This window comes from Candidatus Profftia tarda, from assembly GCF_904848675.1.
Classification (GTDB): domain Bacteria; phylum Pseudomonadota; class Gammaproteobacteria; order Enterobacterales; family Enterobacteriaceae; genus Profftia; species Profftia tarda.
The window spans coordinates 807,400-865,070 of the sequence record NZ_LR890047.1; the positions used below are offsets into that span (position 1 = coordinate 807,400).

Annotated in this window: 50 protein-coding genes and 1 pseudogene (2 of these 51 only partly in view); 15 read left to right on the forward strand and 36 right to left on the reverse strand. The window is 33.7% G+C overall.

Annotated elements, in window-relative coordinates; all coding sequences use genetic code 11:
- From lptE to mrdB, 5 genes are all read left to right on the forward strand, one after another.
- Positions 1-370, forward strand: partial view of an LPS assembly lipoprotein LptE gene (gene lptE, locus KTT71_RS02190; protein ID WP_216782232.1) — the 3' portion only. Its footprint begins 350 nt before the window's first position; 370 of the gene's 720 nt are visible here — the last part of the coding sequence; the start codon falls outside the window, past its left edge; its stop codon occupies positions 368-370.
- 4 nt (positions 371-374) lie between these two features.
- The gene (holA, locus tag KTT71_RS02195) at positions 375-1,421 is read left to right on the forward strand and encodes a DNA polymerase III subunit delta (protein ID WP_216782233.1); all 1,047 of its coding nucleotides are present in this window, start codon (positions 375-377) and stop codon (positions 1,419-1,421) included.
- Positions 1,402-2,064, forward strand: a complete 663-nt coding sequence (gene nadD, locus KTT71_RS02200) for a nicotinate-nucleotide adenylyltransferase (RefSeq protein WP_216782234.1) — start codon at positions 1,402-1,404, stop codon at positions 2,062-2,064. Before holA ends, nadD begins: the two co-directional genes overlap by 20 nt.
- 804 nt (positions 2,065-2,868) lie before the next feature.
- Positions 2,869-4,755, forward strand: a complete 1,887-nt coding sequence (mrdA, locus tag KTT71_RS02205; RefSeq protein ID WP_216782235.1) for a peptidoglycan DD-transpeptidase MrdA — start codon at positions 2,869-2,871, stop codon at positions 4,753-4,755.
- A gap of 71 nt (positions 4,756-4,826) precedes the next feature.
- Positions 4,827-5,900 carry a peptidoglycan glycosyltransferase MrdB gene (gene mrdB / locus KTT71_RS02210; protein WP_420885570.1) on the forward strand — a complete coding sequence of 358 codons (1,074 nt, stop codon included), beginning with the start codon at positions 4,827-4,829 and terminating at the stop codon, positions 5,898-5,900.
- Positions 5,901-6,009: 109 nt separating this feature from the next.
- On the opposite strand, the gene deoD is transcribed toward mrdB, so the two are convergent.
- A complete protein-coding gene (deoD, locus tag KTT71_RS02215) occupies positions 6,010-6,735 on the reverse strand; it encodes a purine-nucleoside phosphorylase (RefSeq protein ID WP_216782236.1) in 726 nt (241 codons plus the stop codon).
- A gap of 218 nt (positions 6,736-6,953) precedes the next feature.
- Positions 6,954-8,177, reverse strand: coding sequence for a phosphopentomutase (gene deoB, locus KTT71_RS02220; RefSeq protein ID WP_216782237.1), 1,224 nt, complete (start codon positions 8,175-8,177; stop codon positions 6,954-6,956).
- A 932-nt stretch (positions 8,178-9,109) separates the two neighbouring features.
- Between deoB and KTT71_RS02225 the strand changes: the two genes are divergently transcribed.
- Positions 9,110-10,681, forward strand: coding sequence for a TerC family protein (locus KTT71_RS02225; protein ID WP_216782238.1), 1,572 nt, complete (start codon positions 9,110-9,112; stop codon positions 10,679-10,681).
- 330 nt (positions 10,682-11,011) lie between these two features.
- Here KTT71_RS02225 and mscM read toward each other — a convergent pair whose 3' ends face one another.
- The 4 genes from mscM to znuB form a co-directional block, all read right to left on the reverse strand.
- Entirely contained in the window at positions 11,012-14,305 is a 3,294-nt protein-coding gene (gene mscM, locus KTT71_RS02230) for a miniconductance mechanosensitive channel MscM (RefSeq protein WP_216782239.1), read from the reverse strand.
- A gap of 166 nt (positions 14,306-14,471) precedes the next feature.
- Positions 14,472-15,356 carry an archaetidylserine decarboxylase gene (asd, locus tag KTT71_RS02235; protein ID WP_216782240.1) on the reverse strand — a complete coding sequence of 295 codons (885 nt, stop codon included), beginning with the start codon at positions 15,354-15,356 and terminating at the stop codon, positions 14,472-14,474.
- 1,621 nt (positions 15,357-16,977) lie between these two features.
- Entirely contained in the window at positions 16,978-17,706 is a 729-nt protein-coding gene (gene dnaC, locus KTT71_RS02240) for a replicative helicase loader DnaC (protein WP_420885571.1), read from the reverse strand.
- Between the two features lie 2,219 nt (positions 17,707-19,925).
- The gene (gene znuB, locus KTT71_RS02245; RefSeq protein WP_216782242.1) at positions 19,926-20,711 is read right to left on the reverse strand and encodes a zinc ABC transporter permease subunit ZnuB; all 786 of its coding nucleotides are present in this window, start codon (positions 20,709-20,711) and stop codon (positions 19,926-19,928) included.
- A gap of 792 nt (positions 20,712-21,503) precedes the next feature.
- On the opposite strand from znuB, the gene znuA reads away from it, so the two are divergent.
- Together znuA and mepM are read left to right on the forward strand one after the other, a co-directional pair.
- A complete protein-coding gene (gene znuA, locus KTT71_RS02250) occupies positions 21,504-22,445 on the forward strand; it encodes a zinc ABC transporter substrate-binding protein ZnuA (RefSeq protein ID WP_246543817.1) in 942 nt (313 codons plus the stop codon).
- A 13-nt stretch (positions 22,446-22,458) separates the two neighbouring features.
- Complete coding sequence (mepM, locus tag KTT71_RS02255) at positions 22,459-23,775, forward strand: murein DD-endopeptidase MepM (protein ID WP_216782243.1); 1,317 nt, start codon at positions 22,459-22,461, stop codon at positions 23,773-23,775.
- Between the two features lie 553 nt (positions 23,776-24,328).
- Here mepM and rplQ read toward each other — a convergent pair.
- The 28 genes from rplQ to rpsJ form a co-directional block, all read right to left on the reverse strand.
- Positions 24,329-24,709: a 50S ribosomal protein L17 gene (rplQ, locus tag KTT71_RS02260; protein ID WP_216782244.1), complete on the reverse strand. Its 381-nt coding sequence runs from the start codon at positions 24,707-24,709 to the stop codon at positions 24,329-24,331.
- Positions 24,710-24,750: 41 nt separating this feature from the next.
- The gene (locus KTT71_RS02265; RefSeq protein WP_216782245.1) at positions 24,751-25,740 is read right to left on the reverse strand and encodes a DNA-directed RNA polymerase subunit alpha; all 990 of its coding nucleotides are present in this window, start codon (positions 25,738-25,740) and stop codon (positions 24,751-24,753) included.
- A gap of 26 nt (positions 25,741-25,766) precedes the next feature.
- Entirely contained in the window at positions 25,767-26,387 is a 621-nt protein-coding gene (rpsD, locus tag KTT71_RS02270) for a 30S ribosomal protein S4 (RefSeq protein ID WP_216782246.1), read from the reverse strand.
- 30 nt (positions 26,388-26,417) lie between these two features.
- Positions 26,418-26,810, reverse strand: a complete 393-nt coding sequence (gene rpsK, locus KTT71_RS02275) for a 30S ribosomal protein S11 (RefSeq protein WP_216782247.1) — start codon at positions 26,808-26,810, stop codon at positions 26,418-26,420.
- Positions 26,811-26,826: 16 nt separating this feature from the next.
- Positions 26,827-27,183: a 30S ribosomal protein S13 gene (gene rpsM, locus KTT71_RS02280; protein WP_216782248.1), complete on the reverse strand. Its 357-nt coding sequence runs from the start codon at positions 27,181-27,183 to the stop codon at positions 26,827-26,829.
- A 146-nt stretch (positions 27,184-27,329) separates the two neighbouring features.
- Positions 27,330-27,446 (reverse strand): 50S ribosomal protein L36, encoded by a 117-nt coding sequence (rpmJ, locus tag KTT71_RS02285; protein WP_216782249.1) that lies wholly within the window; start codon positions 27,444-27,446, stop codon positions 27,330-27,332.
- A gap of 32 nt (positions 27,447-27,478) precedes the next feature.
- Positions 27,479-28,810 carry a preprotein translocase subunit SecY gene (gene secY / locus KTT71_RS02290; protein ID WP_216782250.1) on the reverse strand — a complete coding sequence of 444 codons (1,332 nt, stop codon included), beginning with the start codon at positions 28,808-28,810 and terminating at the stop codon, positions 27,479-27,481.
- Entirely contained in the window at positions 28,803-29,252 is a 450-nt protein-coding gene (gene rplO, locus KTT71_RS02295; protein ID WP_216782251.1) for a 50S ribosomal protein L15, read from the reverse strand. Before rplO ends, secY begins: the two co-directional genes overlap by 8 nt.
- A gap of 3 nt (positions 29,253-29,255) precedes the next feature.
- Positions 29,256-29,435, reverse strand: coding sequence for a 50S ribosomal protein L30 (gene rpmD, locus KTT71_RS02300; protein ID WP_216782252.1), 180 nt, complete (start codon positions 29,433-29,435; stop codon positions 29,256-29,258).
- 2 nt (positions 29,436-29,437) lie between these two features.
- The gene (gene rpsE / locus KTT71_RS02305; protein ID WP_216782253.1) at positions 29,438-29,941 is read right to left on the reverse strand and encodes a 30S ribosomal protein S5; all 504 of its coding nucleotides are present in this window, start codon (positions 29,939-29,941) and stop codon (positions 29,438-29,440) included.
- Positions 29,942-29,955: 14 nt separating this feature from the next.
- Positions 29,956-30,309: a 50S ribosomal protein L18 gene (gene rplR, locus KTT71_RS02310; protein WP_216782254.1), complete on the reverse strand. Its 354-nt coding sequence runs from the start codon at positions 30,307-30,309 to the stop codon at positions 29,956-29,958.
- Positions 30,310-30,318: 9 nt separating this feature from the next.
- The gene (gene rplF, locus KTT71_RS02315) at positions 30,319-30,852 is read right to left on the reverse strand and encodes a 50S ribosomal protein L6 (RefSeq protein ID WP_216782255.1); all 534 of its coding nucleotides are present in this window, start codon (positions 30,850-30,852) and stop codon (positions 30,319-30,321) included.
- Positions 30,853-30,867: 15 nt separating this feature from the next.
- Positions 30,868-31,260, reverse strand: a complete 393-nt coding sequence (rpsH, locus tag KTT71_RS02320) for a 30S ribosomal protein S8 (RefSeq protein ID WP_216782256.1) — start codon at positions 31,258-31,260, stop codon at positions 30,868-30,870.
- A gap of 23 nt (positions 31,261-31,283) precedes the next feature.
- Positions 31,284-31,589, reverse strand: a complete 306-nt coding sequence (rpsN, locus tag KTT71_RS02325; protein ID WP_216782257.1) for a 30S ribosomal protein S14 — start codon at positions 31,587-31,589, stop codon at positions 31,284-31,286.
- Between the two features lie 13 nt (positions 31,590-31,602).
- Entirely contained in the window at positions 31,603-32,142 is a 540-nt protein-coding gene (rplE, locus tag KTT71_RS02330) for a 50S ribosomal protein L5 (RefSeq protein WP_216782258.1), read from the reverse strand.
- A gap of 16 nt (positions 32,143-32,158) precedes the next feature.
- Positions 32,159-32,473, reverse strand: a complete 315-nt coding sequence (gene rplX, locus KTT71_RS02335) for a 50S ribosomal protein L24 (RefSeq protein ID WP_216782259.1) — start codon at positions 32,471-32,473, stop codon at positions 32,159-32,161.
- A gap of 10 nt (positions 32,474-32,483) precedes the next feature.
- Positions 32,484-32,855: a 50S ribosomal protein L14 gene (gene rplN, locus KTT71_RS02340; RefSeq protein ID WP_216782260.1), complete on the reverse strand. Its 372-nt coding sequence runs from the start codon at positions 32,853-32,855 to the stop codon at positions 32,484-32,486.
- A gap of 158 nt (positions 32,856-33,013) precedes the next feature.
- A complete protein-coding gene (gene rpsQ, locus KTT71_RS02345) occupies positions 33,014-33,268 on the reverse strand; it encodes a 30S ribosomal protein S17 (protein ID WP_216782261.1) in 255 nt (84 codons plus the stop codon).
- A complete protein-coding gene (gene rpmC / locus KTT71_RS02350) occupies positions 33,268-33,459 on the reverse strand; it encodes a 50S ribosomal protein L29 (RefSeq protein ID WP_216782262.1) in 192 nt (63 codons plus the stop codon). The genes rpsQ and rpmC overlap by 1 nt, the downstream gene beginning before the upstream one ends.
- Positions 33,459-33,872 carry a 50S ribosomal protein L16 gene (gene rplP, locus KTT71_RS02355; RefSeq protein ID WP_216782263.1) on the reverse strand — a complete coding sequence of 138 codons (414 nt, stop codon included), beginning with the start codon at positions 33,870-33,872 and terminating at the stop codon, positions 33,459-33,461. The genes rpmC and rplP overlap by 1 nt, the downstream gene beginning before the upstream one ends.
- Positions 33,873-33,886: 14 nt before the next feature.
- A complete protein-coding gene (rpsC, locus tag KTT71_RS02360) occupies positions 33,887-34,588 on the reverse strand; it encodes a 30S ribosomal protein S3 (protein WP_216782264.1) in 702 nt (233 codons plus the stop codon).
- 16 nt (positions 34,589-34,604) lie between these two features.
- Entirely contained in the window at positions 34,605-34,937 is a 333-nt protein-coding gene (gene rplV / locus KTT71_RS02365) for a 50S ribosomal protein L22 (protein ID WP_216782265.1), read from the reverse strand.
- Between the two features lie 14 nt (positions 34,938-34,951).
- The gene (gene rpsS / locus KTT71_RS02370; protein WP_216782266.1) at positions 34,952-35,230 is read right to left on the reverse strand and encodes a 30S ribosomal protein S19; all 279 of its coding nucleotides are present in this window, start codon (positions 35,228-35,230) and stop codon (positions 34,952-34,954) included.
- A 14-nt stretch (positions 35,231-35,244) separates the two neighbouring features.
- Positions 35,245-36,069 (reverse strand): 50S ribosomal protein L2, encoded by an 825-nt coding sequence (rplB, locus tag KTT71_RS02375; RefSeq protein ID WP_216782267.1) that lies wholly within the window; start codon positions 36,067-36,069, stop codon positions 35,245-35,247.
- Between the two features lie 19 nt (positions 36,070-36,088).
- On the reverse strand, positions 36,089-36,391 hold the full coding sequence (gene rplW / locus KTT71_RS02380; RefSeq protein ID WP_216782268.1) for a 50S ribosomal protein L23: 303 nt from the start codon (positions 36,389-36,391) through the stop codon (positions 36,089-36,091).
- Positions 36,388-36,993 carry a 50S ribosomal protein L4 gene (gene rplD, locus KTT71_RS02385; RefSeq protein WP_216782269.1) on the reverse strand — a complete coding sequence of 202 codons (606 nt, stop codon included), beginning with the start codon at positions 36,991-36,993 and terminating at the stop codon, positions 36,388-36,390. Before rplD ends, rplW begins: the two co-directional genes overlap by 4 nt.
- A 9-nt stretch (positions 36,994-37,002) precedes the next feature.
- Positions 37,003-37,632, reverse strand: a complete 630-nt coding sequence (rplC, locus tag KTT71_RS02390) for a 50S ribosomal protein L3 (RefSeq protein ID WP_216782270.1) — start codon at positions 37,630-37,632, stop codon at positions 37,003-37,005.
- 33 nt (positions 37,633-37,665) lie between these two features.
- Positions 37,666-37,977 carry a 30S ribosomal protein S10 gene (rpsJ, locus tag KTT71_RS02395; RefSeq protein ID WP_216782271.1) on the reverse strand — a complete coding sequence of 104 codons (312 nt, stop codon included), beginning with the start codon at positions 37,975-37,977 and terminating at the stop codon, positions 37,666-37,668.
- A 1,930-nt stretch (positions 37,978-39,907) separates the two neighbouring features.
- On the opposite strand from rpsJ, the gene fldA reads away from it, so the two are divergent.
- The 3 genes from fldA to suhB all read left to right on the forward strand — a co-directional run bounded on the left by fldA (position 39,908) and on the right by suhB (position 45,319).
- The gene (fldA, locus tag KTT71_RS02400) at positions 39,908-40,435 is read left to right on the forward strand and encodes a flavodoxin FldA (protein ID WP_216782272.1); all 528 of its coding nucleotides are present in this window, start codon (positions 39,908-39,910) and stop codon (positions 40,433-40,435) included.
- Between the two features lie 1,194 nt (positions 40,436-41,629).
- On the forward strand, positions 41,630-42,076 hold the full coding sequence (gene fur / locus KTT71_RS02405; protein WP_216782273.1) for a ferric iron uptake transcriptional regulator: 447 nt from the start codon (positions 41,630-41,632) through the stop codon (positions 42,074-42,076).
- A 2,421-nt stretch (positions 42,077-44,497) separates the two neighbouring features.
- Positions 44,498-45,319 carry an inositol-1-monophosphatase gene (suhB, locus tag KTT71_RS02410; RefSeq protein WP_216782274.1) on the forward strand — a complete coding sequence of 274 codons (822 nt, stop codon included), beginning with the start codon at positions 44,498-44,500 and terminating at the stop codon, positions 45,317-45,319.
- Between the two features lie 450 nt (positions 45,320-45,769).
- Here the strand turns inward: suhB and tusA are convergent, their stop codons facing one another.
- On the reverse strand, positions 45,770-46,033 hold the full coding sequence (gene tusA / locus KTT71_RS02415; RefSeq protein WP_216782275.1) for a sulfurtransferase TusA: 264 nt from the start codon (positions 46,031-46,033) through the stop codon (positions 45,770-45,772).
- A 1,875-nt stretch (positions 46,034-47,908) separates the two neighbouring features.
- Here tusA and KTT71_RS02420 point away from each other — a divergent pair.
- Entirely contained in the window at positions 47,909-49,210 is a 1,302-nt protein-coding gene (locus tag KTT71_RS02420) for an anaerobic C4-dicarboxylate transporter (RefSeq protein WP_216782276.1), read from the forward strand.
- Between the two features lie 704 nt (positions 49,211-49,914).
- Positions 49,915-50,676 carry a phospholipid-binding lipoprotein MlaA gene (gene mlaA / locus KTT71_RS02425; RefSeq protein WP_216782277.1) on the forward strand — a complete coding sequence of 254 codons (762 nt, stop codon included), beginning with the start codon at positions 49,915-49,917 and terminating at the stop codon, positions 50,674-50,676.
- Positions 50,677-51,971: 1,295 nt separating this feature from the next.
- On the opposite strand, the gene rapZ is transcribed toward mlaA, so the two are convergent.
- The gene (gene rapZ / locus KTT71_RS02430) at positions 51,972-52,823 is read right to left on the reverse strand and encodes an RNase adapter RapZ (protein ID WP_216782278.1); all 852 of its coding nucleotides are present in this window, start codon (positions 52,821-52,823) and stop codon (positions 51,972-51,974) included.
- Positions 52,824-56,339: 3,516 nt separating this feature from the next.
- Here rapZ and tsaE point away from each other — a divergent pair.
- Positions 56,340-56,833, forward strand: a pseudogene (gene tsaE / locus KTT71_RS02435) (tRNA (adenosine(37)-N6)-threonylcarbamoyltransferase complex ATPase subunit type 1 TsaE).
- Positions 56,821-57,671: the 5' portion of an N-acetylmuramoyl-L-alanine amidase gene (locus KTT71_RS02440; protein WP_216782280.1), read on the forward strand. The gene runs 460 nt beyond the window's last position; 851 of the gene's 1,311 nt are visible here — the first part of the coding sequence; its start codon is at positions 56,821-56,823; the stop codon falls past the right edge of the window. Before tsaE ends, KTT71_RS02440 begins: the two are co-directional and overlap by 13 nt.

Consider the following 57,671-nt stretch of genomic DNA (forward strand, 5'->3'; position numbering starts at 1 on the left):
ATTTCGGGATGGTAAGACAGCTGAATCCCAAATTATACTTCAAGTTAGTGCAGAATTATCACTTGGAGCACAAAAACTACATACACTAAATGTTTATGTATATCGTTCATTTTTTAATAATCCGTTAAAAGCTCTTGCAAAAGACGCTGAACAGGAAATAATTTGCCAAGAAATGTGTGATCAGGCAGCAAAACAGCTAGTACATAAGTTACTATTTGTATACGCAGACAAATTTCAAAAGAACAAAAATAAAGTAAATATAAAAACTTCTGCGCCAGAATTACATAGTATTAATAATCAAAATTTAGTAAAGAATAATCATACTGAGATCACGGGTAGCCCTAATAATAAAATAGGTAGCATTAGATAATAACATGACTCATGTTTATCCTGAACAACTTGCTTCGCATCTCCGGCACGAAAAACTAAATACCTGTTATTTGGTAATGGGAAACGAGCCATTATTTTTGCAAGAAAGCGTTGATCTCATTCGTAAGGAAGCACGGCAGCATAATTTTACAGAATATTTTAGCTTCACACTAGATATACATACTAATTGGGAAAGTATTTTTAGTTTTTTCCAAGAAAGGAGCTTGTTTAATAATCGTCAAATTATATCTCTCTTGATACCAGATAATGGGATTAATGCCTCTATAGATAAACAACTACAGAAACTTGCGATGCTCTTAAATACCGATCTTTTACTGATAATCATTAGTAATAAGACAAGCAAGGTCGAGTCAAAAAATCAATGGTATAAAACTATTAGCCAGAGTGCTGTTATCATTAGTTGCCAAACTCCTAAATCGGATCAGTTATCTAGCTGGATTTCCGCCCGAGCTAAAAACATGAAGATAGAATTAGATCAAGCAGCAAACGAATTAATTTGCCAATTATACGAAGGGAATCTACTAGCACTCTCACAGACTTTAGCATATCTTGCAACGTTATATACGGATGGCAAGTTAACACTGCCTCGTGTTGCAGAAGCAGTGAACAATGCAGCGCATTTCTACCCTTTTCAATGGGTAGAGGCTATTCTCTTAGGCAAAAGTAAACGTGCATGGCAGACTCTGCAGCAGCTATCACAAGAAGGTATAGACCCAGTTATCCTAATACGAGCTATCCAACGTGAAATACTATTGCTGATATTACTAAAAAATCAGATAGATTATTCATCACTAAATAATTTGTTTTACCAATATAAGGTATGGCAAAATAGACGAGTAATAATCACACAAGCATTAAAACTACTAAGTCTGCAAAAGCTATATCAGGCCGCTGCTTTACTATCACAAATTGAAGTAATAATAAAGCAGGATTACGACCTATTAATTTGGAGCAAGATAGAATTACTCACACTACTATTATGCGGTAAAGCCTTGCCGGAGAGTATGATAAATGCGGTATCAATCTTCTAATAATATACAGATAATAGCACTGTTCGGAGGCACCTTTGATCCAATCCATTACGGACATCTCCAGACAGTAGCAGCAATAGCAAAAGAGATTGAGTTACATAAAGTTACTTTAATGCCTAGTAATATACCACCTCATCGCCCAAAGCCAGAAGCAAATGCTCAGCAACGATTAAAAATGATTGAGCTAGCCATTGAAGGCGATCTACTGTTTTCTATTGACACAAGAGAACTAAATCGTTTGACTCCTTCTTATACGACCGATACTTTAAAGGAAATACGACTAGAACTGGGCAAAAATACACCTATAGCATTTATCATTGGACAAGATTCCCTTCTAACTTTAGACAAATGGCATCGATGGAAAGAAATTCTAGATTATTGTCATTTATTGGTATGCCCGCGCTCTACATATTCTACAAGTGCTAAAATGCCGGAATTGCGGGAATGGTCGGATACACACTGTATTTTTGATAATAAACTTCTTAGACAACAATCACATGGCTATATATATCTCTCGAATACACCCCTAAGTCCCATATCAGGCACTGATATTCGCCAACGCTGTCGTAAGTGCATGAGCTGCGATAACCTTTTGCCGCATACTGTAAAACAGTATATCGAATTAAATGCACTGTACCGTTAATTCTATTTCTAGGAATTATTTGTGCTATCCCTATTTATACCATTTATGTCAGAAGAAATCAATTTATTAATTCATCTCATGTGGTGATCTATTTAAAATTTGATCGTCAGAATAAACTATCAAAATGTTTATATACTTAAAAATAAGTTAAGCTAGCAGATAAGAATTGATTTGTAAGATCAAACAATCTCTGGAATTTATTTTTGATAAAATTTATTCTGATATCAGATTTTAGCAAATTCTTTGAGTAGACTTTTAAGAAATATTCAAAATCATTTAATAAATACTAATTCGGAATGAGATTAGTTCTGTAAGATAGGTAGATAGTATATCCCTGGCTAATATATTAAAACTATTATCAATGATTTTAATTTCGTAGGAAAATAGTATTTTAAAAAGTACTATTATTGATCTGATTAATACTCTACAAGAATATGGCAAAAAATAAGATTTAACTATTTATATAAAATAAAGTGCATCCTTTGAATGTAATTAAGCAATCTTACTGATATTAACGCTTAATAAAGCTAATAATAAGATGAATCAATATATCTAAATTTTAAAAATAATATTTGCGGTATTTATAAATAAGTCGCTGAACAGCCTTTATTTGGGCTCGTAATACATAATCGTATAATACAAGTGTGAATAAAATTAAATATTACATAGAGATTTTAAAAATAAAATATACGTGTCATGATGATCGCTCAATTATCAATCACGATATCATTTTAAACACATTATTAAATTTATTCTTTATTTCAGTTATTGCAACAAGATTTCACCGAGAAAAGACGGAATGCAATGAAAACAGATCGTAAACCTTTTCGTGATTATTCAGCAGAATCTGCCTTATTTATTAGCCGGGCTATAGTTTCTTTTCTAGTTATTCTGATTCTTTATGGAGTATTAATCTTTAATTTGCATAATCTTCAAATAATACACTTCGAAGACTATAGAACACGTTCCAATGAAAATCGTATTAAATTGGTACCAATAGCACCTAATCGCGGAATTATTTATGACCGTAACGGCATCCCCCTTACCTGTAATCGTACTATTTATCAGCTTGAAGTTATGCCTAATAAAGTTAATGACCTTAAATTTGATCTTGATAGATTGCGACAAATTGTTGATCTTACTGATGATGATTTGTGTAATTTCCGAAAAGAACTTAGACGATCAAGTAATTTTACCTCAATTATACTTAAACCTGCATTAAACGAAGTTCAAATTGCTCGCTTTGCTGTTAATCAGTTTCGCTTCCCCGGTTTTGCAATAAAAGGATATCAACATCGTTTTTATCCTTACGGTTCTGCACTTACTCACGTTATAGGCTACGTCTCCAAAATAAATCGCAAAGACCTAGAATATTTAAATAAGCACGGTAAGCTTACTAATTATGCGGCAACTAGTGATATTGGTAAACTAGGTATAGAGCGCTATTATGAAGACCTGCTGCATGGCACAACAGGCTATGAAGAGGTTGAAGTAAATAACCGTGGACAGGTTATCCGACAACTTAATGAACAACCACCGCAGTCCGGTCAAGATATTTATTTAACATTAGATGTGGATCTACAGCGTTATCTAAAACGATTACTGACTGGCAGCAGAGCTGCATTGATAGTAAGCGATCCTCGTACTGGTGATATTATGGCGATGATTGCTAACCCCAGCTATGATCCTAATCTATTTGTTAATGGCATTTCTAGAAAGGAATATAAGCGTCTCTTGAGCGATCCAAACCGTCCTTTGATTAACCGTGTAACCCAAGGACTCTATCCACCGGCATCTACAGTAAAACCTTATATCGCCGTTTCGGCCCTAAGTGCTGGAGTAATAACTAAGAATTACAGTTTATTTGATCCAGGATGGTGGCAATTGCTTGGCTCTGAAAAACGCTTTCATGATTGGAAAAAATGGGGGCACGGTCGTCTAAATGTCACTAAAGCTCTAGAAGAATCTGCGGATACTTTCTTCTATCAAATTTCTTATAAGATGGGTATAGACCGCCTTTCTGATTGGTTAAGCAAATTTGGCTATGGTCATTATACAGGCATAGATATATCAGAAGAAAGTTCAGGATTGATGCCAACACGCGCATGGAAAAAGAAACGTTATAAAAAACCATGGTATCAAGGTGACACCATACCAGTTGGTATTGGTCAGGGTTATTGGACAGCTACACCAATTCAAATGTCTAAAGCCTTAAATACGCTCATAAACGATGGAAATATAAAAGTCCCTCACTTACTATATAGCACGCGCATAAATGGGCATGTTGTATTGTATAAACAGCAAGAAGTATTACAAATTGGAGATACGCATTCTGGATATTGGGAAATAGCAAAAGATGGAATGTATGGTGTTGCCAATCGTATTAACGGAACAGCACATCAGTATTTCGCTAATGCCCCATATAAGATTGCAGCTAAATCAGGTACCGCACAGGTCTTCAGTTATGAAAGTTATGACGCGCATAAATTAGCCGAACATTTGCGTGACCATAAATTAATGACAGCATTCGCTCCTTACGATAATCCTCAGGTTTCTGTTGCTCTCATCCTAGAGAATGGTGGAGCTGGACCCGAAGCAGGCACTCTTGTACGGCAAATTCTAGACCACATAATACTAGGTGATAATAAAACCATACCTATGAATAGCATTGAATATCCTCAAGACGGCTAAATATATTTATGAGGTATCATATTATTAGTAACATAGAAAACAATAAAAAGCAACGTTCTATATGGGTAAAAATGAATATTGATAAGACTTTTGTACTATGTATTTTATCTATTCTAACCTATGGTACTTTGGTAATGTGGAGCGCTAGCGGGCAAGACATTGATATAATAGAACGAAGAATTTATCAGATATTTATAGGGCTGTGCGTTATGATTGCTATGGCGCAGATACCGCCACGGTTATATGAAATTTGGGCATTATATTTATATATATTATGTATCTTACTGCTTATTTTGGTAGATGCATATGGACAAATAAGCAAAGGAGCGCAGCGCTGGCTAGATTTGGGTTTCTTGCGTTTTCAACCATCAGAAATTGCTAAAATTGCTGTACCTTTGGTTGTCGCTCGTTTTATAAACCGTGACGTTTGCCCTCCTTCGATCAAAAATACTTGTATTGCATTAACTCTAATATTAATGCCGACGCTACTGGTTGCTATCCAGCCAGACCTGGGCACTTCTATTCTAATTGCTGCCTCTGGCCTATTTATTCTATTCCTTGCAGGCCTAAGCTGGCGTTTAATTTTAGCGACGATAATATCAGTTGCAGCCTTTATTCCAATCTTTTGGGTCTTCTTAATGCGCGACTATCAACAAGATCGTGTTATGATGTTACTAAATCCTGAAAGAGATCCGCTTGGTGCTGGATACCATATTATTCAATCTAAAATTGCTATTGGTTCCGGTGGTTTTAGCGGTAAGGGGTGGCTGCATGGCACTCAGTCACAGTTAGAATTCTTACCAGAACGACATACAGACTTTATTTTTGCGGTAATAGCTGAAGAACTAGGGCTAATTGGTGTTTTGATTCTACTGGCACTTTATCTACTAACTATTATCAGAGGACTAATGATTGCAGTTAAAGCTCAAACGACCTTTGGGCGGGTTATAGTAGGTGATTTAATGTTGATTCTATTTGTTTATATTTTTGTAAATATAGGTATGGTGAGTGGTATTTTACCAGTAGTTGGCGTACCTCTGCCATTAATCAGCTATGGTGGATCAGCCTTAATAGTATTAATGGCAGGGTTTGGTATAGTCATGTCTATTCATGCACACAGAAAAATATTATCTAAAAATCTATAACTATAGTAATACAAATAGCTATGGATTATCAAATAATTACTACTTTACTAATTTAGTTGTCATGGAAGTGCTAAAAATATATTATTTATTTTATCTGCTAAAAATTATTTTATAGATTTTTGAAATCACCTAGAATAATAGATTCTAAGGCAATATCGATCATATCGTTAAAAGTAGTCTGACGCTCTTGAGCAGAAAGATGCTCTTTAGTTATTAAATGATCAGAAACAGTGCATATAGTCAAAGATTTTGCACCGAACTCAGCAGCTACTCCATATAATCCAGCCGCTTCCATATCTACACCGAGAATACCATATTTATTCATTATATCTAACATCAATGGATCTGGGTTATAAAACAGATCTGTAGAGAAGAGATTACCTACTCGCGCTTTAATCCCCTTAGCCTTAGAGGCATAAAATGCATAACGAACCATATCGAAGTCTGCAATAGCAGCATAGTCATGTCCTTTGAAACGCAAACGATTCACTTTTGAGTCAGTGCATGCGCCCATGCCAATAACTACATCACGCAACTGCACGTCCATACTGATAGCGCCACATGAACCAACACGAATAATTTGCTTAACGCCGAAATCCGTAATGAGCTCTTTTGCATATATAGAGCAAGAAGGGATACCCATACCGTGACCCATAACAGAAATCTCACGATTTTTATATTTACCTGTAAAGGCTAACATAGAACGCACGTTATTTACCTGACGAATATCTTTCATAAAAACTTCAGCAATATGTTTTGCACGCAGCGGATCCCCTGGCATAACAACAACATCTGCAAAACAACCTATTTCAGCATTAATGTGTGGCGTAGCCATGAATTATTATCCTTTTAGCATATAAATATCTTGCAATATTATATAGTCATAAAATATCGTATTAATAATGTCAAGAGTAGTTGATTACATAGAATTTTTAAAGGGTCTAAATTATATAAAATTTGATTACTGTTAATAGGTTTATCTATAGTTTATAACTATATAAAATCAACACCACTTTAGGAAGTGGTATTAAGCGCGGGTATTTTTGTTAAAAACTAAAACATAGATCTACCATACTTCATTGGGGATAAACAAAAGTAATTTGCCACTGTTTGGCCAATATCAGCAAAAGTTGTACGATGACCCAATGAACCTGGTTTTATTTTATGACCATAAATTAATACAGGAATATGCTCACGGGTATGGTCCGAACCTATCCAAGTAGGATCGCAACCATGATCAGCAGTAAAGATAATTACATCATCATCTCTAGCTAATGTTAGTATTTCAGGAATACGGCGATCAAACAGCTCCAGTGCAACAGCATAACCGGCCACATCGCGTCGGTGACCATATGAAGAGTCAAAATCTACAAAGTTGGTAAATACAATAGTATTGTTACCTGCTTTTTCCATTTCGAGCAAAGTTGAATCAAATAGCTCATCAATACCAGTTGCTTTTACTTCTTTAGTAATTCCTACCCTTGCGTAGATATCAGCAATTTTACCTATAGAAACAACTTCACCGTCTTTCTCGTCAACCAGTTTTTTAAGTATAGTTGGGGCTGGTGGCTTTACAGATAAATCATGCCTATTACCAGTGCGTCTGAATTTATTTGGTTTTTCTCCTACAAATGGTCGCGCAATAACCCGCCCAATATTATAACCTCCTTGAGTCAGCTCTTCACGTGCAATTTCACACAATTCATACAAACGCTCTAAACCAAAAGTATCTTCATGGCAAGCAATCTGGAATACTGAGTCTGCCGAGGTGTACAAAATAGGTTTTCCAGTTTCCATGTGTTGTTTGCCGAACTGTTCTAAAATTATAGTACCTGAAGAATGGCAATTCCCTAAAAAACCCGGCAAACTACCGCGTTTCACTATAATATCGAGCAGTTCATCCGGAAAGCTGTTCTCATGCTTATTGAAATAACCCCAATCGAACAATACTGGAACACCCGCTATTTCCCAGTGACCAGATGGTGTATCTTTACCAGAAGAAATTGAGCTAGCATAAGCATAAGCAGCTATTATTTCGGCATCTTTATCTAATCCCGGTGGAAAAAGTCCACTTGATTCTTCAGCCGCTTTACCCAATCCTAATCTGCTCATATTAGGCAATGTTAATACTCCATTGCGACCAATATCAGCTTCACCCCTTTCACAGGCATCAGCGATATGACCTAAAGTATTAGAACCTGCGTCACCAAAGCGTTCAGCATCTTGACTAGCACCAATGCCTAATGAATCTAATACGATAATAACGAGACGTTTCACATGACTCTCCTGAACCTAGCGTTGTAGGTAGAAACAAATAAATACCCTCACTGATTTTTTATAGCCTAATATATTTATTTATTTTCATTATACTATAAAAAAAAATTTTTTTGATAACAAAATAAGAAGATGGTGTATCATTTATAAACAAAATTATTATAGATCATTTGCTATGATTATTGAAAGCATATTAACTAAGCATTAGGTTATTTAGTCATACACGGATTAAAAATATAGCAATCTCTGACTATTATTGGGAAAGGTTTATCATAAAAATATATGTTATTAATTGATAGGATAATAATACCGAGGATAACTATATTTGCTTGAGAAAATAAAAGAAACTTTTATTGAAGTATGGCTCCTTTTGTTAGAGCGCTAAAACAAAAGTCATAGATATAGCTATTATTTAATATATATAGACTATTATTATGCAATAACTTGAAACTGATAGGTAATTCAAGAGATCATACTACTTAATCTATATCTTTTCAAAGATCAATACTACATGCAATGATTATATAATTTTTTGTTGTCCTACTCTATGATCATTAATTATTAGTCGTTAAATATGTTATGCAGAAGTTTTCAGACGTTTTTAATATTATGAAATTCATCTTATACATATTACTTCATATATATTTAGCAATTATCAATAGGTCTAAATACACTCTATTTCTTACAGACTATCATTGAACAATGAACAGCTATAGGCTGAGTATTACAAAGAGAGATGAGTCTGATAATGGTCAGATAAGAGCATTTTTCCTATCTCAGAATGATATTATAATAATTTTCTGTAGAAATATATGGACCTGAGATATTCATATCATTAAATCAATAATAAGAGCATTATGATACTAGAATGACTTACTTTTAACGACAAATGCTTTGCAGAAAAATGTAATAACTTTAAAGGTATAATAAATCTTATGGAATGGATCGCAGATCCGACTATTTGGGCAGGGCTTGCAACACTCGTTATTCTTGAGATTGTCCTGGGTATTGATAATCTGGTATTTATCGCTATTTTAGCAGATAAATTACCATATCAGCAACGGGATCAAGCTCGCATTGTTGGTCTTTTGCTGGCATTAGTTATGCGACTAATTTTACTAGCTTCTATATCTTGGCTAGAAAACCTAACAAGTCCAATACTAGTTCTTAGTAAGCACTCTTTTAGTGCTCGTGACTTAATTATGCTTACTAGTGGCTGGTTTTTATTATTTAAGGCAACTGTTGAGCTTAATCACCAGCTAGAAGGAAAGGATCATAAAACGCATAATCAGCGGAAGGGTGCAAAGTTCTGGCCTGTCGTAATACAAATAGTTGTTTTAGATGCTGTATTCTCTCTTGATTCGGTTATTACTGCTGTAGGTCTGGTTGATCATCTTATAGTTATGATGGCCGCTGTATGTATCGCTATTAGCTTAATGCTATTTGCTAGCAAGCCATTAACTAAATTTGTTAATTCCCACCTGACTATTATTATTCTTTGTCTTAGTTTCTTATTGATGATTGGTTTTAACTTAGTAGCTGAAGGATTTCATTATCTAATTCCAAAAGGATATCTTTACGCCGCCATCGGTTTCTCAGTAATCATAGAGATCTTAAATCATCTCTCACAATATAACCGGCGTCGTTTCCTTTCATCCTCCCGATCACTACGTGAGCGTACAGCTGAGGCTGTATTGCGACTGCTTAGCGGTAAGCATGAGGAAGCACAACTAGATGCCAATACCTCAAACTTAATTTCAGATAGTGATGGTGAAGCAGACCTCTTTATTCCCCAAGAACGCATGATGATTGAACGCGTTTTAGGGATGGCCCAGCGCACAGTAAGTAGTATAATGACTTCTCGACATGATGTTGAGCAACTAGACCTTGAAGATCCTAAAATAAAATTAGACACACAATTACAGAAAAATATGCACACACGCATCGTTATTACTGATAATAAAGCTACGGATGAACCTCTTGGTATTATTCATGTAATTGATCTACTGAAGCAACAACTACAGGAAAAAGATTTTAATCTTAGATCATTAGTTAAACAACCTCTAATATTCCCAGAAGGAGTCTCTTTACTTATGGCTCTTGAACAGTTCCGTAAAGCTAAAACCCATTTTGCATTCGTCGTAGATGAATTCGGATCTGTCGAGGGCGTTGTAACATTAACAGACGTAATGGAAACCATTGCAGGAAATCTTCCTGTAGCTGATGAAGATATTGATGCACGGCACGACATTCAACAAAACGAAGACAAAACATGGACAGCCAATGGTTATATGCCGCTAGAGGATCTAGTGATTTATATACCCTTACAAATAGATGATAAGCGTGAATACTCTACTTTGGCTGGTTTGCTTATGGAATACTTGCAGCGCATTCCCAATGTAGGTGAACAAGTGACAATAGGGAATTATATTTTTGAACCAATAGAAATTGTTAGTCATAGAATTTTAAAAATAAAAATCATTCCCCTAAAAATAGCGGTAATATAATTCTTAATATTATGAAGTCTTAATAATTTATAAGAAGAAAGAATATCTAAGATTAGTTTATTATAAATATATAAAATGGCCATAAAAATACGGTAATTAATTATAGAAATGCAAAAAGAACATCCAGCAAAATTAAGTTTAAGATCTATAGTTGAGTCATATAAAATATTTAGAACAAAAAATTATTAGATAATCACTTTAAAAATTTATTAGTATTTTTAAACTCTCATGCTCAACTTTAGAATATAGACAAATATTAGTATATTGTATAACCCTAGATAAATAGCTGATCACTTATAAATATACACCAGTATATAAACATTAAGGATCTTAGCTGTATCTATTGCGAGCTTGCCGCAGCGCACTAATACTAGCTTGAAAGGGTGGAAAAGGTAATTTTAGATGATGCTTGTGGAATCCAGAAAGAATCATTTGATGAATTTCATGCCTTAGTGGCATACGGTGCGCCATCTCGGCAGCGTAAATGCGTAATTCAAAAATCTGGATCCCTTGCTGTATATCAACTAGATAAGCTTCTGGTGCTGGTATTTCAAGTACCAGCAAACATTTCGAGGCAGCTTCTAGCAAAATTTTAGTTACTTCCTGGCTATCAGCAGTAGTTTCAGCTGGTATAGTCAAAACAACACGAGTAACAGAATCGCTTAAAGACCAGTTAATAAATTGCTCAGTTATAAACGCCTTGTTTGGAACTATTATCTCTTTGCGATCCCAATCTGAAATTGTCGTGGCACGAGTATTTATCTTGGTAACAGATCCGGTAAGATCGTGGATCGTTACAGTATCGCCAATACGGATTGGTTTTTCAAATAAGATAATAAGGCCCGAAACAAAGTTAGCGACGATCTCTTGCAAGCCGAATCCTAAACCTAGAGTAAGAGCAGCGACGAGCCATTGTAATTTAGCCCACTCAATGCCTAACATCGAAAAAGCAATTAAACCACCAAATAGCAACAACATATATTTTGTAATACTAGTAATAGCATATCCAGTACCAGGAGTTAAATCGAGATGTTGCAGCAAACCCAGTTCTAATAATGCAGGCATATTTTTAACCAACTGTACCGTAACAATCATCACTAATATAGAAATCAGGACTGCACCTAATGTAATAGGGTGTATGCTGCCTACACCTTTATTTGAATAAGTAACATCCCATAAGCAAATATTTTCAAGAAAGGCAAAAGCAGAATGTAGTTCAGACCATAACCAAATAAGTGAAACTAAGCCCACCATAGTTAACATTGATCGTACTAAAAGCAGTGATTGAGCACTAATGGCATCAAGATCTACTACAGGCTCCTCAAGATCTTGACTACCCTCAATACTATGCGGAATGGAATCGTCTTCATTCTTGTTTCTTTTCTCAAGACGTTCAGCGCGACGTTGTTTAGCGCGTTCAAAAGCAATGCGACGTCTCTGAATCAACATCCAACGGCGAATTATATAGTAGATAATCATAAGCATGAACCAGATAGCAACTGAGCTCTCTAAGCGAGCTAAGAGAACTTTAGCAGTATTTAAATATCCAAACAAAGAAGCAAAAGATGCAACCAATGGTGCGGAAATTAAAATCCACCATAAGAGATGGTTGGTAAAATTTTCTCCATTGCCATGCTTATTCAAATAAAGAGGAATCCTTGCCCGCTTTAGACTAGTAGTTACCAGACTGAGAGCTATGCATAGAGCGATAAAACAGAAACGTCCTAAAGAGGATACAAAAAAACGATCGTCTATATCATCGAATGTTACAAGTGCCATGACTAAAGGAACGATCAGCCAAATAGACATTCTATAGCATCTCATTGCTCGGTTTACATAATATTCTGACCACCTGAAATGAACAATAAAAAGACCATTTGGATGAGCAAACGCAGCACTAATCATAAATGCTAACAATACTGGAAGTGTAGCCATTAAACCATCACCAATTGCTATAGCTATTGGATATGGCCACGCATTTTGAAAACCATGGCCTAAAACTGCCCACAGGACTAGAAATGGCATTTCTACCAAGATCGAACAAAAAACAGTGCGTAGTGTCAGTGAAATATGATCTTGTGTTACCTTACCGACTTTGGTACTAACACGTTGCATGAATGATTGATAATAACGACGGGAATAATAACTAAAACCAACTAGCAGTATTGCTCCAAACAATAGTAATAGCATTACTTTGGATGTAATTATCATTCGACAAGATTTACTTAATTGGGAGAGTGTATCTAGAGATAATAAGCGGTTCAAATTCTCAATTATATCTAGTGGAGTTACCAGGTTAATGGGATCTACATCAGCCGTCCAGAATAGATGACGATGTATAACATCCTTGAGTTCTGTAAGAGCATCAAAAAGCTGCGTATTGGCAACTTTGAGTTTATTAAGTTCCAGAATTTGTGAATCACATCCAGAGATCAAAGAATTTAGTAATTCTTTTTGGGTAGTCAGCTGGGACTTGAGCAATCTTTTCTGTTCAACCGTTAATGACCTGCCATCATTCTGCTTATATTCGGATGCTGTCTGAATTTTATTAAGAAAATTTTTAAAATGTAATCGCTGTATCCGTAATTTTGCCATTTCATGATCAAGCTGCTGCGGTTTTGGTGTATCTGGCAGTCGGGCTACCTGTGACCGCAAAGTTTCTCCCAGCACCGTTGAGCTACCCAGCCATTGAGACTGCTCTCGTATCGTGCTAAGCATTTGAAATACCTGAATATTATTTGTCTCGGCTACACGCTGCTGGCCAGAGATATCATCCATGCTAACTGCCTGTTGATTCAAGGCTTGTGAAAGCGTTTGGTTAATTTTGAGCTGTTCAAGTATAGATCGAGGGAGATCACCAATTTCTTGCACCATTTTCTTAGTACGTGCCATAGCCTGCTTTGCTTCGTGTAGACGCTGAGAATTTAGGGTGTTACGAAGATCTTTTAACTTTATCTCGAGCCATTCATGACGCTTGCGTAATACATCAACCCGCAAACGCGTTAATTCTTGGCGGTTATCGGCTGAAAGCTGCTCAAGATCCAATTCATTTATCAATGTTTTACATGCAAGCACTTCAGCCTGTAATTGAGTACATTGCGCTTCTGTCAAAGGTGTATTGGTAGTGTTCAGAGTCTTTAAGTGACGTTCCGCTTCTATTAATTTTTTTTTAAAAATAGCTTGTTTGTGCGGAATTTGATTGAGTGAGTCGCTAATTTCACGCGAAATATCTAGCTCTTGCTGTAATTGACGAGAAACTGAAAGAAGTTGGCTACTGATCTGTAAAATTTGTTGTTCAGATACACTATCTGGAATGGTAGATGATAATAGTTTAAATGTGCTTTCGTCTCGCCACTGTTTTCGCAGTTCACGAGTAAGCTTAGGGAAATCACTGATAGTTTTTTGATACTTTTGAATACGCTGAGCTGAATCTTGAGTTTGATTCATCCAGTTCAAGGAACTCCGGAGTAATTCTATAATTTCAGATTGATTAGGTAAGTTTTTATTATCTTCCGTTTCTTTTAATTCTTGGATAATCTGCTTTTCATTCAGCTTAGAATTGGAGCAGACAGGAAAGAATAATATAATCAGCCCAGTTATCAATAACTTGGTAATTAGACTCATAGCTTTCCTTTTCTTTTATTAAACGTTTTTATCATTCACCCTTTGTAAGAGTATATTGAAAGATAGCAAAATACTAAGAATCCATTAGATTACTACTACAGCATTTTATTTGGTCCGACATCTTTGAAATTAGAATTTTAGCTCTAACTTTTGGTTTTTATGTTATTCATACAGAATTTACTGGTGTAATTGTTGATTGATGTGCAAAAGCTCCACCCATAAGAATTTTACATCCGCTGACCAGTGTAGGAGTAAATTCAATGCGATTTGTAGCAAACAAATTAATAACTGTTGACCCTAACTTAAAGCGGGCCATATCTTCACCTTTTTTAAGAATAACAGCACGTTCTCCTGTTTTTGGATAAGTCCAGCGCTTAATAATACCTTCGCGGGTAATGTTAATAGTGCCTGCCCATAAAGTTTCGATACTACCGACGATAGTAGCACCAACCAAAATCTGTGCTATTGGGCCAAAATTGGTATCAAAAATACAAATTAAACGCTCGTTGCGGGCAAAAATATTAGATACACTGCCCAGCATAAGATGGTTAAGTGAAAACAGATCACCAGGTACATATATCATTTCGCGAAGCACGCCATTACATGGCATATGAATACGATGGTAGTCACCTGGAGATAGATAAATAGTAGCAAAATTTCCATTGATAAATTCTTTAGCTAACATATAGTTACCTGCTAAAAGAGCCTCAAGAGAATAATGATAACCTTTAGCTTGTAAAATTTTATCTTGTTCTATTGTACCTAACTGGCTAATAGTGCCATCAGCAGGTAATACTAAACCATTGGGATGATCAGCAATTGGACGCATACCATTACGGAGTGGACGCATGAAAAATTCATTAAATGTTTTATAGTGCTCAGGATTTGGGTACAGCACTTCTTTCATGTTTATTTTGTAATACCTGATAAAAGATTTTATTAATACATGTGTTAACCATCCAGCTTCTTGATCCGCTAACCAGCCAATAAGACAGGTCATAACTTGTTTAGGAAATAAGTATTGAAGTTTAATTTTAATGCTATCGAGCACGTTAGCCTCTTCTAATAAGTTAGTATTATAATCTATGATTAATTATATAGCCGCTGAATTCTCTCAAAAATATTCTGCTCACTATATCTAAGAATTTATAAGTAATAATAATTCATACCCTATGAGGAATATAGTAAAATACGTTGATGTTTCAACTATCTTCAAAATTAATTCAATTAATTATAACACTAGACATAATGTTTTACACCTTATTTTTAAGGCTATAAACTGTGTCCTCAAGCAAAACTATAAAGTTTACTGTAAGTGCAATAATCTTTGAAACAGCTAAATTAAAGAAATTATTTATAGATAATTGTGATCTTTTATATACGCCTGATTTCTCTTATAAAAATTTTTTATAACTATATACATAAACAATCAGCATAACCAATAATCATAATGTCTTATCTCATGATATGAGATTTTAATGATTGATTAATATCATATAAACACCAGATGTACTTATTATAAATAATACAAGATCTTCATAAGATATTTTTCTCAAAAAATGTTACAATAGATTAATTCCTCAAGAAATATTTATTACACAATTATAAATTTCTTATGTTAATCTATTTAAAGATGATATGTTTATCAGTAATTATATTTAATCTGATATTTTCTAACAAATTATATGCGTATTTAATACTCATGAAGTATCATTAAAGTTATTTTTATGCCCCTTATACGCATTCCTAATGCAGTTTATATAATCCTAGATATCATAAAAACACTAACGTCGTTTTCATATTTTTATCAGCAAAATATTAGAAGCACAATGTGATAGAATCAGAAAATTACTGAGTTTTAAAATGTCTGAATTTCATGTATATATTTTTGGGAATAACTGTCAGTGCAGTTATGATAGATAGAGTTATTGGCATAATCTTAAATAGATTCTTACATTTTGAGTAATGTTTATCAAACATTACTCAAACTATTTATTATAAAGAGTATCATCAAAATAGATATCAAAAAAATTATTTAATATTTAATTTTAGATCAATAATTAGCTAATATTAGAATCTAAAAAGATCTTTTCCCTCAAGATAGTATAATAAATTAGTAATCCATTGATATTTTTGAAAAAAATTAAATACTAGAAAATATAGAACATGATATTTAATAGAACCATATATACACACGTAATAACATCTTATATTATAAGATAAATCTTGAGAATATCATTTAAAAAATTAATGACACAATAGAAAATAGATATTTTACTTAACAGAGTATTGTGAAATAGATACTGCTTTGGTCTGAAAAATATAAATAACATACTTAAACTATAATATTATGGCATTCAACACCGCGTATTAGTATTATCTATATTTGCTTCTAAGTACCTTAATAGAAGGGACTACAGACTATGACTAGTCTTAAAGAGATTATTGAGATATCAATTCATGGAGCGCAATTAAAAAATTTAAAAGCAATACTATTGACTGATTAAGAGAAAAATTCTGATAAATATTTCTATAAAAAGATAAAATAAATGAGTAAAACTTAATATATTGATCAATATAGAATAATTAATAAATGCTAAAATATTATACTTAGGGATGGATAATATTATTCAAATGCTATAATGTAGAATTACTGCTTAGCCATAGTATAATTAATACTCGTTACCAATAACCCTACTACGATAACTATCCCAGTCGAAATTTACCCACAGACTATTGCCTAAACTCATCCGATCCATTACTCGTTCACCTAGTAAAATGTTCATGTTTTGCATATTTAAATTGGATAGCATACCAGTAGGACGTTTTGAAGAAGAACGACGGTCAACAATTTGGTTGATAATAACTTTTTCATAGCGTGATTCGATTTGCATACCAATTTCATCAATTACTAGTAAATCCACTACACTAAATTCTTGCAATAAAGACTCTTCTGTAGAATGACTATTACCGCTAAAGGTTCCTTTCATGCTTGACATTAAATCCGCTACTGTAACTACAAGTACCGATTTGTTACATAAAATTAAATCATTACCAATAGCAACTGCCAAATGATTTTTTCCTGTGCCAGGTTTGCCAGAAAAAACAAAGCTGGCGATACTACCATCAAACTCCCCAGCATATTGGCGGGCACGTTCTAAAGCTATTTTTTGTCCTTCACATTCTACGCGATAATTATCAAATGAGCAGTTCATATGCAATGGACGAATACCAGAAGATTTAAAAACACGCTGCATTTTCATAGCTTTATTTTCGCGTGAAATAGCTTCTGCGCTTTTACGACCTTCTTCTTCTTGCCAAATACGCCACTCTTCGGCATTGGTAAACGTCGGTGTAATATGAACAGGTATCATTTTTCTTAATTTTTGCATGATATTCATGCTACTAGCCTCTTTCATAGTCAACCCCTAAAATTTTAGCTTATCATATTATTTTATATATTTTTAATATAAAAACTTACTGCTCGATCATTATTCATAGTTTTATCCATTACCTTATAATGGTGTAATAAATAATATGTCTAATGTTACTCCTTGACATACAGAGAATTAATATTATTCCGCATATAAAGAAGTTAAAATAGCGCTCATCTTATTTATTTTAGTTAATCGAAGTATAAGGCCACATATCAGTTGCTATACATATAGCATACTTGTATCTGCAAATAAAAAGCTATATAGTAGTTCTATAATAAGGATGAAAAAATTTTTTATAATAAAAGTTAATGTTTTATCAAGCACTATCCTAAATTACATATGAACTAGCCTAAATATATACTCCATGAAAAATTTAATAGTTAGCTATTAGGATTAACAAAAAATATTTAACATAAATATTTACTAAAATTAAATTTAGATGACAAGATATAAACAAAGAAAAATTTTTTGATATCGCATATATGATTTTTTTAATGATCACGCTATGCATGGATGATGATCACAACTAGTTAGAGGAGGTGTATTAATAGATGTATAGTCAAAATACTTCATATATTAGGTTAATATTAGCTTATTAGCTTATTAGCTTATTAGCTTATTAGCTTATTAGCTTATTAGCTTATTAGCTTATTAAGATAGATGATGTATTCTACAATAACTTTTAATAGTATATCAAATACAATAATTATCCTCGATAACTAAATTTTCAAGAGTATTGCATATCACTGCTTAATAGAATGATTTTTAACTAAAAGGTAGGTTAGGTTTGAAAATTTATTCTTGTACTATAAGAAATTATAAACTAACGAAAAAAATGGTTCATACTATATCAGTTTTTACTGAGAGCATATATTTCTAATATCTGGCTTATATGAAATTATATTACTTGTTTCAATAGTGATTTCTTAATAAAAATCAGGAACCACATTTTGAAAATACCAGAACTATTGAATTAGTTATAAGACAACCATTGATATTATCCATTCTTAATAATTTTGTTATACTTTAGATCTTTTATGATAGAAGCCATATATTATTTTACTGAACTTGTTCTCTTCAATATCTTTTGAATACTAATGTGATGAATCTCCATAACTAAACATTTCTATCTCAAGAAATACATGCAAATACAGATAATCTGATTGATATTTCTATCACTATTAATTCATACTAAAATTACTTTTGTAAAAAAATAATTTTATATCTTTTACGTAGCAGGTTTTACTAAATCATGGTATGACTTTATTCTTTTATTCTTACCGTCTAAATAATAGTAGGAACCAATAGAGTTCAAGCCTTTTAATAAAATACTACTATCTTTTTGTTTTTAATGGCTAAAATACCTTAGAATCCTGGTTCTGTCAATCAATAAAAGGGTTTTACACAAACATCTTGTATTGATTTATAATTAACGCTCTCTGGATCTTGTCCAGAGTCAGAATTCATCCTAATAGAGTAATTATTTTATATAAAAAATATATATTTTCTTTGTTATTAAATAGAAAGGTACAAGACATTCTTAATGAATAATAGTAGTCATAGTAGTCATAATGTTATTAGATTGGATGAAATCAAAAAGATGCATATTCGCTTCATAAGAATCTATATACATAATATACATATAATAATAGATGCCTATTAGCAATAGGTATAGAGAATTTATACTTAGTATAAATATTAAAGAATAATTTAAAAGCAGCACGAAATAATAAATTATATTTTAATTAAACCTAGATGCCTCTTGGATGTATTATAACAAGAATAATAGAAGAATTATAAAATTGAGGTTGATATAAAAGCTTAGGGTTTCAGATATCCCAAATATGCAATCTATTAGTATTGATGTAATAGCAAATAGGCGAGTAATAAAAATTTATACAAGTCTTTATTGCGTAGACGAGAACAATTTTATGAGTAAAATAGAGAAGGTATATACAGTTTTTTGAATTTAGATAAATTTTATAATATAAATAATTAAAAGTGCAAACTATAGAAAATATGATAATAACTTAAATCTGATATAAAATGTTAATAAAACTAATATGCAGGACTGACGTATATTTTTGCATCAATCCTATAAGTAAATATATAATAAGTCATGAAAAGTAGTAACTAATTTTTAATCAAGTTAAATGTATCAACACATTAGATCTTATTAAAGATTAAAATCTCTGCTTTTTACTTAAACTCATAATAAACAAGGCAGTTGCAAATAAGACTACTGAAGGACCCGCAGGCGGGTTGCACAAGGCAGAAAATATCAGCCCTCCGCTAACTGCTATAATACCGATAATAACAGAAATAAATGCCATTTGCTCAGGTGTATCAGAAAAGCGTCGGGCGGTAGCCGCAGGGATAATTAGTAAAGATGTTATAATTAACGCCCCAACAAATTTCATAGCCAATCCGATAGTCAAAGCCGTAACTAGCATTAATATAATTCTAATGCGTTCAATATTAACACCATCTACATGCGCAAGCTCTGAGTTAATGGTTACTAAAATCAATGGGCGCCATTGCCAAAATAATATTCCAAGAACAATAATAACCCCAATGGCGATAATTAAGATATCTTCATAAGTAACCGCAAGTAGATCACCAAATAGATAGGACATCAGATCTATACGCACGTTAGACATCAATGAAACTACAACTAGACCTAATGATAATGTACTATGTGCCATAATGCCTAATAGCGTATCCACGCTAAGTGTTCGGCTGCTTTCTAGCCATACTAAGCCAATAGCCAGCAATATCGTTACTATTATTACAGCAATAAAAGGATTCATATTCAATAGTATGCCAAATGCTACACCAAGCAATGAAGCGTGTGCTAACATATCTCCGAAATAAGACATGCGACGCCATACTATAAAAGATCCTAAAGGTCCTGCAGTCAATGCTAGTAATGATCCTGCAATCCAACTAGGAAGAAGTAACTCAATCATTACTGCTTGCCCCCCAAAATAAAATACTATTTAAGCATGATGTTCAATATAGGTAATAATGGCATTATAATTATCGGATAAATTTATAGCGAATAAAATTCTTTACTTGAAGAGTGAATATGTTGTCTAAGAAATGCACCTTTTTCATCTATTTTATTACATATTAATCAGAAAATTATGCAAGATTAAAAGATAGATGCAGTTTCAATCCTAAACAATTTAACAAAATGATACAATATAAATACTATTGTTGGACCTTGTGATCGCTATATTTTCTGATAATCTAGAAATTATATAACAAAGATTATGCTAGCAAAGACACTGGTTTCCCTATGAAGAGCGTTTGATTTGCTGATTATAGTACTTTTAAGAAATAAAAAACTTACAGCAGTAGAGGTTTATATTTAAAAAGTACTTAAATGCATTAAAAAATTGATAGCTCAACAGAGCTATAGTTGTATTTATGCTAGTTAATTAACAAATGATTTTTAGAGCTATGCAACCTGCTTATGATGTCCCTAAGTCTATAATCAATCGCACTGTCATTATATTATTTTAAAACTATGATAATATTTATAATATTGGATGATATTAAGCAATAAAAATAAAAAAGCAATAGACATAAAAATAAACATGATATTCTGAAGAGATAAAGTAAAATAGTAATTTACTAAATATATTTTTATGATGAGGTAGAATATCATTCTAGATCATACTTCAAAAGGAAGAAGATAACTTCAAGATGATGCAAAAAAAAAATGGTTTCAGATCTCTGCTATTTTTGGGGTATTATTGAGCCATGCTGGTACAAATTATGCTGAAGCAAAAGTATTAACTTCAATACGCCCTTTAGGATTTATTGCATCAGCAATTACTGATGGTGTGACTCAAACAGATGTTCTGCTTCCTGATGGTGCGTCTCCTCATAATTATGCGCTCAAACCATCGGATATCGAACGTTTGCATAATGCGGATCTTGTGGTATGGGTAGGACCGACAATGGAGTCTTTTTTGACCAAGATTACGCAAAAAATAGAAGATAAGAATAACCTAATTTTATCTATCCTACCAAATATTAATAGTCTTCTCATTAAGAGTCATCAGGAATGCTGTTATGAATCCTTGCCACAAAAAAATAGCATAAAAAAATATAAAAATATTAATAATCTTGTAAAAACTCATAGCACGTCCTTAGAAAAGCATAATGTCTGCAATAATAGTCAGTATAATTTGCATATTTGGCTATCTCCAGCGATTGCAAAAAATATTGCCATTGCTATTCACTCTAAATTATTATTACAAAATCCGCAAAAGAAGAATAAGCTAGATTTAAATTTACGTAAATTTGAAGAACAATTAGAGCAGACAGAAAAAAAAATTGTTATTATGCTACAACCTGTGCTAGGGAAAGGTTATTTTGTATTTCATGATGCTTATGGTTATTTTGAGAAAACCTTTGGTCTAACTCCTTTAGGTTATTTTACAGTCAACCCTGCAATTCAACCAGGTGCACAGCGTTTACATCAAATCAGAACACAGCTGGTTAAACCACAGGCTATTTTTGCTGAACCACAGTTCAGGCCGGCAATAATTTCAGTGGTGTCACAGGGTAAAATAGTACATCAGGGGACATTAGATCCCCTAGGAACCGCAATAGCTCTCGGAGCTAATAGTTATATGCAATTCTTGACTCAGCTATCACAACAGTATGTAAATTGCCTGAATGAATATTAAGAGGAACTCCTGAGTGCAGCAGATAGCTCGATCTATAGCCTTAGTGTATAATAACCTCCCCCGACTAGATAAGGTAATACTGGGTTCACTAGCTGTTATTACGCTAGCAATTTCTATTGCCAGGCCCTTTTTGTACCAAACAAGGGAAGATAAAAATACTGCTAAAAATATCCATACTGATAATAAACAATTGTGCACCCTTACAACCGATGATAGTAAAACTCTGTATAAGTCAGCACTAAAAGATGAGATGCCTAGTAAATCATCAGAAGATAAGAAAGATGATAGTCTCGAGACTCATAATTACGTAGTTGCTAGTGGAGATAATATTAGCAGTATTCTTACCCAGTTCGGTATAGATATCTCAGGGGTTTCCGCTCTGGCAAAATACAATCCAGAGCTATATCACTTAAAAAAAGGTGATACTATTTCGTGGGTGATAAATGATAAAAGTGAACTACAAAAACTATCCTGGAAAGAAAATAGTTCTAAGATTCGCACCTATAATCTGATTAGGAATAACTTTAAAGAAGTTATTACATTTGACTGTGGCAATAGAAACAATCATATTATTACTGGTGCTCTTAAGGGTAATTTTGTAAATAGCGCTCGTACTGCCGGAATTAAAATGCATGAAATTAATACTATTATTAAGGTTTTGCAATGGCAAATGGATTTTCGAAAATTACATACAGGAGATCAGTTTGCAGTACTAATATCTCATGAATATAAGAACAACCGTAGTGAGCAGAGCAAATTACTAGGGGTAAGAATGCGCACTGGAGGAAAAGATTACTATGCAGTCCGGGCGCAAGATGGTAAATTTTATGATCGTCAGGGTAGCAGTTTAACGCAGGGATTCATGCGTTTCCCTACAAGAAAAAAGTTTCGTATTTCATCTAGATTTAACCCCCTAAGAATTAATCCAGTTACTGGACACATGGCGCCGCATCGTGGAATCGACTTTGCCATGCCCGTAGGAACACCAGTATTTGCAGTAGGAGATGGAGAGGTGATGATCGCAAGGCACGGAGGGGCTGCAGGAAATTATGTAGTTGTGCGTCATGGGCATCAATATAAAACTAGATTTATGCACTTAAAAAGAATTCTTGTAAAACCTGGACAAAAAGTTAAACGTGGAGAGCCTATTGCTTTATCAGGTAATACTGGCCGTTCTACAGGACCCCATCTTCACTACGAATTCTGGTTAAATAACCATGCTATAAATCCATTAACAGCCCAACTACCTTGTTCTTATAGATTGTTAGGGAAAACCCGTAAGAATTATTTAGCTCTTGTACGCCAGGTTATTCCACTTCTGATATGTTGATATATAAGAGTCTTGCATTATTCTTTATTTTTTGTATATGTCTGTATGACATGATCAATATTTAATGGTTTTAGAAAAGGCAAAAAAAGACCAAGTCTTTTATGCCTGGCTTGTAACCATATCGATATTTATTGTTTCAACTAATCTGTTTAGTATTACATGATGTTACATCATTGCACAAGAAGTTATATTTTTAAAATTTCTTGTGCTTTTATATTTGACTTTGATTTTTTAACGACTGCAAAATACTTATGATATCCTGTTTATATATGCTAGAATCTATTAGAAGTTAAATAATATAATAACCAAGGGCTGTGTATTATATTTTACTAGAAAGCAATTGCTTCTAAATTATAAGGTATTAGTCAATACAATATATTTTACAGAGGAAGCATGTATATACTTGATATTTAGGTAAGCAAGAAACTCTATTTACTAGCTTAAATAGGAACATAATAAAATAAATCATTATCAATGGAAAGCAGTAATAATTAATAGAATGGTCCCTATATAAAATTCAAATACTTAGACAAATTGAATGACTCTCTTATGGTTATGTCTGCATTTTAGGTGACGGAGCGCGATCAACTAGTTCAATATAAGCCATAGGCGCGTTATCTCCTGCGCGGGTACTACATTTAATAATGCGGGTGTATCCACCATAACGATTTAAGAAACGATGTCCTAGATCGTTAAACATTTTTGCTACGATTGAATTATTACGAATACGCGCAAATGCTAAACGGCGATTAGCAACACTATCAGTCTTTGCAAGAGTAATGAGCGGCTCAAAAATACGACGCAGTTCTTTAGCTTTAGGTACTGTAGTCTTAATAATTTCATGACGTATTAAAGAACTGGCCATATTGCGAAACATAGATTTGCGATGGCTGCTATTACGATTTAATTGACGACCGCTCTTACGATGGCGCATTACTTAATCCTTTCTCAATAAAAACTTAAATTATAATTTCATTACTCATCAACAATACTAGCTGGCGGCCAGTTTTCTAGGCGCATACCAAGAGATAAGCTACGAGAGGCTAATACGTCTTTAATTTCAGTAAGAGATTTTTTACCCAAATTTGGCGTTTTTAGCAACTCAACTTCAGTGCGCTGGACCAGATCTCCAATGTAGTGAATAGCTTCTGCTTTCAGGCAATTAGCAGAACGTACAGTCAGTTCTAGATCATCAACAGGACGCAGCAAAATCGGATCAAACTCTGGTTTTTCTTCTTTTACCTCAGGTTCACGCACATCACGAAGATCAACGAAAGCTTCAAGTTGTTCAGCCAATATAGTTGCTGCACGCCGGATTGATTCTTCAGGGTCAATCGTACCATTAGTTTCCATCTCTATAACTAACTTGTCGAGGTCGGTGCGCTGTTCAACACGAGCTGCTTCAACATTGTAAACAATACGCTCTACAGGACTATAACAGGCATCAACTAATAGACGACCTATTGGACGCTCATCTTCCTCCGAATTAATCCGTGCTGAAGCGGGCACATAACCACGACCACGCTGAATTTTAATACGCATACTAATTGATGCGTTTTTATCAGTTAGATGACAGATGACGTATTTGGGTTTGACTATTTCAATATTACTATTATAGCTTATATCAGAAGCCGTCACAGGACCAATACCAGATTTATATAAGTTCAGTATTACCTCGTTTTTGCCTTGCAGTTTCACTGCTAATCCTTTGAGGTTGAGAAGTATTTCTAAGATATCTTCTTGTACCCCCTCTTTAGTACTATATTCATGTAGTACTCCATCAATCTCAACTTCTGTCACTGCACAACCCGGCATAGACGATAGCAGAATACGGCGTAATGCGTTACCTAGGGTATGACCGAAGCCACGCTCTAACGGCTCTAGGGTAATTCTGGCGTGTGTCGAACTTAGTTGCTCGATATCTACTAAGCGCGGTTTTAGAAATTCTGTCACAGAAACCTGCATTATATCCTCTCTTTGGTGCTTCAGCCTTACTTCGAATAAAGCTCGATAATCAGGTGCTCGTCAATGTCTGCAGACAGATCGGAACGTTCAGGATTACTTTTGAACACACCTTTCATCTTGGCAACATTAACATCTAGCCAAGTCGTACTTTGACGTTGTTCAGCCAACTCCAAGGCGGCCTTTACACGAGATTGCTGCTTAGATTTCTCGCGCATACTGACTACGTCATTAGGAACCACCTGATAAGAAGGAATGTTAACAACGCGATTATTTACTATTACTGCTTTATGGCTAACTAATTGACGTGCTTCTGCACGAGTCGTACCAAAGCCCATGCGGTAAACTATATTATCTAAACGACTCTCGAGGAGTTTTAATAAGTTTTCACCGGTATTACCTTTCAGCTGGGCTGCTTTTTTATAATAATTATGAAACTGACGTTCTAAAACTCCGTATAGACGACGAACTTTTTGCTTTTCACGTAATTGAATTCCATAGTCAGATAGACGCGGTTTACGCGCACCATGCTGGCCAGGTGCCTGCTCAATTTTACACTTAGTATCAATCGCACGAACACCAGACTTAAGGAATAAATCTGTGCCTTCACGACGGCTTAGCTTGAGCTTAGGACCCAAATATCTTGCCATTTCTCTTTCTCCAGCAATATAAGAGCAACTTTATACACGACGTTTTTTTGGTGGGCGACAACCGTTATGAGGAATAGGAGTAACATCAGTAATATTCGTAATACGAAAACCAGCTGCGTTCAATGCGCGAATTGTAGATTCACGACCAAGACCAGGTCCTTTAACCATAACTTCTAGATTTTTAATTCCATAATCTTTGACTGCTTCAGCACAACGTTCAGCTGCTACTTGTGCAGCAAAAGGAGTAGATTTGCGGGAACCACGAAAACCGGAACCACCAGCTGTTGCCCAACCTAGTGCATTACCTTGACGATCAGTAATTGTAATAATTGTATTATTGAAAGAGGCGTGCACATGAGCCACACCATCTAATACTTGTTTTTTTACACGCTTATTGCGTGCACGCATAGGTGCTTTTGTCATTATTAAATCACCCCAATTATTTCTTGATCGGTCTACGCGGACCCTTACAGGTACGTGCATTTGTCTTAGTTCGCTGACCGCGTACCGGTAGACCTCGACGATGGCGCAAACCACGATAAGTTCCAAGATCCATCAACCGCTTGATACTTAGGGTTACTTCGCGACGCAGGTCACCTTCTACAGTATACCTGCCAACTGCCTCACGAAGCTTATCTATTTCCTCTTCAGAAAGCTCACTGATCTTAATATTTTTAGCAATTCCTGTTGCTTGACATATAGATTGTGAGGTGGTATTGCCTATACCGAAAATCGCAGTTAATGCGATTACAGTGTGTTTTTGATTAGGAATATTAATTCCTGCTATACGGGCCACTATACACTCCTAAAGTTTACACAACAGTAACACTTTGGCAAGCCCGCTTTCAGGATACTAAAATGATACTGACGCAATTCACCAGAGTTTATCTGACTAAAATCTAGCTATATTAACCTCAACTTGCAAGAAAATATGCAAGATACTTAACCTTGACGCTGTTTATGTTTTGGTTCTACACTGCAAATGACATGCACAACACTGTTGCGCTTAACAATTTTACAGTTACGACATAATTTCTTAACGGAAGTACGAACTTTCATTGTATTCTCCGTAACTTTTTAAAATAGATGAATCAGCGGTTATAACTTTTTAAGTTCGCTTTCTTTAATGCAGAGTCGTACTGACTTGACATCATTATAGTCTTGACTTGAGCCATAAAATCCATGATGACAACTACCACAATTAGCAGTGATGTACCACCAAAGTAGAATGGAACTTTCATCGCATCACGCATGAATTCGGGGAACAAGCAGATAAAGGTAATATAAAAGGCACCAATCAACGTTAAACGTGTCATTACTTGATCGATATACTTTGCCGTTTGTTCTCCGGGACGTATTCCTAGCACAAATGCACCAGATTTTTTTAAGTTATCAGCTGTTTCTCTTGGATTAAAGACCAAGGCTGTATAAAAAAAACAAAAAAATATAATTGCAGCAGAATAGAGTAATAAGTAAAGAGGTTGCCCGGGCTGCAAATAAAGAGAAATTATAGTTAGCCAATTCCAACCGGTCCCCCCGCCAAACCAAGATGCTAGCGTAGCTGGGAATAAAATAATACTAGAGGCAAAAATAGCAGGTATGACACCAGCCATATTTATTTTTAATGGTAAATGTGTGCTCTGTGCCGCATAAATTCTACGTCCTTGCTGGCGCTTAGCGTAGTTTACAATAATTCGTCTCTGACCTCGCTCAACGAAAACAACGAAAAAAGTTACCGCAAAGACTAGCGCCGCAACTAATATCAAAACAAGAAAATTAAGATCTCCCTGACGAGTTTGCTCAATAGTATGGCCAATAGCCGGTGGCAAACCGGCCACAATACCTGCAAATATAATAATTGAGATACCATTACCTATGCCACGCTCAGTTATTTGCTCACCTAACCACATCAAGAATATAGTGCCTGTTACTAGACTAACTATTGCAGTGGAATAAAAAGCAAATCCAGGATTCATTACTAATCCTTGCATACCCGGCATATTAGGAAGGCCAGTTGCAACCCCTATAGACTGAAAAATTGACAGAACTAGCGTACCGTAACGGGTGTACTGACCGATCTTACGACGACCAGATTCTCCTTCTTTCCTGATTTCTGCTAATACTGGATGGATAACTATCAATAACTGTACAATAATTGAAGCTGAAATATATGGCATAATACCTAAAGCAAAGATAGAAGCACGGCTAAGCGCACCGCCAGAGAACATATTAAACATTTCAATAATGGTACCGCGCTGCTGTTCAAGCATATTCGTAAGTATAGAAGCATCAATCCCAGGAATAGGAATAAAAGATCCAATGCGGAAAACTATTAGTGATCCAATTAAAAATAGCATTCTATGCTTGAGTTCGGTAAGTCCACCCTTAGCACTTTGAAGATCTAATCTTGGTTGCTTAGCCATCTGCTAATGATTCCTCAATTTCACCGCCAATAGCTTTAATTACAGCACGAGCACCTTTAGTAACACGAAGACCACGCAAAATTACAGGACGCCTGATTTGACCCGAACATATCACTCTTACAAATTTTATTTTTCGGCTAACTATATTAGCGGATTTTAGAGTATTTAGATCAATAATATCTCCTTCAACTAAATCGATATCAGATAGACGCACTTCGGTAGTTAGTATTCCTTTACGGGAAGTAAAACCGAATTTTGGCAGACGCCTGCAAAGGGGTGTTTGCCCACCCTCAAAGCCGCGACGTATGCCCCCCCCAGAACGAGAGTTCTGACCTTTATGACCACGACCACCAGTTTTACTGAATCCAGAACCAATGCCACGACCTATACGTTTGGATACGTGTCTGGAACCTTTGGCCGGAGATAGAGTGTTTAAACGCATCTCTTACTCCCCAATCTTAACCATATAGGAAACTGCTTTAACCATTCCACGTATGGAAGGAGTATCTTCACGTTCTACAATATGCCGAATACGACGCAGACCCAGACCGAATAAAGTTGCTTTGTGTTTAGGCAAACGACCAATTGAGCTGCGCGTTTGAATTATTCTAATAGTTTTTAACATGGTTAATTACCCAGAATTTCTTTAACAGATTTACCACGCTTAGCGGCGATCATATCAGGAGACTTCATGTTTACTAGGCCATCTATAGTTGCGCGAACTACATTAATTGGATTAGTAGAGCCATACGCCTTGGCTAAAACGTTATGAACTCCAGCAACTTCTAGAACGGCACGCATCGCTCCACCAGCAATAATACCAGTACCCTCGGAAGCTGGCTGCATAAAGACACTAGAGCCCGTATGGTCTCCTTTCACAGGATGCTGAAGAGTGCCGCTATTTAAAGAAACATTCATGATGTTACGTCTAGCTTTCTCCATAGCTTTTTGGATGGCTGCAGGAACTTCACGAGCCTTGCCGTAACCAAAACCCACACGCCCATTACGGTCACCAACTACAGTAAGTGCAGTGAAGCTAAAAATGCGTCCGCCCTTTACAGTCTTAGATACGCGATTTACAGCGATTAGCTTTTCCTGCAGTTCACTAGCTTTTTTTTCGATATTAACCATTTGATACCTTTACCTTAGAACTTTAGACCAGCTTCACGAGCAGCATCTGCTAATGACTGGACACGACCATGATACTGAAACCCAGAGCGATCAAAAGATACATCTTTAATACCTTTTGCCAGCGCACGTTCAGCAATAACTTTACCTACAATAATTGCAGCATTTTTATTGCCAGTATATTCCAGTTGCTCACTTATTGCTTTCTCTAAAGTAGAAGCAGCGACCAGCACTTCAGAACCATTAGATGCAATTACCTGTGCATATATATGACGGGGTGTACGATGTACTACCAAGCGAGTTACACATAATTCTTTCAGCTTCTGACGTGCGCGCGTCGCGCGACGGATACGAGCAGATTTCTTATCCATAGTATTAACTTATTTCTTTTTAGCCTCTTTAGTACGCACGATCTCGTCGGCGTAACGAATACCTTTGCCTTTATAAGGCTCCGGACGACGGTAAGAACGCAGGTCTGCCGCTACTTGTCCAACCAACTGTTTATCAGAGCCTTTAAGCATAATTTCAGTATGAGATAAGCATTCAGCAGTAATACCTTCTGGTAAGGCATGTTCAATTGGATGAGAAAAACCTAAGGATAAGTTCAAAGATTGATCTCTAACTACTGCCCGGTAACCTACACCCACTAACTGTAGCTTCTTGCTGAATCCTTCGGTAACACCAATAACCATTGCATTAACAAGAGCACGAGTTGTACCGGCCTGAGCCCAAGCATTTGAAAAACTTTCGCGCGGAGCAAAGGTCAATGTACTGCCGGTATGCTTAATTTCAACAGCATCATGGACTATACGAGTCAAATCGCCGTTTTTACCTTTTATAGAAATTACTTGGTCGTTAATCTTTACTTCTACGCCTATCGGAATAACGACAGGTGTTTTTGCAACACGAGACATGTTTTATCCTTTCGATCAAGCTACATAGCAGAGAATCTCTCCACCAATACCAGACTGGCGTGCTGCATAATCAGTCATAACGCCTTTAGAAGTAGAAATAATAGCTATACCTAAACCGGCCATAACTTTTGGCATATTATCTTTTTTCTTATAAATCCGTAGACCTGGACGGCTAATGCGTTCAATTTTTTCTACGACTGACTTGCCATGGAAGTACTTAAGCTCTAATAATAATTCAGTTTTTTTATCGCCTGCAATTTTAAAATCCTTAATAAAACCTTCTTGTTTTAGCACATTAGCTATTGCTATTTTTATTTTAGAAGAAGGCATAATAATCATAACTCTTTTTGCAGCTTGACCGTTACGGATTCTAGTCAGCATATCCGATATCGGATCTTGCATACTCATATTTTATACTCCCATGCTTCAAATTACCAACTGGCTTTCTTAAGACCAGGTATTTCACCGCGCATAGCAGCTTCACGGACTTTAATACGACTCAACCCAAACTTACGTAGAAAAGCATGTGGACGACCAGTTTGGCGACAACGGTTACGCTGACGGGACGGGCTGGAATCACGCGGCAGAGTCTGAAGTTTAAGAACAGCATGCCAACGATCTTTATCAGCAGTGTTCACATTAGAAATCATTGCTTTTAGTTCAGTGCGCTTAGTAAAGAACTTGTCAGCTAATTTCACGCGTTTAATTTCGCGTGCTTTCATAGATTGCTTAGCCATGAGTAATTCTACCTTACTTGCGTAATGGGAAGTGGAAAGCAGTCAGCAACGCACGACATTCATCATCTGATTTCGCATTAGTGGTGATGGTAATATCTAGACCACGAATACGATCGACTTTATCATAATCAATTTCCGGAAAGATAATCTGTTCACGTATGCCCATGCTATAATTTCCGCGACCGTCAAATGATTTAGCAGGCAAACCTCGGAAGTCACTGATACGAGGCACAGCAATAGAAATCAGACGATCGAAGAACTCCCACATACGTGCACCACGTAGCGTTACTTTACATCCTATCGGATATCCTTGGCGTATTTTAAATCCTGCAACTGATTTTCGTGCTTTAGTAATTAAAGGTTTTTGACCGGATATTGCCGCTAGATTAGATGATGCATAATCTAATAATTTTTTATCCGCAATCGCTTCACCAACACCAATATTTAGGGTAATTTTCTTGATCAGTGGGACTTGCATAACAGAATTGTAGCCGAAAACAGACATTAGTTGCTTGACCACTGTGTTTTTGTAGTAATCATGCAGTTTTGTCATCGTACTATACTCCAAATTACTTGATAGTTTCGCTATTAGACTTGAAGAAACGCACTTTTTTGCCATCTTCAAATCTAAATCCTACCCGGTCAGCCTTGCCGGTTAATACATTAAAGATGGCTATGTTAGAAACATGAATAGCAGATTCTTTTTCAATAATTCCACCTATTTTATTCAAACTAGAGACTGCTTTTTGATGTTTCTTGACAAGGTTTATTCCTTCAACAATTACTTTACTAGAAGAAAAGACTTTCTTTACTTTACCGCGCTTGCCCTTGTCTTTACCGGTTAGCACGATTATTTCGTCATTACTACGGATTTTAGCTGCCATAGTGCAATCCTTACAGTACTTCTGGTGCAAGTGAAATAATTTTCATAAATTTTTCATTACGCAACTCACGAGTTACTGGCCCAAAAATACGTGTGCCAATAGGATGTTCAGATTGATTCTGTAAAATAACGCAAGCATTACCATCAAATCGAATCACAGAACCGTCCGAGCGACGTATTCCTTTCTTTGTACGCACAACTACGGCTTTTAGTACATCTCCCTTTTTAACCTTACCGCGAGGAATAGCTTCCTTAATGGTGATTTTAATGATATCACCGATATTTGCATAGCGGCGGCGTGATCCACCTAGAACCTTGATACACATTACTCGACGTGCACCGGAGTTATCAGCCACTTTTAGCATAGTCTGTTCTTGGATCATTTTAATGCTCCACTGATATATAGTAGAGATTAGGATCTAAAGTTAATTTTTTAAATCCTAACGATTGAGTGGCTAGTATTATAACACCACTTCTAGAATATATGTGAAAAATAAACGGCTCAACTTTGAGCCGTTTAAATATTAAAGATACGAGTGCATTAAAGAACGGCTTTTTCTACAATACGCACCAAGGTCCAAGACTTAGTTTTAGATATTGGTCGGCATTCACGTATTTCTACAATGTCACCGATATTACATTCATTTTTTTCGTCGTGTACATGCAGTTTAGTCGTACGTTTGATAAATTTACCATATATTGGATGCTTAACCATGCGTTCGATTATAACAACAACAGATTTCTCCATTTTGTCACTCACTATTCGACCCTGCATAGTACGGATTTGATCAGTCATTACGCACTTGCCTTCTCAGTGATTAAAGTCTTAACAAGAGCGATTTCACGTCGCACTTGTTTTAAATAGTGAGGTTGTTGCAGTTTACCGCATGCTGCCTGCATACGTAGTTTAAATTGTTCACGCAGAAGGGTCAACAATTCAGTTCGCAGCTCTGTGGTACTTTTCTGACGCAACTTCTGTATTTTCATTACATCACCGTCTTAGTTACAAAAGTAGTTCTCATGGGGAGTTTAGCCGCTGCTAGCTTAAAAGCCTCACGGGCTAGATCTTCAGGCACGCCTCCCATTTCATAAAGTACTTTACCAGGCTGGATCAAGGCAACCCAATACTCCACATTACCTTTACCTTTACCCATGCGAACCTCAAGAGGCTTTTCGGTAATCGGTTTATCTGGGAAAACGCGTATCCAAATTTTACCCTCACGTTTTATCGCACGAGTCATAGCACGACGGGCGGCTTCTATTTGCCGTGCAGTTAGACGACCACGACTGATAGCTTTTAGTCCGAAAGTGCCGAAGTTCACATCCATACCTTGAGCCGCTAGCCCACGATTGCGTCCCTTATGCACTTTACGAAATTTTGTACGCTTTGGTTGTAACATGCAGCTACTCTCCCTTACCTACGGCCTTTACGCTGCTGCTTTTTAGGTTGAGCAGCTGGTTTATCTAATTGTTCTGCAGCAAGCATGCCACCTAGGATTTCACCTTTGAAAATCCATACCTTGACTCCGATTATACCATAAGTAGTGTGCGCTTGAGATGTATTATAATCTATATCAGCCCTGAGAGTGTGCAATGGAACACGACCTTCGCGGTACCATTCAGTACGCGCAATTTCGGCACCTCCTAGGCGACCGCTAACCTCTACTTTAATACCTTTAGCACCCAAACGCATTGCGTTTTGTACAGCACGCTTCATTGCACGACGGAACATAACACGACGCTCTAGCTGTGAAGCAATGCTATCAGCAACCAATGTTGCATCTAGTTCCGGTTTACGCACTTCAGAGATGTTGATTTGCGCAGGAACGCGAGCAATATCAGCTACTACCTTACGCAATTTCTCTACATCTTCACCTTTCTTTCCGATAACGATACCTGGACGAGCTGTGTGAATAGTCACACGAATGCTCTTTGCAGGACGCTCAATTACAACACGAGAAATAGAAGCCTTCGCCAGCTCTTTCGTTAGAAATTGGCGAACTTTAAAGTCGCTTTCTAAATTGTCAGCGAAATCTTTAGTATTCGCGAACCAAGTAGAATTCCAAGGTTTGACAATACCTAAACGAATACCATTAGGATGTACTTTCTGACCCATTGTAGTCTCCAGATTCTCAGAGATCGGATACGACCACTGTAATGTGGCTGGTACGCTTCAGTATACGATCTGCACGACCTTTAGCACGCGGCATCATACGCTTCATGCTTGGCCCTTCGTCTACGAATATCTTAATCACTTTCAGATCATCGATGTCAGCGCCATCATTGTGTTCTGCATTTGCTATGGCAGACTCGAGTACTTTTTTGACCAGACCGGCAGCTTTCTTATTTGCATAAACCAACAACTCCAAAGCTTTCGAAACATTCTTACCACGGATCAGATTAGCTATGAGGCGAACCTTCTGAGCAGAAGAACGAGCATGGCTATGTTTTGCATAAGTTTCCATCTCTACCTCTACTTTTAGCGTTTTTTAGCTTTTTTATCAGCTGTGTGGCCGCGATAAGTACGAGTCGTTGCAAATTCACCTAATTTATGACCGACCATTTCATCGATTACAAATATTGGAATATGCTGACGACCATTATGGACAGCAATAGTTAGACCAATCATGTTTGGAAAGACCGTTGAACGACGAGACCAAGTCTTGATAGGCTTTTTATCTCCGTTTTCCACGGCTTTCTCTACCTTCTTCAGCAAGTGTAGGTCAATGAAAGGACCTTTCTTGAGAGAACGTGGCATGGCTTATCCTCTAATTATTTTTTACTACGGCGACGTAAAATGAATTTATCAGTACGTTTGTTGCTGCGGGTCTTCTTACCTTTAGTCTGTAGGCCCCACGGAGATACAGGATGCTTACCAAAGTTACGACCTTCACCACCACCGTGTGGATGGTCGACTGGATTCATTGCGGTACCACGAACGGTAGGACGTACACCACGCCAACGACTTGCCCCTGCTTTACCTAGTACTTGTAGCATATGTTCAGCATTACCAACTTCACCTAAGGTAGCGCGGCAATTAGCTTGTATCTTTCGCATTTCGCCAGAACGCAAACGTAGAGTCACATAAGCACCATCTCGAGCAATGATTTGAACATATGAACCAGCAGAACGCGCCATCTGACCACCTTTACCTGGTTTCATTTCTACGTTATGAACAGTAGAGCCCACCGGGATATTACGCATTGGCAATGTATTACCTATTTTGATAGCAGAATCAACGCCAGATTGAATCTGGTCACCAGTTTTTAGGCTTTTTGGCGCTAAAATATAACGATATTCTCCATCTTTATATAAAACCAGCGCAACGTTTGCCGAACGATTGGGGTCATATTCCACGCGCTTTACAACAGCAGATACAGTATCTTTATTGCGTTTGAAGTCCACCAAACGATAATGCTGTTTGTGACCACCACCTATGTGACGAGTAGTGATACGACCATTATTGTTACGTCCGCCAGATTTACTAATTTTTTGAAGCAAAGGAGCATAAGGTTTCCCCTTATAAAGCTCAGGGTTAACCACTTTAACAACGTGGCGACGACCAGGAGATGTCGGTTTACATTTAACAATTGCCATTGTTTTCTACTCCTCCGACTTACTCTACGCTGCCAATGAGATCTAAATTTTGGCCCTTTTGCAGGGTTACGTAAGCTTTTTTCCAGTCATTGCGATGACCGACACGCTTACCGTTACGCTTTATCTTTCCCTTTACTACCAAGGTATGCACTGCATTAACTTCAATTTGAAATAACTCCTTAATTGCAGATTTTATTTCTGCTTTTGTTGCATCTTTAGTAACTTTAAGAACTATCGTATTGTTTTTTTCCATAACCATAGACGCTTTTTCAGAAACGTGCGTTGCGCGCATTATTTTTAGAAAACGTTCTTTATAGATCATGCTAGCCTCTCTTCAACTTTTTTCATAGCCTCATCAGTCATAATAATTTTATCAAAGGCTATTAAACTCATAGGGTCAATGCCTGTTACAGAACGGACATCAATCTTATAAAGGTTGCGAGCAGCCAAAAACATATGTTTATCCACTGCTAAAGTTATAATAAGCACTTCTTTTAACGACATCTCTTTTAGTTTCTGTACTAGCAGCTTAGTTTTAGGAGCTTCTATAGTAAAATCATCAACAACAATCAGGCGTTCTTGACGCACAAGTTCAGAGAGAATGCTCTTTAGTGCGCCGCGATACATCTTTTTATTAACTTTTTGACCATGATCCTGAGGCTTTGCAGCAAATGTAACGCCACCAGATCGCCAGATAGGACTCTTTGCAGAGCCAGCCCGAGCACGACCAGTACCTTTCTGACGCCAAGGTTTTTTACCTGAACCAGTTACTTCAGCGCGAGTTTTTTGGGAGCGAGTACCTTGACGAGAGCCAGCTGCATAGGCAACCACTACCTGGTGTACTAGTGCTTTGTTGAAATCACAATCGAAGGTAGTTTCGGAAACATTCAATGCTTTTTTCGCGCCTTTCATTACTAATTCCATTTTATTGTCTCACACCTTAACAGCAGGCTTAACTATAAGATTGCTACCTGTTGTGCCTGGCACAGGACCTTTAACCAGCAGTATATTGCGCTCAGTGTCCACAAGCACTACATCCAAGTTATGAATAGTGACACGTTCCTTACCTAGTTGACCTGCCATTTTTTTTCCTTTGAATACTTTACCTGGAGTTTGGTTCTGACCAATAGAACCTGGCACTCGGTGAGATAAGGAGTTACCATGAGTAGCATCTTGAGTACGGAAATTCCAGCGCTTTACTGTGCCTGCGAAACCCTTGCCTTTAGAAGTGCCTGTAACTGTTATCTTTTTAACTTTAGCAAAGATATCAACGCTAATACTCTGACCTACAGTCAGAGCTTCATCTGCACTGAGACGGAATTCATGCAGAATACTACCAGCTTCTATCCCAGCTTTTTTAAAATGTCCCGCTGCTGCTTTAGATATACGATTTGCTTTCTTGATTCCTGTAGTTACCTGAACAGCACGATATCCATCATTATTCAGGGTTTTTACCTGAGTAACACGATTTATTTCTATTAAGATAATTGTTACCGGGACAGAGATACCATCTTTAGTGAAGATGCGAGTCATGCCGACCTTTTTACCGACTAAACCAATCATTTATTGAACCTCTCACTCGTTCAGTGACCCTCACTAACCCAGGCTAATCTGCACGTCTACGCCAGCAGCTAGGTCTAGACGCATTAAAGCATCAACAGTTTTCTCTGTTGGCTCTACTATATCAACAAGACGCTTATGGGTCCGTATTTCGTACTGATCGCGCGCATCTTTATTGACATGCGGAGAGATCAGAACAGTAAGGCGCTCTTTGCGAGTTGGTAGCGGTATCGGTCCACGAACTTGCGCACCAGTGCGTTTGGCAGTATCAACAATTTCCGCAGTTGATTTATCGATTAGACGATGATCAAAAGCTTTCAGACGTATACGGATTCTTTGGTTCTGCATGAGATCAGAACTCCATTATTTTATAAAAATAAGAAATTACTCTTCACACCCATTTTAATTGATGGGGAATGTAATCTTGAGCATATAACTGCTTATATAGGAGTATTATTAAATATTTTTAATTGTTTATTTTTTTAAAAGGGTTTCATATTTTTTATGTAAACAAGCATATTATAATTCAAGAATAGATCAGAAAGCAAATTAAATACATAAAACATAAAATAATGATTTTAACTCACATTAAGATAACGTTCTTGTCATATACTATGAGCTTAAGATATATATCAAAAAATCAATAAAAGCAAGACTCAATATTATTACATGACTTATTATATCTAACGGTAGTACTTAACTATATCACAGAATTATTATCTATCTATGACATGCAGATGCTTTTTTAATAAAGTAATTACTATGATTCGTATAAGATAATAAACCTATTCTAAAGTTTTTATCTGTGCCAGACTTAATAAGTTTTATGTCGAATAAGCTTCAAAAAATTTGAATATCCACACTAGATAATACATAAATAATTTTATTTTGCCACGTATCTTTGTATTCGTAAAATATACATTTTTTTCAAAAAATATCTTTATATATATGGCTTCTTTCTAGAATAACCAAAAAAATAAATTTATTATCTGTTTTCTTTAAGAAAATATTTCAGATACGATCAGCACTTATTTCGCAGATAACCTTTACAAGGTCGCATAGAATAAACAATCATACAATCATGATGTTCATGTAGCATTTTTTATTAGCAGAAGTAAGAGAAGCTCTCTGCATGAGATTTATTGCGCCTTCTAATGTTAATATATAATAGATTAAGTCAAGATATTTGATCAATATTAATCAAAATAATTCTCCTGTTCTTATCCATACATCAGGGTTTTATTTCTATGATCGATATCACTTAAAAGTTAAACTATAATGCATTAAATAATTTAGCGCATTTTATTCTATAACTATAATAATATCTAGTCATAGAGATCATTTGAATAATTAAAATATAAAACGCATAAGATAGATGATATCTCGTATCATGTATCTTATGAATTCTGGGCTAACTATTATGCTAAACAATTTTTATCACACAATGCGCATGCACATTATTGCGGAAAAGTGAGATATAAATGATGAAGGAAATAACAAAGAAAGCAATCAAATTAATCGTCTTATCACTATAAGCTCTTACTAGTAAGATAGTAATCCTCCTAGGATTCAAATGATACGATACATGAATATTTTAATATCATTAACAATGAAAAGGTTTGTCAGACATGTTTCTTATGGAAGAATATTATTTTCACACGGCAAATAATAATGTAAACCCTTAATTTAGTCTTAAATAATTATAAATAATTTTAGAAAGACAAATATAGGATAAGTATTCATATGATACTACATATTTCTTTGTGTAATTGTACTTATTATCAATTAGGTAAGATCTACCGGGAGATCTAAATAATTTTTTTACATGATAAATAAGCAATAAATACGACTACTCAATCAATATATGATTCATAGCTTAAAAATGAGCATTTGCTAGAGAAAAGATTCATGTTAAGAATTATTGTATGTGCTACTATAATCTATACAAAATACTATACTTATTACTTAATACAGCATAGTAACGATCACAATCATTGGCATCACGACTAAACTCGAGAGTTAATGCATAACATGCATCTAGATATCACTATGCTAAACGATCTATTAATACGTTTTTGACAGATCTTACATAGAAAAGATTATAATATAAAATTTATTTCAAATAATTATGGAATAATATTTCACATATTAGTTCCTAACTAGCGCAGAATAACTACAACCTAGAACTATTTAACGTATTTTTATACAGTAAGCATTGTTATTTCTTGTGTATTGAAGTATTTTTTATATTTAAAATATAATTAAGGTATAACTATATATGGAATTAGTAGGTATTTTTTTTGGTAGTGATACTGGTAATACTGAGAATATTGCTAATTTGATACAAAAAAAACTCGGAAAAGATATCGCTGCAATTCATGACATAGCTAAAAGCAATAAAGAAGATATTGAAACATTTAATATGCTCGTATTTGGCATTCCTACTTGGTATTACGGTGAAGCGCAGTGTGACTGGGATGATTTTTTTCCTTCACTAAGCAAAATAGACTTCAATGGAAAATTAGTTGCTATTTTCGGTAGTGGAGATCAAGAGGATTATGGAGAGTACTTCTGTGATGCGATGGGCATTCTCTATAAATTAATTAAACCTATGGGTGCTACTATCGTTGGGCACTGGCCAGTATCTGGTTATTATTTCGAAAGATCCAAGGCTCTATTTGACGAAACAAATTTTGTCGGTTTAGCGATAGATGAAGACCGCCAGCCTGCGCTTACCACAGCTCGCGTTGATGCATGGGTAAAGCAGATCTCTAAAGAAATGCGTTTATTTGAGATTATTGGCTAATATAAACTTGCGCAATAATATTGAGTGATTAAATAAATCTAGAAGAGAAAAGAACTACAGCTTCAGACTAATCTAACGATGTCTAGGGCAATAATGTGCATTATTTCTCGAGTTTAGTCGTGATGCCAATGATTGTGATCGTTACTACGCTGTATTAAGTAATAAGTATAGTATTTTGTATAGATTATAGTAGCACATACAATAATTCTTAACATGAATCTTTTCTCTAGCAAATGCTCATTTTTAAGCTATGAATCATATATTGATTGAGTAGTCGTATTTATTGCTTATTTTAATACTAATACAGGATCATATCCTCAGAGTTCTTTCTCTAATTTTCTGAGATGCTATCGAGTTGATTAGCAAGGATATATACTTTTATTCATAAAATGACTTATAGTTCATTAATATCTATAATTTTATAACTACTATAAAAGCATACCACAGGCGATTTCTATTCTATTTTTCTATATTTTTTAAGGTTGTTCCTATCTAGAGTAAATGTTTTTCTCATACTGGTGTTGTTCTGAGTCAGACTAAACATTTTATTATCTTAGTCTTCATAAGATTAGTAGGCAAGCTCATCAACAGAATGTTTTTATCACGTTGTAAGATACAATATTACTATCTTTAGAGAATATCCTTATAATTAGTCACAATAATGTTTGAGAGTAAGCATTTATATGATGGTCGTATTGGCTATAATAAATAAAATATTATGAATTGAGGAGAGAAATATTTTTGTGTAAATGTATAATATCCATATAGAACTAATGATCGTGCTATAACTTTCGTTTATATCATAATCTAACGCATTTTTAGTATTAATTTTTGTAAATTTAAAATTTCTATTTTGCGAGAATATAGATCTTGAGCGTATGATAACAATGCTTGTTATGTAGTATCTAAAGATTCATTTATTCAATCAATAGCAAAAATTTCAATATTCAAGTAATATGTGCCATATTTAAATCACTCTACTGATATAGTAAAATTTATTATTATTGCTGTGTTTATCGTCACAGTATTATTAAAACTAAGAGATTTATACTGCTCTGTTTATCATTTACCTTTATAGAATTTATAATAAACATCGATTAAATTTTAGTTTGATGATAATCATTTAAAGCAAGACATGCTGTAAACACTATGCGTTCTAAACTCCTCAAAAACAAGTAACTGGAAAGAACCTACATGATAGATAATAATACTGCCTTAAAAAAGGCTGGACTTAAAGTCACGCTTCCGCGTCTTAAAATTCTAGAAGCACTACAGGATCCAACTTGCGACCACGTAAGTGCAGAAGATCTCTATAAGAAACTAATCGATATGGGTGAGGCAATAGGTTTAGCAACCGTCTACCGCGTATTAAACCAGTTTGAAGAGGCGAGTATTGCTACTCGTCATAATTTTGAAGGAGGAAGGTCTGTCTTCGAGCTTACAAAACAAGACCATCACGCTCACCTTATATGCCTAGATTGCGGTAAAGTAATTGAGTTTGGCGATGATACCATAGAAAGGCGTCAGCATGACATTGCCCGAAAAAATGGTATTCATCTTACCAATCATAGCTTATATCTTTATGGGTACTGTGCTGAAAATAATTGCCTCGAATATAAAACGCTGCAAGATAGTAAATAATTAATCTATATGCATATAATATATCTCTTTTCAAAAATGTTTGCTTGCCGCAAATATAGCGTATACAAAGATTACAAAACGCTAAATTATATTTAAAATATTTTAATATTTTATCCTTTTCCATTAATTGTCAGAGGGTTAAGTAAATAAGTAAGGTGTCTTATAATTTATAGAATGCATTTTATGTCTATAAGCCTCTAATTTGTGAAAATAATCCAGCTCTCTGCATAGAGCTTCTTGATTATGAATATTAATCTTCTTTTATATAACCTAGAGTTTAAGTCACTGTAATTCATAAGAAGCGCTCAATGATGATACTTGTCAAGACCAATCGCATCTTTAACCATCAAATAGTTACCGAACTAGATAAAATAGTATAGGTGTAGTACTTGGAAAAGTTGCAATAGAAAACTACCAAAGATCTAGTTGACCTTAACTTAGCCCTTAAACGCATAAGTACCAACTTGAGTCGGCTGGAGACTAGCAATATATAATTAACGCATAATTATGAAATATCTATAGAAACAGTTTATTAATTCAGCATTAATTACGAGTTACCTCATTGAGTAAGAACATGTTTGATGATGCAAAAATTGCAGATGCATGATACCCCTTACTTGTGCAAAATTGAAAAAGGGAAATACTACTCAAAAAGCTGAAAATGCAAGTATATAACTGATCATAGATCTTCTATCCATGGGAACATTCTTGATCCACACACAGTAGTAATTTCTTCTTATCAATGCGTTAGCGTTATTTAACGGTTATATAGCTCTACCCGTAAGCTACTACCAACTCTTGGAATAGAGATTACGGTGCAGGATCTAAAGAATTCCAAGTTAACAGCACAAGCGTTTTAGCAAGTGATTATTATCTCATTTAGATGCTTGATACTGAACGATAAATGCATTAATAGAACCGATACTAATTATAAAATCAGATCAAATTTTACCGTAATGACCATTCTGTTTTGTGCATTTCATAAAGGATGCATGCATGAGTAACTGAGACCACAAGTATTAGTAAATAATCAATCAGACTCTGGCGTGATAGCGTGAAGAGAGATCTCTTGGATGGTCCTATTTTATTAAATATAGTACTGATTGTATAGATAACTTTGAACTAGATAGATAACGGATCTATCTTGATAATTATTTCGGTAGTCTTTATTAATAACATAAATCTAGCTATTGCTCTGCCATAATCGTTATTTATGTACGTGAAAACGGCATAGAGATAATTTTTCAAAAGAACGAATAAACAGATGTATAGATACCTATTTTCTCATACCAAGAGTATAAAATATTTAGACACTCCTGAGAAAGTAGATCTAAAAATGGCCATATAATACAGCAAAATATAATGGCGGTCTAGCTAAGAAAGAAATATCCTAAGTCTTTATTCAGTAAGTGCGACTCAATAATTAAGATGAAAATATATATAACTATGCATTCTTAAATACTTCAAAAAACCTAAGTCGTGCTATCTGATATACCTCTCTTTTTGAAATAAAAATATACATAAGATTTAATAATGGAATAATTTCTAGGTTCTGCGACTGACCAAATAGCGTATCATATTGGTTTTCTCAAGTTATAATGGATTAGGATATAGGACTTAATATTAATATAAACGATAACACATTATATTTAATAACAAAAGTTACTCTCTCTATTCTATTAATGAAGTATAAACATATCAGCAATTTATATAGCGCAATGACTATTACCTATAAGGTATTTTATTTTTTAATGAAATAACTAATCTATATATGATATAAGTAGTGGCTATGCATATTTTTTATAAATATTAGATCAGTCAATGAGTAAAATTTTAATTGCAGTATTATAAATACTTCTTTAGTTTATAGTAACTATATCAATATGATATCTATAAATATTAGAATTATCATTATGCGGTAAAATATAAAAATACTAAAGTTATGGTGGAGCATAATTATAAATTCAGTCTCAATAAATTATAGCCATAATTCGACCTGATGTGATTATAGAAGTATCCATATAGTCACGATAAGCAATAAGATCTAGTTTTGAGAATAACTCAAATATATATGATAACGAAGATCAATTAATAGGATACTGCTATATAATCACAAACCTTATTCAAGTAAAAATCATTATAAAGATCAAGATAATACCAACCAGGTTGCAAAAAATTATCAATATAAATTGATTCAGATAATTTGAATATCTTATTAATTAACATTGATATTCTATTTATTCTTTCTATTGATTACATGCCGTGAAAGAAGTCTCTATTACTGATATCTCATGACAAAGATCTAACTTGTTTCTAAATATTACAAAATAAACAAATTAAACCATTCGGGTCTCTTTTCGTTCATAACCTGCTATACTACTAACATATTTATTACTTTTTAAGATCTTGTGGAAGATGATTATGCATCCGATGCTGAATATCGCTATACGGGCTGCGCGTATGGCTGGCAATTTGTTGACAAGAAATTACGAAATTCCTGAGACAATTGAGACGAACTCAAAAATTAGTAGCGATTTTGTATCTAAAGTTGATTTTAATGCTAAATGCTTGATCATAGAAACTATTCGCAAATCTTACCCCCATCATACAATCCTTAGTAAAGAAAGTTGTAACATGCTCTATTCAGGTAATGAGATTCAGTGGATACTGAATCCATTGGATGGGGCTGCAAACTTCATCAGACGTCTTCCGCACTTTTCAGTATCTCTTGCAGTACGAATCAGAGGCCGCACTGAAATTGCTGTAGTTTATGATCCAATGCGCAATGAAATGTTTACTGCAACCCGTGGTCAGGGCTCGCAGTTGAATGGCTATCGACTAAGGGGTGCAATATCTAAATATTTAGCAGGGACTGTTCTAGCAACCTGTTTCAAGTTCAAAGATAAAAAACAGGTTCCTTCTTATATCGTAGTATTAGATAAATTCTTTCAACAGTTTACTGATTTACGCTATACCGGTACTCCTGCCCTAGACCTTGCATATGTTGCTGCTGGCCGGGTAGACGGTTTTTTTGCATTAGGTCTAAAACCTTGGAATATAACTGCTGGCGAACTACTAGTATGTGAAGCAGGTGGTCTAGTTACTGACTTCGACGGCGGTCATAACTATTTGAAATCAGGTAATACAATCGCAGGGAATCCAAGAATTGTAAGAGCTATTTTAGGTAATGTAAGTAATAAACTAATGAAGATTAAAAAGATTGATATTTCTGGTAAATTATAAAACTATTCTAATAAGGAATCTTGCTTATACATCTCAAATTAATTAAACTAAATTTAATTAATTTTGCTCACTCTGTTATTGCAGATAGACCCTAAAAAGTACATACAAAATTATATTACTAGGATTATTCAGAAAAATTATGATTCTAACAACTGATGAGATAAAAAATTTATAATAAATTCATCGCCATATTATCAAAAAATTTTTATTAGATGATCTCATTAATTGAATGAGATATAGTTTTAGACCTTAATAGAAATTTCTAACTAAATGACTCACTATCCGTTTTGAGAGAAATACATAAAAATAATTAATCTTTATGGATTTCAATAATATATTTAATATCTTAGATATAAGATCACAAGTAGTACATTATTTAATATATTTTGAAATACTAACGAGTTCATAGAACTGAAGATATGAGAAAAGTTCTTCTTGGTTAATGAAAATTTAGCTTGCACTTCCCGAATCCGTACCTTTACGCAATAAGTAGCGATATGGCAATTGACTTGTTTCCTGAGCAATCAATTCGTGATTCATAAAACAACAGAAAGAAGGGATATCACGGGTAGTTGATGGATCACTTGCTATAAGCAACAGAGTTTGACCATAAATCATATAACGTACAGTTTTACGGACCATCATTACAGGTTCAGGGCAGATTAGCCCAGATGTATCAAGAATTTTATCATGATTAGAAAAAATATCATTCATATTGATTCTCTATCTTCATAAATGCGCAAATTTCTTGATAAATAAGAAGATGACGTAGCAATTAAAAAACACCTATATTTTTATTATTTAAATATCGCTTTTATAAAATTTGATGTTTTAGTTAGACAAAAATTTGCTAATGGTAATTAGTGCAGGTGTAAGCAGTCATATTATTTTTAATAACTTTTACAAAATATTATATATATCTTACATTATGCAATATTATATAACGCTGCATATCATTGTGCATATTTAAGCAATAGATATTTATAAAGCAAATAGATATTATCTTAATGTAGACCTTCACATCATTTTACTCTAGATAATTTCCAGGGTAAAGATTTATGATTTTATCTAATATAATTTAGTACCTCTCTCATTTTTAAATTATCTTACATTATTTTCAACAAAATTCTTAAAATTATGTAGTAACATAAGAAATTAAATTGAAAGATCCATGTTAATAACACATCTAATATTCTTGAGACTATAGATTATTAATGCAAGAGAAACACTATTAGAAATATTACTAATAACGTAAGAAATATTTATAGGAAAAGAAAAAATTCACATCCTACATTAGGAATAATGATCATTATCATAACTGTCAACTATATAATATTGAGGATCCGTATACTTATAAAAGCTAGTAATTTTTCTAACATTACGTTATTAAGAATGAGTGATATTTTTATTTGTATAAATTTTCTATAATCCTAGGAAGGGTCAATTAAGACTATTTAGCAATATTGAAAACTAAATAAATGATATTAATTTTATATGATCCATAAATCAATAGACACAAAATAGATTTTATAATAATTTTTCATCTAGAATGATTAAATCTTTTGATTAGGAAGATATTAATAATACTTGCTATATATGGAGTGATAATAACTAGGGATGCAATAAGAAGATAAAAAATCAACGTACTATCATATAACAGAGATAGATAAAAGATTAAACAGAACCTTTTTTGATGATCTCCTAATAAAAAATGGAGAATATGAAGGAGTATACATAAGGTTATTAAAATAGCAAATATCTGCAGACAATATTTATTATCTTTATAATAAAGAATACCTATTTTAACACTGCTGGATAGCTCATCTTCTTATAAACTATTAACTTTAAATGAATATAATCATGGTATTTAATAAAGATTAATCTTTTGATGCTATTTTTTGTAGATTAGAGTACTCAGTATCAAAAACAATAATTAATCTAAACATTATCTTTATTACATTTATTGAAAAATACAACGCATATTTGTTATACCTAGCTGCAAATAAATAATTTTCATAATTTAGCACATTCTTAGTAAAGCAAATTTGGATATAAGTTTTTATATATTAACCTATATAAACTGATATCAGCATGTTTTTCTTTATCTCTTACTGTATAAAATTTACTTGCTGATGTATCATAATAAATCTTAGAGAATTACGGTTTGCGTTTTATTGCAATCCTTGCTTGAACAAATCGGCTTATCTGCGATGATAATCGTGTATAGTTGATTAAATACATATACACAATTAAAACGAAACTAGTTTTTCTTAAAATGTATTTGTATATAAAAAGTAAAAATATACCCAAACAAAAATGCTAATTCATGCTTTTATCAGAATTTTAGACTAATAAAAGTTTAAAACAATATAGCTTATCAGGGATGACCTAGCTGTATTGTTTAAATACAAGTTTATTGTATTACAAAATACAATTGAAATAATTACACCGATATGATTGGCTTTAAACAAATAATAGATAAAATATAAAATAAATAACACCCATCAGTATGCCTACAAGACACCACTCAGATCAAGAAAAACCTTTAAACACAAAAAATATTATCTTATATATTTTAGGAGAAATTCTATGTTAGTCCTGGAACTAATTATCGTACTGCTCGCTATATTTTTGGGTGCAAAAATAGGGGGTATAGGAGCAGGATTTGCTGGTGGTTTAGGGGTTTTAGTACTTGCTATTGTTGGTGTTAAACCTGGAAAGATTCCCTTCGACGTTATTTCAATTATAATGGCTGTTATAATTGCAATATCTACTATGCAAATAGCCGGTGGCATGGACTATTTAGTCAAAAAAACTGAAAAAATGCTACGTAATAACCCAAAACATATCACTATTATAGCCCCCATAGTTACCTATTTTATAACTATATTCACCGGTACGGGAAACATTTGTCTATCTGCTCTACCAGTGATTTCAGCAGTGGCAAAAAAACAAGATATTAAACCGTGTAGACCACTCTCTACATCAGTAATTGCAGCTCAGATCGCTATTACAGCGTCTCCAGTATCTGCCGCTGTAGTTTATATGTCTTTTCTCATGGAAGATCAAGGCATTACTTATATCAGGCTATTAATGGTAATGATTCCATCTACTTTTATGGCTGTTCTTACTATGTCAGTAATTATTTCTATCTGTTTTAATTCAAAGCTCTCTGATGATCCTATATACCGAAAACGTCTGTGTACAGGCCTGATTAAAGCAGATAGCGAACAGAAAATTTTTCTTAAACATTATGCAAAAAGTTCTTTATGGTTGTTTATACTAGGTATTTTGTGCGTAGTTAGTTATTCTATCATAAATAGCTCAATCATAGGTCTCGTTGAAGTACCAATAATGAATACAACTAACAGTATACTGAGTATCATGCTGAGTGTTGCAGCAATCACAACTATTCTGTGCCGAATTAAAACTGATCATATCCTAAATTCTAGCATCTTTAAAACTGGGATGAACGCATGCATTTGTATTTTGGGTCTTGCTTGGCTCGGTGATACTTTCGTTCAAGCGAACCTTCAGTGGATCACAAAAACTACAAGCAATGTAGTTCAGGAGTATCCTTGGTTAATGATAGTCATATTTTTCTTCGCCTCTACTCTACTGTATTCTCAAGCAGCAACGGTGAAAGCTCTGATGCCAATCGCGATAGCACTGAATATTTCTAATCTAATTGCAGTTGCTTCTTTTGCAGCAGTGTCTGGTCTATTTATTCTGCCAACTTACCCAACTTTGATTGCAGCGGTAAAAATAGATGAAACAGGAACAACTAGTATTGGTAGATGTATGTTCAATCATACTTTCCTTATACCAGGTGCTATAGGTATAACCTTATCCATTATATTTAGCGTCTTACTGGGTAAGATAATTTTATAAGAGTTGTATGTAATTTAATATACAAAAAATTTTTATATTAGTTTGTTGTTATGTAAACTAAGATATTCATAGACTGATATTGTCTAATTATACAAACTGATCGATCATATTCTTAATCTTAGTAAAAAATAAATCAAATCGTTTCTAAATATTATTTAAGATATTATATTTAATTTTAATATTATTACTATATTGATAGTATATTGACGCCCGAGATGTAGGATAATACTTTATTATTAATAATATTAATCATTGTTTTTCTACACACGATAAGTCTTGATATTATTCTTAAATAATACTTAAATATAACCTCATGTTCCACTAGAAACCTAATACTGATGATTAGTTGTAATCATTCATCTAATGTCTCTTAGAAAGCAAGATACCTATCAAATATTTAACCTAACGATAAGATTAAGAACAAAAGAATTTTCCTGATGCTACTTAATCTTAGAAGATGAGTAAAGATCTAAACCTTCAGCATCCAAGGAGATATCATTAATATATAAACAGGTTATTTGTATAGTGAAATACGATTTATCATAAAATAAAGAAATTGGATTATCTTGTATACTTGTTATCAAGTAGTATGCATATTTTTTAATAAAGAATATGTTTCTGGTTCTATAATAATTACAAAAAATACTAGAATAGCTAAAAGGATAAAATTTTACGAGTAATTAAATACTTTTCTGGAGCAAAAAATGGAACTTCGTCTGACAGGAGTAACTCTAGCAAGTATATTATTAGTTGGATGTATCTCAGGTGCATGCAAACCAGAAACTCAGGAACTCTCAGATCCGTTAGAAAGTTTTAACCGCATAATGTTTAGCTTGAATTATGATTATCTTGATCCTTACTTTTTGCGTCCTCTAGCTATAGCGTGGCGTCACTATCTACCTGTAAAAGCACGTTCTAGTATTGTAGGCTTTACTAGTAATCTTGAAGAACCAGCTAGCATGGTTAACAGTCTACTCAAGGGTGATATTTATGATGGATTTATACACTTTAACCGATTCTTTCTGAATACGCTTATAGGTATAGGTGGCTTCATTGATGTTGCATCAATGGCAAATACTAAGCTAGCAAAACAAGAACACCATGGTTTTGGTAGCACATTAGGATATTATGGCATTCCATATTACTTATATATAGTTCTTCCTGGATATGGAAGCTTCACTCTACGTCAAAATGGCGGTAACTGTTTAGACTCTATGTATCCAACACTTAGCTGGTTGACATTATGGATGTATCTAGCTAAATGGTTTATTGAAGGCATTGAGACTCGTGCGCGATTGCTGGATTCTGATTTTTTACTAAAAAATTCTTCAGACCCATACATAATTGCACGCGATGCTTACTTTCAGTATAATGATTTCGTAGCGATAGGTAATAGATTAATAGAGCGAAACAATCCAAATGATTATGCTATTAAAAACTCATTAAAAGATATTGATTCAGAATAATTAGTTATTACTTTCATCAAAGTATATATATGATCATATCTTTAAACATTTAAAGATATGATCATTTTATATCTGAATGCTTGATTGTGCTTGAATTATTTATATGAAATATTTAATAAATTTTATCATTAAAGTTAAAATTAAAGATAGAATAAGATATTAATAATATGATCAACAGATCAGATATGCTGTATAGACCATACTACTTATCATGAAGACTATAATATTAATAAAAGACAGAAAGTGTATTCGCAGTATGTAAGAAAAATAGATGTTGAGGATAATATCGCATATATAACTCCCGAAATAAATTTCTAATTCTCTTAACATGTTTAAGAGAAAACTTTAGAAAATATATGTTTTATTATAAAGATATTTTCTAGAAACTATATAAAATTTATAAAATATCGATTTAGCAATAAATAAAAATGCTCTTTATTAAGAATAAATATTCTTATAGAATATTTATTTATTTCCATTAATGCAGCACTATATCTCAAGAAATATCTTTTTACAAACCATTCGTACATTTCAGTTGATACCTGATGAAAGCATCTAGGACTCTTATAAAAAAATTTTTTCTTATAGGCTAGATAATTAGTATGTCAAAGACACTATATCCATTCATAATCATTAGAAAATTTTTAACAAGAGCTGTTAATCTACAGGATGGATAAGACTTACTCTAGATATTGCCATAATTCGATCAAGATAGAACCTTCTCTATGAATAGAGAAGAAAGATTTTTTCTAACACAATAAAAATTGTGTAAAAGATTAAAAGATTTTTACTGTAAATAATCAAGTACTATTTTAATCTTTAAACTTATGATTTTTTATGATTTAAAACAGTAATATCAAAAGAACATAAAATTACAATAAAATTCATGCATAATTATTTTTAATTTGCAGTTATAATATTCTCTGGATATCTAAGAGATATCCTTCTTATATAAAAAGAATTTTTAGCCTAAATATATTGTTTAATATAATTTTATATAAAAACTAAAAATGATGGGGGAGGAGGCTATAATATAGATTATAAAATAATATTTCTGTTTATTCATAATTATTATTTCTTTAATCATTACGAAGGTAGTAATAACTCTATTATAATATAGCATAAACAGCATTCTAAACAATATTATAGCAAGCCTTCTGCACTAATTTATTTGCATCGTAATACTTCTAAAAACTCATATTCTTAAATAACAGTAATCATTTTCTTAAACAAGGAAATAACATGTGTTTGTAATTTTTTAGTTTTAAATATTCTTAAATATCATTTCAGTAGCTCTACTGAAATGTCTCAAGAGTACGGTGGCGAGACTGGACATTCTTGCCGAGTGAGCGGAAGTATTCAGCCAATTGTTCTACTACATAGACCGAACGATGTTTACCACCGGTACAGCCAATTGCTACTGTTAGATAGCTGCGGTTATTAGTTTCTAACATCGGCAACCAATGCTCTAAGTAGCCACGAGTTTGATAAATAAAATCATCTACTTCAGCGTATAATCGTAAAAAAGCAGAGACAGGTTGATCTAGACCAGTCATAGAGCGTAGGCTCGTATTCCAATGAGGATTAGGCAAGAAACGTACATCAAACACATAGTCAGCATCAATGGGAATACCATGTTTAAAGCCGAAGGACTCAAATACTATTGTGAGTTCACGTTCACGTCTACCTAGAAAACGTATACGCAAAACTTCTCCGAGCTCATGTACAGACATTGCTGAAGTATCGATGATGAGGTCAGCACGAGCCCGCAAAGGCTCTAATAGATAATTTTCTTCATCAATAGCATTTTCCAAGGAAAGATTGTGGATCGAGAGAGGATGCAGGCGACGAGTATAGCTGTAACGACGAATAATGGTATTACGAGTAGCATCTAAGAATAGAAGCTGTAGAAAACAGCCATTTGGTAGATTGCAAATAGCCAGTTCTAGCGCATCAGGAGACTCAGGCATATTACGCACATCAAGACTAATAGCAGCTAACGCTCCTCTATCGGTAAGAGAATGTGCTAAATTAGATAGCAGTTCTATAGGAAGATTATCTACACAATAAAAGCCCGTATCCTCTAAAGCGCGCAAAGCTACTGATTTACCTGAACCAGAACGGCCGCTGACTATTATCAGCACCATGTTGGCAATCTCCTTATTTTAAGTTAGTCAAATTAAAACCTATTTAAAATTAACCTCGCAGGGAAAATACTATGAAACATATTTAATATTTAAAGTAACGTAAATATTGATCTCTTAATATTATTTTATTTTTCTGCTTATAAACTTATATTGTATTATTTTTCTTCCACAACCTTATGACTGTTCTACAAAAATACATAAACACATGCATCAAACTTTCTGCAATATTTTTGCGCAATAAATACTATAGTTGATTTCTTAGATGCTCATTGATAAGTAACTCATGAGTAAAAGAAAAAATAAACATAAATACCTATTATCAATAAAAGTTATATTTTATCGGTCTTTCCAGATATATTAAAAACAAAAATAGATTATCAATTTTGCTGAAGATATTTATACTGTAAGTTAAAGTAAAATGAAATCTATGACGCCAAATACAGCTACTTAGCAACCAATATAATATTTTTAAAAATCACTTTATTTATTCTGACAGAGGATGCGTAAATTTATGTATTCTAGACTTATTAAATAGTTTAAAATACATTGAAAGATCACACATATGAAGTATGATACACATCAAAATTAGCTATATAATAATTTCTTGTTTATATTGATGGTTTTATTTTTGTTGCTTAAATAAACTTGATAAACGCAATATAATATTATTTCAAATATTGAAAAGTAGATATCCTGAATAATGAGAACCGCATATGAATTTAATATTTAGACAAAAAATGATAGAATATTCCTAAGAACGCATCAAATCCTTTATATATTAAAGTATATTATTTGCATTCAAAAGAAAATTTTTTAAATAGCTCATAATACAAACACGGATCTACTGCTTGATGAGGGATATTATTTTTTACTAAGTATGAAAATAGGAAAATAACTCACTGTAAGTATTTTACAATAGCATAACTATAATTTTCTTTATCAGACGGGATAAATATCTCGTTATCATGCATGAAATAAATATTAATTTTTAAAATATTATCATAGCAACACAACCATTACGATGAATATATTGTTAAATAGTCTATCAGATCACTAAGAATCATTATCTAAAATACAGCAGAAATATTCACAAAATATTTTTTAATATTAGATAGATAATTGCTACATGAGTTTAGTTTTATGAAACCAATATTTAAATTTTATTAAATCAATATATAGTTATAATTTTAAAAATTATGTAGGGTAGTATTTCTTCAAAAATCTCGGGGTATTCTATCCTAGAATTATCAAGGGAGTGCAATCTATATCTTTTTTATATACATTATGATATATTTGCATGTATTTTCTAAGTCAATTGATTAACTAATATATTTTAGATTCATCAATAGTGAAAAACAATAGCAGATATTTTGTCATTATCAAATTTGAAGAACTTTTTAAATTCAACACTCTATCTTATTCTATATTACTATATATTTATTTTTCTAAAATTTAGTTTAAAATTAAACAATTATTATAATACTAAATATTAATTGATTACCAAATGCCTTATGCTGGATCTCCTGAATGATATTAGCTTGGGATTCGATAATATATACTATCATTATTAGAGTAATGATACGCTCACAAGATGTGTAGCGTGCCTTTAATCTAGGATATGATCCTAGATAAATAAATATATAGTATGGTTAACATATAATTACGTAATAGGAGGCATTATAAGATCATGCCGTTTATCAGTACCGTAATATTTTCTTAAAAATCTTAATTAGAAAGAAATCAGTTATTGCTGTTTACAATTCTAGTATATAATATAAAAGATTGAAAATAGTCAAATATTCTGTATTTATTAACAGAAGGTTTGGCATTGTGGTACTGTTTTATCATATAAATTATGATAGATTATAAAATGTATTAAATAAAATTCAAGCGTGACATATTCACTGGGAATAACATAAATTTAATAAAAGTTTTGCTGCCAGCATATTATATCGTTTTATTTGAGCATGCAGCACATAATAAACAATAGGTCGCAATATAGCACAGCTATCAAAGCTTACCTGCTTAGAACTACAAAATATTATTAAATAATATATGACATCTTATAGCTCATAGAATATCATTAAAAATATTGTGATTTTAATCACTTGATATGATTCTGAAATAATTAACTATCAATAACATCTTGATTTTCTATAACTAGTAACTTTTGCTGATATGCTATTTTCTGTACATATACCCCTTTGATAAGCACCCAATATTTTTATTTATTAAAACATATGTTATATTAAGAATACAAATGTTTAAAGATTTAAATAATCTTATTTTATCTTTAAAAAGTACTTGGTTAAATCATCCGCTAGTCATTCCTCATTAGCAAGAATTATGATAAGATCTAACTATTAAGAGATATCGCTGATGCTATAAGTTTTACTAGGACTATCTATCACAGTCTTGGTAATTTAAGATATTAGCTGCAAATAGCTTATCATTATATTTCATTTATCATGTTACTATTGTAAGTCTTTGTGCACATCTTTTTATATCTTGATTTATAAATACTCAGGAATGAATGCGAACAAACAAAAACTATATCATAAGTTTAAGTATAGTTAATATGCTATTTATAGTTAGTGCTCTGATATAGAGATAAACATGATCCCCATGTTATAAATGATCATTAATAACCAGAAGATCAAAACATGCAAAGATCTACTGATCTATATCATAATAATTGTGATATACATGCATATTATAACAATTATAATTATTTGAGGATACTGCTATACGAAGAAACATTAGTAATGTCTCTTTTATTTTTATTATCAGCAGTAATTTTAAAATATAGATAATAACATTATCAAAATTAAATTTTTACTAAAAGTTCTTTTTTGAATAGAGTCCTAGTGATAATAATACCTTTCTTAGAGCCGTGTGAAAAGTATATGATCATTATTTGATGGACTTTAATTCTGTAAAAGATAGCTATGCTATGCTACAAAATAGCGTAGTAAACTATAGTTATCTCGTGATATGCAAAATGATATTTTTATATCATATCAAAAGAATATGTATATGCTATACAAAAGAAAAATAAAATTCAGGAAATTCTTCTTTATATTCAGATTGTCGCATATTAGTAATCCTATTAAGAAGCAATATAATGTTACGTATGAAAATAAATTCAAATCTAATATAACCATATACTAAAATTAATATAATAAACTATATCTGCAATTAATTTTTGACTATTACAATAATAAATGGGTTGTAGACACATAAGGATAGTACTTATCCTTATTAAAAAAATCTGCCAAAAATATTTGCTTCTGTCATGATTTCCAGAAAATCTATAACCCCTCAGGGGTCATTATAGAGTATCGCAAAATTTTTAAGCAAGGCTTGCTAATTTAAGATACTATCTCTGTAATTAGAGATAGTATGAATACTTGTTAAACCTAAATTATTACTAGTATAGTGATGTGTGCGTGTTAGCAAAATAATTTTCAACAAAATACTTAATCAGTAATTAATCATAAATGATCAATAATCATCATGAAAAATATAGTGCTTTTTTACAAAATGAGACGGCAACCATAGAACTGAGTGCCATACTAGCCACTATATGTTGTAATAGTGCGACCGTTATTTATTTATATGGTAGTCTAGGTTCAGGCAAGACAACCTTTAGTCGAGGATTTTTGCATAAATTAGGCTATCAGGGAAATGTAAAAAGTCCTACATATACTTTAGTAGAGCATTATGAGCTAGCACTGATAAACGTATACCATTTTGATCTTTATCGTTTATCTCATCCAGAAGAACTAGAATTTATCGGGGTTCGTGACTACTTTGATCATAACGCCATTCATCTGATCGAATGGCCACAACAGGGAGAAGGTTTTCTGCCTCAACCAGACATTAGCTTGCATCTCTCTTATAAAAACAAAGGACGTTATGCCAAGATTATATCATATACAATTCATGGTGGATGTATTTTAAAGAAGTTTAAGGGGGCAACAAGGTTGTTGTATGCATGTCTAAGTTAATCTGTACGGCAATATGGTTAGGAGTAGCTGGATTACTACTCCCTAAAATAGGAAATGCTGCACAAATCATAAATATTCATGTGTTAAACGAAGAAAATATAGCGCGAATAAGACTAACTTTTAACGGTCCACCAAAATATAATTATTCTTTGCTAGCCAATTTACATAAAATGATAGTCAATATCAACAACACTAAAAAAAATATAAGAGGGCTGCCTATTACTTTTACTGGCAAGAATATATTAAGATCTATTCACCTCGCTCATATCCTAAAACATAATAATGTTCAGCTTATTTTTGATCTAAACCACAAAACAAAAGTAATATCATCTTATCAAAGAAATAGTGTTTTATTTATTATAAAAAATTATGCTCCCATAGCAAAAAAAAATGATTCATTACATGAATCACATATCTCTTCTACACACCATTCTAAAATTAGAACTTTGGGTATAACCACTAAACAAAGATCTCGATTATTTGATTCAACTAAACTTACAATAATAACTAAAAATAAAAATAGAGGTATAATATCTAAGCTACGCAGAAGTTACCACGATAATCATAGAATTGTAGTAGCCATTGATGCAGGTCACGGCGGAGAAGATCCTGGTGCCATCGGACATGATGGTTTATATGAAAAGCATGTTACGTTGGCAATCGCTAAACGTCTAAAAAATTTAATGAAAACAGATAGAATATTCCAACCGGTTCTTATACGTACCGGAGACTATTTTTTATCGGTAATGGGGCGCTCTGAAACAGCGAGAAAACAACAAGCTAATCTTCTCATTTCTATACATTCTGATGCGGCACCAAATCGTAGAGCTTCAGGATC

What these genes read in the sequence shown, in the direction of transcription:
- rplB (WP_216782267.1), bottom strand. Translation starts at nt 36,069, where the DNA reads ATGGCAATTGTTAAATGTAAACCGACATCTCCTGGTCGTCGCCACGTT.
- rpmC (WP_216782262.1), bottom strand. Translation starts at nt 33,459, where the DNA reads ATGAAAATACAGAAGTTGCGTCAGAAAAGTACCACAGAGCTGCGAACT.
- dnaC (WP_420885571.1), bottom strand. Translation starts at nt 17,706, where the DNA reads ATGAATATCATGCAAAAATTAAGAAAAATGATACCTGTTCATATTACA.
- rpsD (WP_216782246.1), bottom strand. Translation starts at nt 26,387, where the DNA reads ATGGCAAGATATTTGGGTCCTAAGCTCAAGCTAAGCCGTCGTGAAGGC.
- rpsE (WP_216782253.1), bottom strand. Translation starts at nt 29,941, where the DNA reads ATGGTTAATATCGAAAAAAAAGCTAGTGAACTGCAGGAAAAGCTAATC.
- rpsJ (WP_216782271.1), bottom strand. Translation starts at nt 37,977, where the DNA reads ATGCAGAACCAAAGAATCCGTATACGTCTGAAAGCTTTTGATCATCGT.
- rplE (WP_216782258.1), bottom strand. Translation starts at nt 32,142, where the DNA reads ATGACAAAACTGCATGATTACTACAAAAACACAGTGGTCAAGCAACTA.
- rplR (WP_216782254.1), bottom strand. Translation starts at nt 30,309, where the DNA reads ATGGATAAGAAATCTGCTCGTATCCGTCGCGCGACGCGCGCACGTCAG.
- rpsS (WP_216782266.1), bottom strand. Translation starts at nt 35,230, where the DNA reads ATGCCACGTTCTCTCAAGAAAGGTCCTTTCATTGACCTACACTTGCTG.
- rplW (WP_216782268.1), bottom strand. Translation starts at nt 36,391, where the DNA reads ATGATCTATAAAGAACGTTTTCTAAAAATAATGCGCGCAACGCACGTT.
- rplO (WP_216782251.1), bottom strand. Translation starts at nt 29,252, where the DNA reads ATGCGTTTAAACACTCTATCTCCGGCCAAAGGTTCCAGACACGTATCC.
- rpsH (WP_216782256.1), bottom strand. Translation starts at nt 31,260, where the DNA reads ATGAGTATGCAAGATCCGATATCGGATATGCTGACTAGAATCCGTAAC.
- fur (WP_216782273.1), top strand. Translation starts at nt 41,630, where the DNA reads ATGATAGATAATAATACTGCCTTAAAAAAGGCTGGACTTAAAGTCACG.
- KTT71_RS02420 (WP_216782276.1), top strand. Translation starts at nt 47,909, where the DNA reads ATGTTAGTCCTGGAACTAATTATCGTACTGCTCGCTATATTTTTGGGT.
- rplD (WP_216782269.1), bottom strand. Translation starts at nt 36,993, where the DNA reads ATGGAATTAGTAATGAAAGGCGCGAAAAAAGCATTGAATGTTTCCGAA.
- rapZ (WP_216782278.1), bottom strand. Translation starts at nt 52,823, where the DNA reads ATGGTGCTGATAATAGTCAGCGGCCGTTCTGGTTCAGGTAAATCAGTA.
- KTT71_RS02265 (WP_216782245.1), bottom strand. Translation starts at nt 25,740, where the DNA reads ATGCAGGTTTCTGTGACAGAATTTCTAAAACCGCGCTTAGTAGATATC.
- rpmJ (WP_216782249.1), bottom strand. Translation starts at nt 27,446, where the DNA reads ATGAAAGTTCGTACTTCCGTTAAGAAATTATGTCGTAACTGTAAAATT.
- mrdB (WP_420885570.1), top strand. Translation starts at nt 4,827, where the DNA reads ATGAATATTGATAAGACTTTTGTACTATGTATTTTATCTATTCTAACC.
- KTT71_RS02225 (WP_216782238.1), top strand. Translation starts at nt 9,110, where the DNA reads ATGGAATGGATCGCAGATCCGACTATTTGGGCAGGGCTTGCAACACTC.
- rpsK (WP_216782247.1), bottom strand. Translation starts at nt 26,810, where the DNA reads ATGACAAAAGCACCTATGCGTGCACGCAATAAGCGTGTAAAAAAACAA.
- znuB (WP_216782242.1), bottom strand. Translation starts at nt 20,711, where the DNA reads ATGATTGAGTTACTTCTTCCTAGTTGGATTGCAGGATCATTACTAGCA.
- rpsQ (WP_216782261.1), bottom strand. Translation starts at nt 33,268, where the DNA reads ATGACTGATCAAATCCGTACTATGCAGGGTCGAATAGTGAGTGACAAA.
- tusA (WP_216782275.1), bottom strand. Translation starts at nt 46,033, where the DNA reads ATGAATGATATTTTTTCTAATCATGATAAAATTCTTGATACATCTGGG.
- deoD (WP_216782236.1), bottom strand. Translation starts at nt 6,735, where the DNA reads ATGGCTACGCCACACATTAATGCTGAAATAGGTTGTTTTGCAGATGTT.
- holA (WP_216782233.1), top strand. Translation starts at nt 375, where the DNA reads ATGACTCATGTTTATCCTGAACAACTTGCTTCGCATCTCCGGCACGAA.
- mlaA (WP_216782277.1), top strand. Translation starts at nt 49,915, where the DNA reads ATGGAACTTCGTCTGACAGGAGTAACTCTAGCAAGTATATTATTAGTT.
- secY (WP_216782250.1), bottom strand. Translation starts at nt 28,810, where the DNA reads ATGGCTAAGCAACCAAGATTAGATCTTCAAAGTGCTAAGGGTGGACTT.
- mscM (WP_216782239.1), bottom strand. Translation starts at nt 14,305, where the DNA reads ATGAGTCTAATTACCAAGTTATTGATAACTGGGCTGATTATATTATTC.
- rplN (WP_216782260.1), bottom strand. Translation starts at nt 32,855, where the DNA reads ATGATCCAAGAACAGACTATGCTAAAAGTGGCTGATAACTCCGGTGCA.
- rpmD (WP_216782252.1), bottom strand. Translation starts at nt 29,435, where the DNA reads ATGTTAAAAACTATTAGAATAATTCAAACGCGCAGCTCAATTGGTCGT.
- rpsN (WP_216782257.1), bottom strand. Translation starts at nt 31,589, where the DNA reads ATGGCTAAGCAATCTATGAAAGCACGCGAAATTAAACGCGTGAAATTA.
- rplP (WP_216782263.1), bottom strand. Translation starts at nt 33,872, where the DNA reads ATGTTACAACCAAAGCGTACAAAATTTCGTAAAGTGCATAAGGGACGC.
- rplC (WP_216782270.1), bottom strand. Translation starts at nt 37,632, where the DNA reads ATGATTGGTTTAGTCGGTAAAAAGGTCGGCATGACTCGCATCTTCACT.
- nadD (WP_216782234.1), top strand. Translation starts at nt 1,402, where the DNA reads ATGCGGTATCAATCTTCTAATAATATACAGATAATAGCACTGTTCGGA.
- fldA (WP_216782272.1), top strand. Translation starts at nt 39,908, where the DNA reads ATGGAATTAGTAGGTATTTTTTTTGGTAGTGATACTGGTAATACTGAG.
- suhB (WP_216782274.1), top strand. Translation starts at nt 44,498, where the DNA reads ATGCATCCGATGCTGAATATCGCTATACGGGCTGCGCGTATGGCTGGC.
- rplF (WP_216782255.1), bottom strand. Translation starts at nt 30,852, where the DNA reads ATGTCTCGTGTTGCAAAAACACCTGTCGTTATTCCGATAGGCGTAGAA.
- rplQ (WP_216782244.1), bottom strand. Translation starts at nt 24,709, where the DNA reads ATGCGCCATCGTAAGAGCGGTCGTCAATTAAATCGTAATAGCAGCCAT.
- rplV (WP_216782265.1), bottom strand. Translation starts at nt 34,937, where the DNA reads ATGGAAACTTATGCAAAACATAGCCATGCTCGTTCTTCTGCTCAGAAG.
- rplX (WP_216782259.1), bottom strand. Translation starts at nt 32,473, where the DNA reads ATGGCAGCTAAAATCCGTAGTAATGACGAAATAATCGTGCTAACCGGT.
- rpsC (WP_216782264.1), bottom strand. Translation starts at nt 34,588, where the DNA reads ATGGGTCAGAAAGTACATCCTAATGGTATTCGTTTAGGTATTGTCAAA.
- mrdA (WP_216782235.1), top strand. Translation starts at nt 2,869, where the DNA reads ATGAAAACAGATCGTAAACCTTTTCGTGATTATTCAGCAGAATCTGCC.